Source organism: Streptomyces meridianus (assembly GCF_023703325.1).
Taxonomy (GTDB): Bacteria; Actinomycetota; Actinomycetes; order Streptomycetales; family Streptomycetaceae; genus Streptomyces; species Streptomyces meridianus.
Map to the genome: position 1 here is coordinate 55309 of NZ_JAMQGM010000039.1, position 56009 is coordinate 111317.

The 56009-nt window shown below is 72.2% G+C and carries 52 protein-coding genes, 1 other RNA gene and 2 pseudogenes (2 of these 55 only partly in view); 25 read left to right on the forward strand and 30 right to left on the reverse strand.

The window, feature by feature from the left end:
- Positions 1–834: the 3' portion of a prenyltransferase/squalene oxidase repeat-containing protein gene (locus M1E25_RS18525; protein WP_251416996.1), read on the forward strand. The gene continues 276 nt to the left of window position 1, outside the view; the window shows 834 of its 1110 coding nt (coding positions 277–1110); the start codon falls outside the window, past its left edge; its stop codon occupies positions 832–834.
- A 5-nt stretch (positions 835–839) separates the two neighbouring features.
- On the opposite strand, the gene M1E25_RS18530 is transcribed toward M1E25_RS18525, so the two are convergent.
- From M1E25_RS18530 to M1E25_RS18570, 9 genes are all read right to left on the reverse strand, one after another.
- Positions 840–1130 carry a hypothetical protein gene (locus tag M1E25_RS18530; RefSeq protein WP_251416998.1) on the reverse strand — a complete coding sequence of 97 codons (291 nt, stop codon included), beginning with the start codon at positions 1128–1130 and terminating at the stop codon, positions 840–842.
- Positions 1131–1254: 124 nt separating this feature from the next.
- Positions 1255–2109 carry a hypothetical protein gene (locus M1E25_RS18535; RefSeq protein WP_251417000.1) on the reverse strand — a complete coding sequence of 285 codons (855 nt, stop codon included), beginning with the start codon at positions 2107–2109 and terminating at the stop codon, positions 1255–1257.
- Between the two features lie 157 nt (positions 2110–2266).
- A complete protein-coding gene (locus tag M1E25_RS18540) occupies positions 2267–3190 on the reverse strand; it encodes an N-acetylmuramoyl-L-alanine amidase (RefSeq protein WP_251417002.1) in 924 nt (307 codons plus the stop codon).
- A gap of 159 nt (positions 3191–3349) precedes the next feature.
- Positions 3350–4027 (reverse strand): GAP family protein, encoded by a 678-nt coding sequence (locus M1E25_RS18545; RefSeq protein WP_251417005.1) that lies wholly within the window; start codon positions 4025–4027, stop codon positions 3350–3352.
- A gap of 11 nt (positions 4028–4038) precedes the next feature.
- A complete protein-coding gene (locus tag M1E25_RS18550; RefSeq protein ID WP_251417007.1) occupies positions 4039–5472 on the reverse strand; it encodes a DUF1254 domain-containing protein in 1434 nt (477 codons plus the stop codon).
- An 11-nt stretch (positions 5473–5483) separates the two neighbouring features.
- Positions 5484–6281 (reverse strand): HAD family hydrolase, encoded by a 798-nt coding sequence (locus tag M1E25_RS18555; RefSeq protein ID WP_251417010.1) that lies wholly within the window; start codon positions 6279–6281, stop codon positions 5484–5486.
- A 158-nt stretch (positions 6282–6439) separates the two neighbouring features.
- Positions 6440–6970: a DUF1214 domain-containing protein gene (locus M1E25_RS18560; RefSeq protein WP_251417012.1), complete on the reverse strand. Its 531-nt coding sequence runs from the start codon at positions 6968–6970 to the stop codon at positions 6440–6442.
- Complete coding sequence (locus M1E25_RS18565) at positions 6967–8028, reverse strand: DUF1254 domain-containing protein (RefSeq protein WP_251417015.1); 1062 nt, start codon at positions 8026–8028, stop codon at positions 6967–6969. The genes M1E25_RS18560 and M1E25_RS18565 overlap by 4 nt, the downstream gene beginning before the upstream one ends.
- 434 nt (positions 8029–8462) lie before the next feature.
- Positions 8463–9050: a class I SAM-dependent methyltransferase gene (locus M1E25_RS18570; protein WP_372501093.1), complete on the reverse strand. Its 588-nt coding sequence runs from the start codon at positions 9048–9050 to the stop codon at positions 8463–8465.
- A 237-nt stretch (positions 9051–9287) separates the two neighbouring features.
- On the opposite strand from M1E25_RS18570, the gene M1E25_RS18575 reads away from it, so the two are divergent.
- Both M1E25_RS18575 and M1E25_RS18580 read left to right on the forward strand, forming a co-directional pair.
- Positions 9288–10124 (forward strand): maleylpyruvate isomerase family mycothiol-dependent enzyme, encoded by an 837-nt coding sequence (locus M1E25_RS18575; RefSeq protein ID WP_251417020.1) that lies wholly within the window; start codon positions 9288–9290, stop codon positions 10122–10124.
- Positions 10121–10912, forward strand: coding sequence for an SDR family NAD(P)-dependent oxidoreductase (locus M1E25_RS18580; protein WP_251417022.1), 792 nt, complete (start codon positions 10121–10123; stop codon positions 10910–10912). Before M1E25_RS18575 ends, M1E25_RS18580 begins: the two co-directional genes overlap by 4 nt.
- Positions 10913–10959: 47 nt before the next feature.
- Here M1E25_RS18580 and M1E25_RS18585 read toward each other — a convergent pair whose 3' ends face one another.
- From M1E25_RS18585 to M1E25_RS18605, 5 genes are all read right to left on the reverse strand, one after another.
- The gene (locus M1E25_RS18585; protein ID WP_308290446.1) at positions 10960–11565 is read right to left on the reverse strand and encodes a response regulator; all 606 of its coding nucleotides are present in this window, start codon (positions 11563–11565) and stop codon (positions 10960–10962) included.
- Positions 11562–12722, reverse strand: a complete 1161-nt coding sequence (locus tag M1E25_RS18590) for a sensor histidine kinase (protein ID WP_251417024.1) — start codon at positions 12720–12722, stop codon at positions 11562–11564. The genes M1E25_RS18585 and M1E25_RS18590 overlap by 4 nt, the downstream gene beginning before the upstream one ends.
- 3 nt (positions 12723–12725) lie before the next feature.
- Entirely contained in the window at positions 12726–13445 is a 720-nt protein-coding gene (locus tag M1E25_RS18595; RefSeq protein ID WP_251417027.1) for an ABC transporter permease, read from the reverse strand.
- On the reverse strand, positions 13442–14362 hold the full coding sequence (locus tag M1E25_RS18600; RefSeq protein WP_251417029.1) for an ABC transporter ATP-binding protein: 921 nt from the start codon (positions 14360–14362) through the stop codon (positions 13442–13444). Before M1E25_RS18600 ends, M1E25_RS18595 begins: the two co-directional genes overlap by 4 nt.
- Before the next feature lie 534 nt (positions 14363–14896).
- Positions 14897–16309, reverse strand: a complete 1413-nt coding sequence (locus M1E25_RS18605) for an RAD23 family protein (RefSeq protein WP_251417031.1) — start codon at positions 16307–16309, stop codon at positions 14897–14899.
- 243 nt (positions 16310–16552) lie between these two features.
- On the opposite strand from M1E25_RS18605, the gene M1E25_RS18610 reads away from it, so the two are divergent.
- Genes M1E25_RS18610 through M1E25_RS18620 form a run of 3 tightly spaced genes read left to right on the forward strand, consistent with a single transcriptional unit; the run spans position 16553 to position 19404 of the window.
- On the forward strand, positions 16553–17467 hold the full coding sequence (locus tag M1E25_RS18610; RefSeq protein WP_251417033.1) for a Nif3-like dinuclear metal center hexameric protein: 915 nt from the start codon (positions 16553–16555) through the stop codon (positions 17465–17467).
- Positions 17464–18207, forward strand: a complete 744-nt coding sequence (locus M1E25_RS18615) for a zinc ribbon domain-containing protein (protein ID WP_251417150.1) — start codon at positions 17464–17466, stop codon at positions 18205–18207. The genes M1E25_RS18610 and M1E25_RS18615 overlap by 4 nt, the downstream gene beginning before the upstream one ends.
- 3 nt (positions 18208–18210) lie before the next feature.
- The gene (locus M1E25_RS18620) at positions 18211–19404 is read left to right on the forward strand and encodes a bifunctional RNase H/acid phosphatase (RefSeq protein WP_251417034.1); all 1194 of its coding nucleotides are present in this window, start codon (positions 18211–18213) and stop codon (positions 19402–19404) included.
- A 77-nt stretch (positions 19405–19481) separates the two neighbouring features.
- On the opposite strand, the gene eda is transcribed toward M1E25_RS18620, so the two are convergent.
- Positions 19482–20099, reverse strand: a complete 618-nt coding sequence (gene eda, locus M1E25_RS18625) for a bifunctional 4-hydroxy-2-oxoglutarate aldolase/2-dehydro-3-deoxy-phosphogluconate aldolase (RefSeq protein WP_251417036.1) — start codon at positions 20097–20099, stop codon at positions 19482–19484.
- An 82-nt stretch (positions 20100–20181) separates the two neighbouring features.
- Positions 20182–20982, reverse strand: coding sequence for a peroxide stress protein YaaA (gene yaaA, locus M1E25_RS18630; RefSeq protein ID WP_251417038.1), 801 nt, complete (start codon positions 20980–20982; stop codon positions 20182–20184).
- A gap of 181 nt (positions 20983–21163) precedes the next feature.
- On the opposite strand from yaaA, the gene rnpB reads away from it, so the two are divergent.
- The 7 genes and pseudogenes from rnpB to M1E25_RS18670 all read left to right on the forward strand — a co-directional run bounded on the left by rnpB (position 21164) and on the right by M1E25_RS18670 (position 27144).
- An RNA gene (gene rnpB, locus M1E25_RS18635) (RNase P RNA component class A) lies at positions 21164–21564 on the forward strand.
- Positions 21565–21760: 196 nt separating this feature from the next.
- Positions 21761–22273: a TetR/AcrR family transcriptional regulator gene (locus M1E25_RS18640; RefSeq protein ID WP_372501095.1), complete on the forward strand. Its 513-nt coding sequence runs from the start codon at positions 21761–21763 to the stop codon at positions 22271–22273.
- A gap of 47 nt (positions 22274–22320) precedes the next feature.
- Entirely contained in the window at positions 22321–23160 is an 840-nt protein-coding gene (locus M1E25_RS18645) for an MMPL family transporter (RefSeq protein ID WP_251417042.1), read from the forward strand.
- A 40-nt stretch (positions 23161–23200) separates the two neighbouring features.
- Positions 23201–23464: pseudogene (locus M1E25_RS18650) on the forward strand (helix-turn-helix domain-containing protein); the annotation flags it as partial.
- A 4-nt stretch (positions 23465–23468) separates the two neighbouring features.
- Positions 23469–24934, forward strand: a pseudogene (locus M1E25_RS26010) (MMPL family transporter); the annotation flags it as partial.
- Positions 24935–25156: 222 nt separating this feature from the next.
- Positions 25157–26113 (forward strand): hypothetical protein, encoded by a 957-nt coding sequence (locus M1E25_RS18665; protein ID WP_251417046.1) that lies wholly within the window; start codon positions 25157–25159, stop codon positions 26111–26113.
- A 359-nt stretch (positions 26114–26472) separates the two neighbouring features.
- The gene (locus M1E25_RS18670) at positions 26473–27144 is read left to right on the forward strand and encodes a transcriptional regulator (RefSeq protein ID WP_251417048.1); all 672 of its coding nucleotides are present in this window, start codon (positions 26473–26475) and stop codon (positions 27142–27144) included.
- A 99-nt stretch (positions 27145–27243) separates the two neighbouring features.
- On the opposite strand, the gene M1E25_RS18675 is transcribed toward M1E25_RS18670, so the two are convergent.
- Positions 27244–28635 carry a nucleobase:cation symporter-2 family protein gene (locus M1E25_RS18675; protein WP_251417050.1) on the reverse strand — a complete coding sequence of 464 codons (1392 nt, stop codon included), beginning with the start codon at positions 28633–28635 and terminating at the stop codon, positions 27244–27246.
- A 547-nt stretch (positions 28636–29182) separates the two neighbouring features.
- Here M1E25_RS18675 and M1E25_RS18680 point away from each other — a divergent pair.
- The 3 genes from M1E25_RS18680 to M1E25_RS18690 all read left to right on the forward strand — a co-directional run bounded on the left by M1E25_RS18680 (position 29183) and on the right by M1E25_RS18690 (position 33425).
- A complete protein-coding gene (locus M1E25_RS18680) occupies positions 29183–30805 on the forward strand; it encodes an alkaline phosphatase D family protein (RefSeq protein ID WP_251417053.1) in 1623 nt (540 codons plus the stop codon).
- Positions 30806–30946: 141 nt separating this feature from the next.
- Positions 30947–32263 carry a multidrug effflux MFS transporter gene (locus M1E25_RS18685; protein WP_251417055.1) on the forward strand — a complete coding sequence of 439 codons (1317 nt, stop codon included), beginning with the start codon at positions 30947–30949 and terminating at the stop codon, positions 32261–32263.
- A 118-nt stretch (positions 32264–32381) separates the two neighbouring features.
- A complete protein-coding gene (locus M1E25_RS18690; RefSeq protein ID WP_251417058.1) occupies positions 32382–33425 on the forward strand; it encodes a small ribosomal subunit Rsm22 family protein in 1044 nt (347 codons plus the stop codon).
- An 82-nt stretch (positions 33426–33507) separates the two neighbouring features.
- On the opposite strand, the gene ddaH is transcribed toward M1E25_RS18690, so the two are convergent.
- Together ddaH and M1E25_RS18700 are read right to left on the reverse strand one after the other, a co-directional pair.
- A complete protein-coding gene (ddaH, locus tag M1E25_RS18695) occupies positions 33508–34365 on the reverse strand; it encodes a dimethylargininase (RefSeq protein ID WP_372501075.1) in 858 nt (285 codons plus the stop codon).
- A gap of 165 nt (positions 34366–34530) precedes the next feature.
- Positions 34531–35346, reverse strand: coding sequence for a glycerophosphodiester phosphodiesterase (locus M1E25_RS18700; protein ID WP_251417060.1), 816 nt, complete (start codon positions 35344–35346; stop codon positions 34531–34533).
- Positions 35347–35495: 149 nt separating this feature from the next.
- Here M1E25_RS18700 and M1E25_RS18705 point away from each other — a divergent pair, with 149 nt between their 5' ends.
- Complete coding sequence (locus M1E25_RS18705; RefSeq protein WP_251417063.1) at positions 35496–36221, forward strand: bifunctional DNA primase/polymerase; 726 nt, start codon at positions 35496–35498, stop codon at positions 36219–36221.
- 54 nt (positions 36222–36275) lie between these two features.
- Here M1E25_RS18705 and M1E25_RS18710 read toward each other — a convergent pair whose 3' ends face one another.
- The 4 genes from M1E25_RS18710 to efeO are packed head-to-tail and all read right to left on the reverse strand — an operon-like array spanning position 36276 to position 40599.
- The gene (locus M1E25_RS18710; protein WP_308290448.1) at positions 36276–37268 is read right to left on the reverse strand and encodes an SCO2278 family lipoprotein; all 993 of its coding nucleotides are present in this window, start codon (positions 37266–37268) and stop codon (positions 36276–36278) included.
- Complete coding sequence (efeU, locus tag M1E25_RS18715; RefSeq protein ID WP_251417065.1) at positions 37171–38136, reverse strand: iron uptake transporter permease EfeU; 966 nt, start codon at positions 38134–38136, stop codon at positions 37171–37173. Before efeU ends, M1E25_RS18710 begins: the two co-directional genes overlap by 98 nt.
- Before the next feature lie 6 nt (positions 38137–38142).
- A complete protein-coding gene (efeB, locus tag M1E25_RS18720; RefSeq protein ID WP_251417156.1) occupies positions 38143–39423 on the reverse strand; it encodes an iron uptake transporter deferrochelatase/peroxidase subunit in 1281 nt (426 codons plus the stop codon).
- A 42-nt stretch (positions 39424–39465) separates the two neighbouring features.
- Entirely contained in the window at positions 39466–40599 is a 1134-nt protein-coding gene (gene efeO, locus M1E25_RS18725; RefSeq protein ID WP_251417067.1) for an iron uptake system protein EfeO, read from the reverse strand.
- A 283-nt stretch (positions 40600–40882) separates the two neighbouring features.
- Here efeO and M1E25_RS18730 point away from each other — a divergent pair, with 283 nt between their 5' ends.
- Positions 40883–41920 carry a hypothetical protein gene (locus M1E25_RS18730; protein WP_251417071.1) on the forward strand — a complete coding sequence of 346 codons (1038 nt, stop codon included), beginning with the start codon at positions 40883–40885 and terminating at the stop codon, positions 41918–41920.
- 47 nt (positions 41921–41967) lie between these two features.
- Here M1E25_RS18730 and M1E25_RS18735 read toward each other — a convergent pair whose 3' ends face one another.
- Complete coding sequence (locus M1E25_RS18735; RefSeq protein WP_251417159.1) at positions 41968–42633, reverse strand: biliverdin-producing heme oxygenase; 666 nt, start codon at positions 42631–42633, stop codon at positions 41968–41970.
- A 111-nt stretch (positions 42634–42744) separates the two neighbouring features.
- Complete coding sequence (map, locus tag M1E25_RS18740; RefSeq protein WP_251417073.1) at positions 42745–43602, reverse strand: type I methionyl aminopeptidase; 858 nt, start codon at positions 43600–43602, stop codon at positions 42745–42747.
- Between the two features lie 58 nt (positions 43603–43660).
- Between map and M1E25_RS18745 the strand changes: the two genes are divergently transcribed.
- A complete protein-coding gene (locus M1E25_RS18745) occupies positions 43661–43894 on the forward strand; it encodes a hypothetical protein (protein ID WP_251417076.1) in 234 nt (77 codons plus the stop codon).
- Between the two features lie 64 nt (positions 43895–43958).
- Here M1E25_RS18745 and M1E25_RS18750 read toward each other — a convergent pair whose 3' ends face one another.
- Positions 43959–45368, reverse strand: coding sequence for an MFS transporter (locus M1E25_RS18750; protein ID WP_372501080.1), 1410 nt, complete (start codon positions 45366–45368; stop codon positions 43959–43961).
- 84 nt (positions 45369–45452) lie between these two features.
- A complete protein-coding gene (locus tag M1E25_RS18755) occupies positions 45453–46136 on the reverse strand; it encodes a hypothetical protein (RefSeq protein WP_251417078.1) in 684 nt (227 codons plus the stop codon).
- A gap of 143 nt (positions 46137–46279) precedes the next feature.
- On the opposite strand from M1E25_RS18755, the gene npdG reads away from it, so the two are divergent.
- Together npdG and M1E25_RS18765 are read left to right on the forward strand one after the other, a co-directional pair.
- Positions 46280–46984 carry an NADPH-dependent F420 reductase gene (npdG, locus tag M1E25_RS18760; protein ID WP_251417080.1) on the forward strand — a complete coding sequence of 235 codons (705 nt, stop codon included), beginning with the start codon at positions 46280–46282 and terminating at the stop codon, positions 46982–46984.
- 72 nt (positions 46985–47056) lie between these two features.
- Positions 47057–47251 carry a hypothetical protein gene (locus M1E25_RS18765; RefSeq protein WP_251417083.1) on the forward strand — a complete coding sequence of 65 codons (195 nt, stop codon included), beginning with the start codon at positions 47057–47059 and terminating at the stop codon, positions 47249–47251.
- Here M1E25_RS18765 and M1E25_RS18770 read toward each other — a convergent pair.
- On the reverse strand, positions 47241–48038 hold the full coding sequence (locus M1E25_RS18770; RefSeq protein ID WP_251417086.1) for a site-2 protease family protein: 798 nt from the start codon (positions 48036–48038) through the stop codon (positions 47241–47243). The genes M1E25_RS18765 and M1E25_RS18770 overlap by 11 nt on opposite strands.
- 262 nt (positions 48039–48300) lie before the next feature.
- Positions 48301–49146 (reverse strand): site-specific integrase, encoded by an 846-nt coding sequence (locus tag M1E25_RS18775; RefSeq protein ID WP_251417089.1) that lies wholly within the window; start codon positions 49144–49146, stop codon positions 48301–48303.
- A 285-nt stretch (positions 49147–49431) separates the two neighbouring features.
- Between M1E25_RS18775 and M1E25_RS18780 the strand changes: the two genes are divergently transcribed.
- Complete coding sequence (locus M1E25_RS18780; RefSeq protein WP_251417091.1) at positions 49432–50727, forward strand: MFS transporter; 1296 nt, start codon at positions 49432–49434, stop codon at positions 50725–50727.
- 159 nt (positions 50728–50886) lie between these two features.
- Here M1E25_RS18780 and panB read toward each other — a convergent pair whose 3' ends face one another.
- Positions 50887–51774, reverse strand: coding sequence for a 3-methyl-2-oxobutanoate hydroxymethyltransferase (gene panB / locus M1E25_RS18785; protein ID WP_251417093.1), 888 nt, complete (start codon positions 51772–51774; stop codon positions 50887–50889).
- 254 nt (positions 51775–52028) lie between these two features.
- Here panB and M1E25_RS18790 point away from each other — a divergent pair, with 254 nt between their 5' ends.
- The 3 genes from M1E25_RS18790 to M1E25_RS18800 all read left to right on the forward strand — a co-directional run.
- Complete coding sequence (locus tag M1E25_RS18790; RefSeq protein WP_251417096.1) at positions 52029–53645, forward strand: MFS transporter; 1617 nt, start codon at positions 52029–52031, stop codon at positions 53643–53645.
- Positions 53646–53776: 131 nt separating this feature from the next.
- Positions 53777–54793 carry an endonuclease/exonuclease/phosphatase family protein gene (locus M1E25_RS18795; protein WP_251417098.1) on the forward strand — a complete coding sequence of 339 codons (1017 nt, stop codon included), beginning with the start codon at positions 53777–53779 and terminating at the stop codon, positions 54791–54793.
- A gap of 314 nt (positions 54794–55107) precedes the next feature.
- Positions 55108–56009, forward strand: the 5' portion of a protein-coding gene (locus tag M1E25_RS18800) for an MFS transporter (RefSeq protein WP_251417099.1). It continues 436 nt past the right edge of the window; 902 of the gene's 1338 nt are visible here — the first part of the coding sequence; its start codon is at positions 55108–55110; the stop codon falls past the right edge of the window.

Below are 56009 nucleotides of genomic sequence, written 5' to 3' on the forward strand. Positions count from 1 at the left end.
CCCGACCGCCCCTCCGGAGTGGCGGCCGACGACCCCGGCGACCGCAGCCGCGAGACCAACTTCTGCGCCTACATCGCCGTCGGCGCCTGGCACCACTACCTCTCCACCGGCGACGACGCCTTCCTCGACCGCATCTGGCCGACCGTCCGTGCCGCCATGGAGTTCGTCCTCGGGCTCCAGCAGCCCGGCGGCCAGATCGGCTGGAAGCGGGAGGCACCCGACGCGGCCGGCAACGGCGGCGCGGCCGTGACGGACGCACTGCTCACCGGGTGCTCCTCGATCCACCAGGCGCTGCGCTGCGCGCTGGCCGTCGCCGAGCACCGCGGCGAACCGCAGCCGGACTGGGAACTCGCGCTCGGCTGGCTCGGCCACGCGATCCGCAGCCACCCCGAGCGGTTCCTCGACAAGAACCGCTACTCGATGGACTGGTACTACCCGGTCCTGGGCGGAGCCGTCACCGGAGTGCAGGCCAAGGAGCGCATCGAGGAGGGCTGGGACCGGTTCGTCGTCCCGGACCTGGGAGTGCGCTGCGTGCTGCCGAACCCGTGGGTGACCGGCGGTGAGAGCGCCGAACTCGCCCTGGCCCTCTGGATGACGGGCGAGTCGGACCGCGCGGTGGAGATCCTCCGGTCGATCCGGCACCTGCGCGCGGACAACGGCATGTACTGGACGGGCTACGTGTTCGAGGACCGGGCCGTGTGGCCGGAGGAACTCACCACGTGGACCGCCGGTTCACTCCTTCTCGCGGTGGCCGCACTCGGAGGGGACGAGGCGACCACCGCGGTGTTCGGTGGCGAACGGCTGCCCGTCGGGCTCGAACCGGACTGCTGCTGAGCCCGTCAGGCCGCCCGCCCCAGGCGGGCGGCCACGGCGTGCCCGATGAAGAGGTAGACGACCGCGGGAAGACCGTAGTTGAGCACGGTCCGCAACCACTCGGCGTCCATGGTGAACAGGTCGTGCGACCAGCCGGCGAGCCAGCCGGCCGCGTCCCTGACGACACTCACCAGGTCGTTCCCCTGGTTCGCGTCGAGCAGGGACATCAGGATCCACAGGCCGAGGATTCCGGCCATGACATCGGCGACGATCACGACGATCCTCGCTGCTTGGTTGTTACGCGTTCCACTGGACATGACAAACGTATTGCCCCTTCCGGGGAAGGGAAACCAGAAGCTCGGAGCGGGGACAGCCGCTCCTCGGGAGCAACTGTGACCCCTGTCCCGGAGGGAACAGGGGCCACAGTCGGCAGCGAAGGAATCAGCCGCGCTGAATGCCCGAGGTGTCCTGGAGGACGCCGCGGCGGCCGTCCTGGGTCTGCGCGACGAGCGCCTGGCCACGCTGGTCGACCGCGAGGTACCAGGTGCCCGGGGCCAGTTCGGCGACCGGGGACTGCGAGCCGTCCTCGGCGTACAGCGGACGCGTCACGGGCACCGCGAACCAGAACGGCGCGAAGTCGGCGCCGGAGGGGCCCGGTTGGGCGCCGGCCGCCGGCCCGGCGTGCTGGGCCTGGGCCGCGCCCTGGTGGTGCATGTTGGGCTGGACGCCGTACGGCTGCTGCTGTTGCTGGGGGCCGCCGTACTGCTGGTGCACGCCCTGCTGGCCCGGGTAGCCGTAGCCGTGCGGCTGGCCGCCGCCGTACTGCGGGGCCGCCTGCGGACGCGGCGCCGGAAGCAGCGGTGTCTTCAGGCCTGCCACACGGGACGAGAGCAGGGCGCCCGCGGCAAGGAGGAGCGTGGCGACGAAGCCGAGGATCCGCCCGAGACCGGGGCCGACCTTGTCGGTGCCGTCGGCGATGAACAGCGTCCACAGAGCGGTCCAGGCGGCGAACACGGCGAGCGCGCTGCCCCACTGGTCCAGGCCGAGGCCGACGAGCTTGCGTCCCTCCGGCTGGAACCGGGAGGCCACGATCAGGACGGCCGCGATGATCCCGGCGAGGAACACCGACGGAAGAACCGGGAAGAGGCCGGGGTCCCAGGCGTTCGGCTGCTCGAGCCTGTCGCAGACCGGCCCGGAGCAGTCGATCGAGGAGTAGTCGAGGAACGAGGCGATCAAGAGCAACACCGCTGCTCCGATCACCACGCCGTCGCCTCGAGTGAGGGAGCGGATGTTCATAGGGTCCTCTGCGTCTCGTCGTTTCGTCGCTGCCGCCGGGGCGCTTCAGCGCGCGGCGCCGGGGGCGTCAGGCCCCCCATCGTACGGATGAATGTCCCTTCGGGTCGCGCCGGGAAGGTGTTCGTCACGGACATCCCGGTTTCGCCGAGTTGCCCCTTCACCTGCCCGTTCCGCCGCTGCGGGAACCGGGTCCGCTGAGGAACGCCGTGACCCCGTCGCTGATGCCCTGCGCCGCCCGGCCGCGCCATGCCGCGCTCGTGAAGCGGTCGGCGTCCCGCGCATTGCGCATGTTGCCGCACTCGACGAAGACCTTGGGGACCTTCGACAGGTTGAGCCCGCCGAGATCCTCGCGCACGTCCAGCCCCCGGCCCGAGCCGGCGTATGCGGCCGGCCTGCTGTCCGTCACCCGCGCGAAGGCCCCGGCGATCCGCTCGCCGAGGACCCGCGAGGGCCGCACGACCGACGACGTGTCCGCGGCCCCGGCGCGCACCGTCCCCGGAAGGATCACGTGGAAGCCGCGCTCTCCTGCGGGCGCCCCGTCGGCGTGCACGGAGACGACGGCGTCGGCGTGCGCCCGGTTTCCGATCCGGGCCCGCTCGTCCACACACGGTCCGTAGCGGCGGTCGCCGTCCTGGGTGAGCTTCACGACCGCGCCCCGGGCCTCGAGCAGCTTTCGGACCCGGCGCGAGACGTCGAGGGCGAACTCCGCCTCGGAATAGCCGGATCCGGTGGCCGTTCCGGTGGTGTCGCACTCCTTGCGCCCGGTGCCGATGCCGACCCGGCGGGCGATGGCATCGGTGTGCTCCGCGTTGTGCGGATTGTGTCCGGGGTCGATCACCACGGTCCGGCCCGCCAGCGGACGGGAGGCCTCCGGCCTCGTCGGTGAATCGCCGGGGGAGGCCTCCGCGGAGCGGGGTGACGCGCTCCCGGCAGGGCCGCGCGGGGACACAGCACCGTCGGATCCGTGCAGAGTGCTCCACCCGAGCAGCCCGGTGAGCAGGACGAACGGAACCGCCGCAAGCGCGATCAGCCGGACACCGCGCGGACGGCTCGGTGGGGACGGAGGTATGCCGGAGGTCACGAGCGGATGGTAGTCCGGCGCAGGGCGCGTGCGTGAACCCGCCGGCGAGCGCCTCGGGCACGCGAACCGCCCACACGGGTCGCCCCGGCCGGCGTGTCCTGCCCCGGCCGCTGCCGCCGGTGGCCCCGCAGCGAAGGCAACAGCCGGTGCTGTCCGCCCTCAGGAGGAGAGGCCGCTGATGGCGTCGCCCACCAGCTTCGCGGCGAGGATCAGGCAGAGCACGGCCACGATCGCCGAGTTGTTCCTCTCCATCCAGATCCTGAGGCCGTCGAGCATGTGTTTCGAGCGCTCCTTGAGGGCGAAGTAGAGCACGACCGGTGTGCCGGGCCCGAGCGCCCCGAGCACCACGAAGACCGCGAGCGCCGTCGCCTGCCCGCCGGCGGATGTGCCCGTGCGCGCGATCGCTTCCGCCGCGGCGATCACGAGCAGCAGGTTCTTCGGGTTGAGGGCGGACAGTGCCATCCCGAGTGCTCCCGCCTTGGCGGGGGTGAACGAGTCGACCGTCCGCATCCACTTCGGGAGCGCCACCTCCTCGTCGCCGCGCGGTCGGCCGCGCCAGTGCGTCACCGCCACCCACAGCAGCAGCACGCCGAGCGCCAGGTCGAGCGCGCTGACCCAGTCGGCCGGCTGCCCCTGGTCACTCGGGCCCGCGCCACCGGAGACCAGCAGCACGATCGTGCCGACCAGGGACAGGCCCAGGACCCAGCCCAGGACCAGGGCCGGCCCGTTGGAGCGTGCCCTGGGCGTCGCGAGCATCAGCACCACACCGATGATCGGGAACGGGCTCAGCGCCACGCCGACGCCGTAGGACAGGATCTGACCGATCGCTTCGCCCATGGCAGTCCACCTCACGCCGGTTCGATCTCGCCCGGCCGCCAGCTCTTGTCGAACCAGCTTTCGAGCGGACCGTAGAGCCGAAGAATGATGAACCATCCCTTTCCGGGGACGGTCCGGACCCGGTTCTCCCCCTTGCCCTCCGGCGCCGTCGGGCCGAAGTGGACGACCGTGTCGCCGTTGTCCTCGGTCCGGACGGCATCGGAGAGGCTGTTCACGCTCGGGTACGGGCTGTGCGTGCGCAACAGCGAACGGGTCTGGGGGTCGTAGACGTTGACGGCCCAGAAATTCTTCGCCGGGATGCCGTTCGGCAGCCTGAGCGTGTACTCCCGCGCGCCGTCGAGCCATGCTCCGGTGGAGTCCTCCGCCGTGTAGGCGTACTGCGATCCGGCTCCGACGGCCGCCGCCGCCATCGCCGGTGAGGTACCCGCAGCGAAGTAGTGGAAGACCGCCCGAGCGTCCAGCAACCGGGCGCCCTCCGGTGAGAGGAACTCGTGGTTGCGCGACGGCCACGGGTTTTTCCACGAGCTGCCGGGATAGAGGTAGAAGTCCGGATCACGCGGCCTGAAGGACAACGTCCGTACGATGCCCGACGCGATTCGGGCGGCGGTGTCGAGGAGCGAGCGCATGCGGTCGTCCGGCTCGAACGGCTTGCCGGGCACGATGCCGATCGCCGCGAGCTGTCCGGCCCGCTCGGCATCGAGAGCCTCGGGCGGCTCGGCCTGAACGAGCGTGTCGATCTCCTCGAAGAACGAGAAGTCGTTCGCGTGGACGGTGTTGAAGTCCGATTCCGCGAAGTTGACGAAGCGCTGCTCGGGTGGGTCCGCCGCGCACGAGAGCGGATGGATCCGCGTCCGGAGCAGGCTCTCCACACCACCCAGCGCACGCAGCAGCACCCAGGAGGAGAACGTCACCGGCCGCACGACGAAGTAGCCGTCGGGGACGTCACCGTCGTAGCCGGGTGGCAGGAAGAGGTACCTGCCGCCCACTCCCCGATCCGGTCCGGCAATGCCCATGTCGGTGACATGGCGCTGCCACAGGTCGTTGACCAGGCACAGCGAATGCGGCGGTGCCTCGATCACGGTGGGTCCGTCCTGGTCGAGCGCCAGGCAGGCCATCCCGTACGTCGTTTCCGTGTTCGCCGTCAGCACCAATGGGGCCGAGCCGCAGCGCGGGGCCGTGAAGCCGATGGTGCGGGAGTCGATACCGAGGCTCCGCAGTCCGCGTCGCATGGCCACCATCGAGGCACCGGGCACGCAGTTGAGGAAGACCTCGATCCCGCGCAGCAGGTCGAGTGCGTCATAGCTCCGGGTGACCGTGCCGGGCAGGGGCATGCCGTCGAAGAAGTCCAGCGCACCGAAGACCGTCTCCAGCCGGTCCGGGACGCTGATCGATGCGAGGGTCTCGGCCGATGTGCCCGGGCTGGGGCCGTCGCTCACAGGGGGCATCGCGTTCCTCCTCATCGAGCGGTTCCCTTCAGTACGGTCTTCCAGTCGTTCTTCACGCTGACCGTCGTCCAGCCGGAACTCCCGGCCGTCGCGCGTGCCCTCTCCGCGCCGTCGGCGTAGGCGTACTCCCGGACCTCGTCGTCGTGCACGAGAAGCAGGGCGAACCGTGCGGACCGAAGCAATTCGACATCCACGTCGTCGTTGCCGGCCGCGAAGCACGGCAGCCGGCCGGTGCGGGCGAGGACGCACTCCGGTTTTCCGGGCCCGATCGCGACGGGGCCGTGCAGGACGGCCCGGCGGACCAGCGTGCCGTCCTCGTAGGTGAACTCCGGTGCCGAACCGATCACGTTCTCCCGCGGCAGGCCCCAGGTGTCCTCGCAGATCACCCGCATGAAATCGCGCCCGCCGCCCGAGCAGACGAACAGCCGCCAGCCGTACGTCCTGAGGTAGTCGAACAGCTCCAGCATCGGCTGGTAGACGAGGCCGGCGTACGACAGGCCGAAGCGCTCGTGACGCCAGGTCGCCAGGTACCGGGCGACCTCGGCCTCGTACTCTTCGAGCGTGGAGCCTTCCCAGGCCGAGCCGATGGCCTCCACCATCGACGTCACGGCGTCGGGGTCCTGTGCGTCCAACGCGTGGAGGAACGACTCGTCCCCGTCGACGATCGCCCGACCGGGCCACTTGTCGGCAGGCGACGGGTCCGTCCTCACCCGCGCGGCCAGTTTCCGGAGGACGAACGCCGTCTGCACCGGCGCGGGCTTCTCGACCCACAGGGTTCCGTCGTTGTCGAACACGGCGACCCGGTCCATCGGCGGAACGAAGCCCGGCGACCTTCCGCCGCTGCGGACGTCACGAACCCGACGATCGCCCGCTTCGCGACACCGTCGTTCCAACTCCCCAGCGGGGTCGTGCCCATGACCACCTCACCGTCCGGTCCGTCATGCCTTCGGAGCGCCGTCGCGCGAGGTCAGCCCACCGCCTCGATCTCGCCCGGCCGCCAGGTCCTGTCGAAGAACGGCTGCAGCGGGCTGTAGAGCCGCAGGACCACGAACCACCCCCGGGCCGGCGTGGTCCGGATCCAGTTGCCCTCCGGCACGCCGTCGGGCCGGTCGGGCCCGAAGCGCACCGTGGTCGTGCCGTCCGCGTCGGTGACCGCTGCCGGGCCCGGGTAGTCCTGGCTGCCGGCCCGCGGGAACCGCTGCGGGGTGTCGATCATCGACCGCGTCTGGTTGTCGTAGCCGGTGACCGACCAGAACCGGGCGGCGGGAATGTCCGGCGGGAGCACCAGGCGGTAGTGCTTGCCGCCGTCGAGGGGCCGGCCCTCCTGGTCCGCGAACGCGAAGACGTACTGCGAGCCGACTCCGGTCAGTTGCGTGGCGAACGTCGGGCTGATGCCCACGGCCAGGTACCACCACCAGGACCGCATGTTCAGCTTCCGGGCGCCGCTGCTCGGACGGGGCTCGACGCCGCTGTCGGTGATGTCCGCGGGCGGGGTCATGAAGTCGTGGCCGGACGCGAGCAGGCCGTTGACCCACTGGGAGGACGTGCCGTAGAAGTGCGCCCCCTCGGACGGGCGCGGGCAGCAGGCGAGGGTGCGGGCCGTGGCGTTCCCGATCGCGGCCGCGTCGGTGAGGATCTTCCGCATCCTCGCGTCCGGCAGCGCCGGCCCTTGACGATCCCGACCGCGGCCAGCGGACCGGCGATCTCGGGATCGAGCGCCTCCGCCGGCTGATCCTGGACCAGCTCGTTCGCGAGGTCGAAATACGTCTCGTCCGCGGGCGGAACCGTGTTCATGGGGAGCCCGGAGCCCTCGACGAAACGCGGCGGGTCGGCCTTGCGGAGCGCGGCGGTCCAGGTCTCCGCGGTCCACGGCAGCGGTGGGGCCGTGCCTCCGGTGACGATCTCCGCGACACTCGTTCCGTACAGGCCCGGGACGTAGCGGTGGATGCGCATCCGCTCCCTGATGCGCTCGACCGCGGGCTTCGGGTCGCCTTCCTCCAGGAACGCCCGTCCGGCCAGGATGAGCCGCGTGGTGCGGACCCGGTGCGTGTAGAACCCGCCTTCGGGGAGCGGCCCGTCGTATCCGGGCGGGACGAAAAGGTAGGCGCCGCCGGTACCGCGGTCGGGGCCGGGCATCCCGGGGTCGGCGACCCAGCGGAACCACATGTCATTGCAGAAGCTGAGCGTCAGGGGCGGCATCTCCACCACCACGGGCCCCTGGGTCAGGTCGAGGAACGTCACGAAGTAGACGGTGTCGGCGTTCCCGGTCAGCAGCACCGTCCTGGAATCCATGAACTCGGAGAAGACCAGCACGTCGTGGTCGTTGACCCCCGCTGCCAGGAAGCCCTTGCGGGCCGCCCACACGCTGACGCCGGAGTACGCGTCGAGGAACGCGCGGACGCCGTGCAGATGATCCAGGTGGTCGTAGAGGCGGCCGGCGGTCTCGTCGGTGGGAACGCCGAGGGGGAATTCCAGGGTGCCCAGGCGTGTCTCGACCCGCTCCGGAGTCGAGATCGACTCCATGACCTGTGGTGAGATCCGTGCGGCTCGCTGCAAGAATCGCTCCGTTCTCCTGGGCGGGTCGGTTCGCGGTTGGCGTCCTATCGACCATGAGCCGTCCCTGCCGCAGACCACCACTGCACTTAGGCCGTCGGAGGGCCTGCGCCTTGATCGACGGACTTGCCCCCGACCGGCGCGGTCAACGTGTCGGGGAATCCGGGCGAGCGTTGTGGTGCCGACGAGCCGACTGCTCGTGAACGCGTGGCAGGGCGGACGTCGAGCGGTTCCGGCAGTGGTCCCGCCCCACCCATCGATGCGCGGCAGCGACGGCCCGGGAGGACGTCCGCGAAACCTCGAGCACGAGTGCGGAGTGTTCCGTTCCGGCGGGCCGCGCTCGCCGGAGCCGGCCCTAGGGCATGGCCGCGCGGCCGACCCTCCCCGCCTCCCGGACGGCCGACGCCTCACCGTTGCAGGTCCACGACCCTCCGAGCTCAGATGCCGGAGCCCGTGCGCCGCAGGACGCGCAGGGAACGGGTGGCGGAGATCTCGGTGAACGCACCGGACTCCAGGGCGCGCCGGTGGATGCGGTACGGGGCCTGCCCGCCGTCCGCCGGGTCGGCGAACACGTCGTGGATGACGAGCAGGCCGTCGCGCACGATGTGCGGGGCCCAGCCCTCGTAGTCGGCACTCGCGTGCTCGTCGGTGTGCCCGCCGTCGACGAAGACCAGACCCAGCGGACTGCCCCACAGCGCGGCGGCCCGCGGGGACCGGCCGACGAGCGCCACCACGTACTCCTCGAGCCCGGCCGCGAACAGCGTCCGCCGGAACGTCGGGAGGGTGTCCATCAGACCGGTCACCGGGTCGACGACACTGCTGTCGTGGTACTCCCAGCCCGGCTGCTGCTCCTCGGAGCCCCGATGGTGGTCGACGGTGACGGCAACCGTGCCCGCGGCCCGGGCCGCCCCGGCGAGCAGGATCGTGGAACGGCCGCAGTACGTGCCCACCTCGAGCAGCGGCAGGCCCAGCCGGGCGGCCTCCACGGCGGCCGCATACAGGGCCAGGCCCTCGTCGGCCGGCATGAAGCCCTTCGCCCCCTCGAACGCGGCCAGCACCTCCGGCGCCGGGTCCTGCGGCCGGTCTCCGGGGGCCTGCGGCTCGGTGATCACGGATTCCTCCTGGTCGTGGTGGTGCGGGCCATGGTGCCGTACGTGACGTCGCTGTCGTCACGCGCCCCCGCACGGGGGCCCCGGACCGAGCCGGACGCATCGTGGACACCACCTGGACAGGAGCCCGCCACTGGACCAGGCTTCACGCCCATGACCGATTCAGCACTCCGCTCCGCGCTGACCGCGCCCCTGACCGAAGCCCTCCACGGAGCGGCAGAGGAGACGGCCGCACTGCTGCGCCCCGGGGCCGACGTCACCGCGCGGATCCCCGGCGCCGAGTGGAACGTCGGCGAGGCGGCGGCGCATCTGGCGCTGGCCAACGCGTTCATGGCGGCGCTGGCCCGGGGCGAGGAGCACAGCTACGGGGACGGCACCCCGGGCGGCCTCGCCGCCGCCAACGAGGACTCCCTCAAGGCCTACCCGGAGCGCGACCCGGCGGTGCTGGCCGGCGAAATCACCCGTCACACCAGGGCGTTCACCGAGGCCGCGGCGCAGCGGGCTCCCGGGGACCCCGTGCTGACCCCGATGGGGCCCATGGACATGCGCACCTTCGGCTCCTACCTGCTGACCCACATCATGGGACACGGCTACGACATCGCCGCCGCCCTCCGCCGTCCGCACATGGTCGACGGGAAGCGGGTCGAGCTGACCCTCCCGTTCTTCGCCAATGCCATGCCCCGGGTCGTCCACCCGTCGGCCGCGGGCCTCACCGCCCGGTACCGGATGAAGCTGTGGGGCGGTACGGGCTTCACCGTCGTCTTCACCGACGGAGTCCCCGACGTCCGCCTGCAGTCCGCCGGTGCGGGAGCGGATGCCGCCGGCACCGGACCTGTCGACTGCACGATCTCGGGCCACCCCGTCGAATTCTTCCTGCTCGCCCTCGGCCGCCGCCGGATCCGGTCGGTCATGGGCCGCGGCAAGGTGTTCGCCTGGGGCCGCAAGCCGTGGCTCGCCGCGGGCTTCCCCGGCCTGTTCGTCGCGCCGTGACCGCGCCCCGTCCCGGAACGCCTCCGTTCCCCGCCACCGGACGCCGGGTCCTGGTCAGCGGTGCCGCACGCGGACTCGGGCGTGCCGTCGCCCACGCCTTCGCGGCCAACGGCGACCGGGTCGCCGTGCACTACGGCTCCCGCCGGGAGGAGGCCGAACGGACCCTCGCCGGGCTGCCCGGCACCGGTCACGTCCTGCTCGGTGCGGACCTGGCGGACCCCGGGCAGGCGGCGGCGCTGGCCCGGGATGCGGCGGAAGGCCTCGGCGGGCTCGATGTCCTGGTCAACAACGCGGCCGTCAACACCCCCCACCCGCCTGCCGGTACGGAGTCCGAGGATTGGGCGGCGGCCTGGCAGCTGCACGTCGACGTCAATCTGCTGGGCACGGCCAATCTCAGCCACGCCGCTGCCCGGATCATGATCGACCGGGGCTCCGGCGGCCGGATCGTCAACATCGGTTCGCGCGGGGCCTTCCGTGGCGAGCCGGACCACCCGGCGTACGCGGCCACGAAGGCGGCCGTGCACGCACTCGGCCAGTCGCTGGCGGTCGCCCTCGCCCCGCACGGCATCGCCGTCACCTCGGTGGCACCCGGCTTCATCGACACCGAACGCGTCGCCCACCGGCTGGCGGGGGAGCAGGGTGAGGCGATCCGTGCCCAGAGCCCGTTCGGCCGGGTCGCCGGGCCCGGGGAAATCGCCGACGCCGTGCTGTGGCTCGCCTCGCCGCAGGCCGAGTGGAGCTCGGGAGCCGTGCTGGACCTCAACGGGGCGTCCCACCTGCGGACGTGATGTCCCGCCGGAGGTTCCCGTGCTCCGGAGCGGGCGGAGCGGCACGCTCAGAGCCAGCCCTGGCGGCGTGCCGCACGTACCGCCTCCATGCGGTTGCGGCTGCCCGTCTTTCCGATGGCGGACGACAGGTAGTTGCGGACGGTGTTCGGGGACAGGTGGAGCTCGGCGGCGATGTCCGCCACCGTCCCGCCGTCCGTGGCGGCCGTCAGCACCTCGCACTCCCGCCCGGTCAGCGGATTCGGGCCGGCGCCGAGGGCGGCGGCCGCCAGCGCCGGGTCGATCACCGACTCGCCGTCCAGCACGCGCCGGACGGCGACGGCCAGTTCCTCCACCGGACCGTCCTTGACCAGGAATCCCGCCGCACCCGCCTCCATCGCCCGCCGCAGGTACCCGGGCCGCCCGAAGGTGGTGAGGATCAGGACCCTGCAGCCGGGCACTTCCTCGCGCAGCCTCGCCGCGGCGTCCAGCCCGCTGAGGCCGGGCAGTTCGATGTCGAGGAGGGCGACGTCGGGCCGGGTCTCCCGCGCGGCGGGTACGATCCCGTCCCCTCTCTCGACCTGGGCGACCACGTCGATGTCCTCCTCCAGCCCCAGCAGCAGGGCGAGGGCCCCCCGCATCATGCGCTGGTCCTCGGCCAGTAGGACCCGGATCACCGAAGGCCGCCCTCCCTCTCGTACTCCGCGCCGGCAGGCAGGCCCGCCGTCACACGGAAGCCGCCACCCGCGCGGGGGCCCGCGTCCAGGAACCCGCCCGCGTCCGCCATCCGTTCGGCCAGCCCGGTCAACCCGGTGCCGGCAGTGTGCCGTTCGCCGGCGCCGCCCCGCCCGTCGTCCGTGATCTCCAGCAGGACCTCGTGCGACGAACCGCGGACCTCGATCTCGCAGCGGTCCGCTCCGCTGTGCCGCACGGTGTTGGTGACCCCCTCCCGCACGACCCAGCCGAGCAGCGCCTCGGTCCGTGGCTCCAGCGGAGGGCCCGACTGCCGTACCACCGCCTCGATGCCGCAGGCGCCGAGGGCGGAGCGGGCACGGTCCAGTTCCGTGTCCAGACTGCCCGCACGGTACCCGGTGACCGCATCCCGGACCTCGATGAGGGCCCGCCGGCCCACCGATTCGATGTCGGCGGCCTGCGCGAGCGCGGCCCCCAGGTCCCGGGAGGCCAGCCGCCGCACCGCCTCGGCCTTCACCACCACGACCGACAGCGTGTGGCCCAGCAGGTCGTGCAGATCCCGGGAGAAGCGCAGCCGTTCCCGTTCCACGGCGCTGCGCGCCAACTCCTGCCTGGTCCCGTCCAGTTCGCGGACGGTGTCGGCGAGCCGGACGAGGGCCGAGGCCATGAGCCCGGACATGAGGGTGCCGTAGCCGATCGTCATGGTGTACGTGATGCCCTCGCCGCCCGCCCAGCCGACGGCCCCGGCGAACACGCTCAGCGGGATCAGCACCGGGAACAGCACCCGCCCCCGCAGCACGGTGCCGCAGGCGAGGGCGAACAACGGCAGGAACAGCAGCCACGAGTCGCCGTATCCGGCGGCGAGGGTGCAGGTGACGGCGCCCTGGGCGGCCAGCAGCCACCAGGTGGAACGGCTCTTCCTCCGCCGGGGGCACCAGGCGCGCGACACCACCGCGATGTAGAGGGTGTTGAAGAGCAGCAGGCCTGCCCCGCCGATCCACGGGTCGGGGGTCTCGCCCCGGAGGAGGTTGGCGAAGGATCCCGCGCCCAGCAGCAGCCAGGGCAGGAAGGCGAAGCCCCTCGGTGGTCCGGGGCGGTCGGACGCGTCGGCCGGGGGCGGCGCCGTCGCTGCGTCGGCCATGGGTCAGACCCTTCGTGCCGAACGGCGGTAGGCGTGCACCGCGTAGCCGCCGAAGAGGAGGAGCCAGCCGGCGAGCACGCTCACCGTCCCGGCCGTGGGATGCGATCCGCGGGTGACGCTCAGTCCCAGTTCGGCGAAGCTGTGAGCGGGTGTCCACTGCGCGATGCCCCCGAGCCAGTCCGGGAGGAGCGTGGACGGGAACCACAGCCCTCCGATGATGGACAGCAGCAGGGTGCAGCCCATGTTCACCAGGCCCGTGGTCTGGGCGGACAGGTGGTAGCCGTTGCCGAGCCCGAGCAGGGTGAACGGCGCGGTACCGATCCAGAGCAGGAAGGCGAGCGCACCCCACTGCCAGGCGTGCAGCGAAACCCCGTTGACGAGTGCCCCCGCCGCCAGCACGACGACGATCGCCGGGAGGACGACCACCGAGGCCGTCAGCGCCCGCCCGGCGACGATCTCGACCGGACGCAGCGGTGTCACGCGCAACTGCCGCAGCCAGCCGAGGGTCTTGTCCTCGGCGAGGACCGTCCCCTGGCTCAGCGCCGACCCCAGCGCCCCGTAGGCGGCCATGCCGACCATCGCCGTCGCCGCCCAGTCCCCGTCGGCGCCGCCTCCCAGGCGGGTGAACAGCAGGTACATCAGGACCGGCATGCCGACCCCGAAGATGACGAAGGCGGGTTCGCGCAGCGTCCGCCGCACCTCCAGCCAGGCGTAGCGGATCATCGGGTCGCTCCTTCGGGACGGGGCGCGGCGGTCAGGGCGAGGAAGGCGTCCTCCAGGCTGGCCGCGGTCACTTCCAGCCGGCGCAGGGCGCCCAGCCGGGCCAGCGCGACGACGGTGGCGTCCGAATCGGTGGTGCGGAGGAACGCCCGGTCCCGGCGCACCTCCACGGACAGCACACCGGGCAGGTCCCGCAGCCATGCGGTGCCGGACCCGGCGAGGTCGAACGAGACCAGATTGCCGCCCACCGCCCGCTTGACCTCCTCGCCGCTGCCGTCGGCGACGATCCGGCCGCGGTCGATGACGACGACCCGGTCGGCATTGCCGTCCGCCTCCTCCAGGTAGTGGGTGGAGAAAAGGACGGTGTTCCCGCGCTGCGCGTAGCGGTTCATGGAGGTCCAGAACGACCGCCGGGCCTCGACGTCCAGAGCGGCCGTCGGCTCGTCCAGGACGACCAGCTCCGGATTGCCGGCCAGCGCGAGGGCGAACCGCACCCGCTGGGTTTGGCCTCCGGACAGGCGGTCGGCACGCCGGTCGGCCACGTCGTCCAGGCCCGCCAGCTCCAGGGTCTCCCGCACGGGGAGCGGCCGCGGGTAGCTGTGGGCGACGAAGGTGACCAACTCCCGCACGGTGACGCGGGGGATGAGCCGTCCCTCCTGGAGCATCGCGCCCACCCGGCCCGCACCGACGGCGCGCCGGGGAGGGCCGCCGAACAGGCGGACGTCGCCCGCTTCCGGTTCCTCGAGCCCGAGCAGGAGTCCGATGGACGTCGTCTTGCCGGCCCCGTTGCGGCCCAGGAGCGCCACGGTCTCGCCGCGGGCGATCGACATGTCGATTCCGTCCACGGCGCGCACCGTGCCGTAGGTTCTGACCGCCCCCGTCACGGACACCGCCCGGGGTGTGCCCTCTGTCATCGTCATGGCACCGACGGTACGGGCTGCGCGGCTGTCCGGGCAGGGCCCGATGTCCGTGGTCGGGCAGTACGGATGTCACGGTTGCGGCAACGCCGGCCGTGGCGGGCGGTGTCCCACGGCGTCGGCATGTCCCAGGAGCGGCCGCACACGCCAACGGCCGCCGCGTTACGGGACGCGACGGCCGACGTGAGGCATCCGGTTGTCAGGATGCTTCGTTGTTGGGGCGCCGGTGACGGCCCCGGCCTGCGGTCGCCGATTCCTCGCGGGAGGCGGTGCCGCGGTGCCTGCCGGGACCGGAGGAATCGGCGGACACCTCTCGGGGGTGCGCCTCTGCCGTGCTGTTCGTGGCTTCGGACATCAGTTGAGTCACTCCGTCGATTTCGCTTGCTGCTGTGCGCGTTGGGCCGGACGCCGGTGGCACCGGGACATCACCGCAGGTGGCCGGGGCCTTTCGGTGGCCGGAACAGCACGAAGCCTAATCGGGGGCGCCGACAGTCGGCCAACGGAATGCGGCCCCCGGCATTCCGGGACGGCCGACGCTCAGGAGGCCCGGCGGACCGGGATCAGAGCCCTCTGCAGGGGGACGGGTCCGGTGGCCGGACCCGGAAGCGGGAGGGGCGAACCGGGCCCGGGATCCGAGGGGCCGGGCCCCGTCTCCACCCCCGTCGGCCGGTCGGCGGGAGCGGTGCCGGTGATTGGCGTGGTTCCGGCGGCCGGTGCGCTTCGGGGGGTCGTTGCGGACTCCGGAGCCGTTCCGCTCCCGGGCCCGGCTGCCGGTTCCGGCTCCGGGCCGGTGACGGTTGCGTCGGCACTCGCGTTCGCCTCCGACGGGCCGGTGCCGGGCCCCGGAACCGGGCGGCGGGACCGTTCGTCGGATCCCTCCGGCTCGTGCTGCGACGGCATCATCACGGGCAGGGCCGGGGTCGTGGTGCGGGCCAGCCCGCAGGGCACCTGGAACGTGGCGTACGGCAGGTGCAACTCGCCCTCCCGTGTCCACAGTCCGGCGCCGGTCAGCCAGCCGTCCGGCGCCGGGAACTGGCGCAGCCGCCGGTCGCAGGGCCGCCACACGCCCACCCAGCTGCCGCGGGCGCCGTCGATCCGCAGCGCGACCGCGCACTGCTCGGGCAGCAGTGCCTGTCCGGGCTGCAGGGCGAACGGGGTCACCGCCGCGTCCGGCAGCCGCAGGCACTCCGGGAAGCGGACCGGACGGCTGCTGCCGAGCACACCCCAGCCCATCCGGTCGTGCCCGGGGGCGTCGGAGCGCACGATCAGCAGGCCGCTGTCCGGGTCGGCCATCAGCAGCCGGTCGTTGCTCTTCTCGGTGAGCTGGAGCAGCGGTGTCACCAGCCCACCGCGCCGCAGGTCGACCACGACCGACTTCGTACGGCCGTCGAGTTCCTGGTCCACGGCGAGCAGATCGCCGGTGCGGTCGAGCCGGACGCCCCCGGAACAGCGCCCCGGCAGCCGGGTGATCCGCCGCGGGCCGCCGGAGTCCGTACCGCCGGAGGCGAGCGGTGCCACGAACCGCGGGTCGTGCACCAGCCACAGCTCCGTCGACGTCTCGCCGGGCGCCAGGCCGTACACCCGGGGGTCGTCCGCCGCCTGCGGGACGAGCGTGAACTCCGAACACCCGACGCCGCCGAGAGCGACCTCGCCCGTGCCGTCCCCCGAGGGGTACAGCAGCGCGAAGACGAACTGCTCACCCGCGCGGCGGCGGATCAGCACCCGCCCGTCGGACAGCGGGAGTACGGCGCAGTCCTCGTCCTCGGGCTGGTTGACCGGCAGCGGGACGGCGTACGGCTCCGGGCCGGCGAGCGTCCAGCGCTCCGGGTACCAGCACCCTTCGCCGCCCGGGACCAGGCGGGCCGCGTAGGAACCGTCCGCACCGATCGTGAGCGCGGTCCGGACCGTCCCGCCGCTGCTCGCGGCGGCTTCGATGGCACAAGCAGTCATCCGTGCGTCACCTCCCGGAAACCGAACGTAGTTAATCGCAGATCACGCGCACCAGTGCGACCGGGGTTCCCTTCACACATAAGGGTGTCTGCCGCTCGATTCGGCTGAACTCGGGGCGGTGAGTGTGCTTTGCCCGGTGTTCTCCCGACCCTCCACCGCGCGCGGCCGCCGCACCCGGCCGCAGCGGCCGGCGGCCGACCGCGGCAGAGCTGACCGACCCGTCCGGCAGGTAACCTCTGACCCGTGCCCGCACTGTCTGAAGTCATCGCCGCGCTCGAGGCTCTCTGGCCCCCCGGTCAGGCCGAGCAGTGGGACGCCGTCGGCACCGTCTGTGGTGACACCGGGAACCCCGAGGCCCGGGTGGAGCGCGTCCTCTTCGCCGTCGACCCGGTCCAGGAGGTCGTCGACGAGGCCGTCCGCCTCGGCGCGGACCTCCTCGTCACCCACCACCCGCTCTATCTGCGCGGCACGACGACCGTCGCCGCCTCCACGTTCAAGGGCAGGGTGGTCCACACCCTGATCCGCAACGGCATCGCGCTGCACGTGGCCCACACCAACGCCGACCGCGCCGACCCGGGCGTCTCCGACGCCCTCGCCGGAGCGCTCGGGCTGCGGGTGACCGCCCCGCTCGTCCCCGACACGGACGACCCGGCGGGCCGCCGCGGCCTCGGCCGGATCTGCGAGCTCGACGAACCGGTCACGCTGGCCGCCTTCGCCGAGCGCGCGGCCTCCCGGCTGCCCGCCACCGCCGCCGGGATCCGGGTGGCCGGGGATCCGGAGCGCGAGGTGCGTACGGTCGCCGTCTGCGGCGGCTCCGGCGACAGCCTCTTCGACGTGGTGCGTGCGGCCGGAGCGGACGTGTACGTCACTGCCGACCTGCGGCACCACCCCGCCTCCGAGGCGCAGCAGCAGGCAGCCATGCCCACCGGCGGCGGCCCCGCTCTGCTGGACGCCGCGCACTGGGCCACCGAGTGGCCGTGGACGGAGCAGGCCGCCGCGCAGCTCGACGAGATCTCCGACCGTCACGGCTGGAATCTGCGCACCCACGTCTCCCGCACGGTCACCGACCCCTGGACCGCCCACGTGGCGTCGTCCTCCGCCAACCCTCCCCCGGCCACCGGCGCGGGGGACACCGACACCCCAGGAGCCCCCCGCTGAACGCCGCGCCCGCCGACCAGATCCGACTGCTCGACGTCCAGGCTCTCGACCTCCGTCTCTCGCAGCTCGCGCACAAGCGCAGGAGCCTCCCCGAGCACGCGGAGATCGAGAAGCTCGACGCCGATCTCGCCGAGCTGCGCGACCTGCTGGTCGCCGCACAGACCGAGGAGAGTGACACCGCCCGCGAACAGACCAAGGCGGAACAGGACGTCGACCAGGTGCGCAAGCGCGCCGTCCGTGACCAGGAGCGGCTCGACTCCGGCGCCGTCACCTCCCCGAAGGACCTGGAGAACCTCCAGCACGAGATCGCGTCGCTGGCCAAGCGTCAGGGCGACCTCGAGGACGTCGTCCTCGAGGTGATGGAGCGCCGCGAGTCCGTGCAGGAGCGGGTGCGCGAGCTGTCGGAGCGGGTCGAGGCGGTGGCCGCCAAGTCCGAGGACACCGCGGCCCGTCGGGAGGAGGCGTCCGGCGGTATCGACGCCGAGATCGCCACGGCCACCAAGGAACGTGAGGCCGTCGCGGCCGCCGTGCCCGCCGACCTGATGAAGCTCTACGAGAAGCTGCGCACCCAGCAGGGCGGCGTCGGAGCGGCCCGCCTCTACCAGCGGCGCTGCGAGGGCTGCCGGCTCGAGCTGAACATCACCGAGCTGAACGAGTTGCGTGCCGCGGCCCCGGACGAGGTTGTGCGGTGCGAGAACTGCCGCCGCATCCTGGTCCGTACGCCCGACTCGGGCCTGTAGGCCATGGCCCGCAGCTTCGTCGTCGAGGCTGACGGCGGCTCCCGGGGCAATCCCGGGCCCGCCGGGTACGGGGCCGTCGTCCTGGACGCGACGACCGGCGAAACCCTCGCGGAGGCCGCCGAGTTCATCGGCACAGCGACCAACAACGTGGCCGAGTACCGGGGACTGATCGCCGGACTGCGCGCGGCCCATGCACTGGACCCGCAGGCGTCGGTCCGGGTGCGCATGGACTCCAAGCTGGTCGTCGAGCAGATGTCCGGCCGCTGGAAGATCAAGCACCCCGACATGCGCCCGCTGGCCGCCGAGGCCAAGTCCGTCTTCGCTCCCGGCCGGGTGACCTACGAGTGGATCCCGCGTGAGCGGAACAAGCACGCCGACCGGCTGGCGAACGAGGCGATGGACGCGGGCCGGCGGGGCCGGCAGTGGCGGGCCGCCGATTCGACGGCCGAGCTCGGCGCCGGGGCACGGCCGGTCGGTCGAGCCCCGGCAGCCGGACGCCGGGACGCGACGCCGGAACCCGAGGAGGCGCCCCCGCAGCCGGCCCCCGGCGCCTGGGCGACCTCCGCCGACCTCGGAACACCGACCACCTTCGTCCTGCTGCGGCACGGGGAGACCGAACTCACCGCGCAGAAGCGCTTCTCGGGCAGCGGCGGTGCGGACCCGTCGCTCTCGGCCGCGGGTCACCGGCAGGCGGAGGCCGCCGCTGCGGCGCTCGCCGCGCGCGGCACGGTGCAGGCGGTCGTCAGCTCCCCGCTGCGCCGCTGCCGGGAGACCGCCGACGCGGTCGCGGCCCGGCTCGGCCTGGAGGTCCGGGTCGACGAAGGGCTGCGCGAGACGGACTTCGGGGCCTGGGAGGGCCTCAGCTTCGCCGAGGTCCGCGAACGGTACCCGGACGACCTGAACGCCTGGCTGGGTTCGGCGAAGGCCGCGCCCACCGGCAGCGGCGAGTCCTTCGCGAGCGCGGCCCGGCGGATCGCGCTGTCCCGCGACAAGCTCATCGCCCGGTACGCGGGACGCACGGTGCTGCTGGTCACCCATGTCACCCCGGTCAAGACGCTGGTCCGCCTCGCCCTCGGGGCGCCGCCGGAAGCCCTGTTCCGGATGGACGTCTCGGCGGCCTCGCTCTCGGCGGTGGCTTACTACGGAGACGGCAATGCCTCGCTGCGGCTGCTGAACGACACCGGCCACCTGCGCTGACGGCCGGGCGGCGCGGCCGGGCGGTTGTCGCGGAGGATGCCGGCCCGGCCCCGAGCGGCCCTCCGGCCGGGCGCCGGTCAGCCGCGCAGGGCCGCCGCCTGCGCGGCCAGCCGCTCCACGTGCCCCCAGTCCTTCGCGCGGATCGCGTCCCGGGGGAGCATCCATGTCCCGCCCACACAGCCCACGTTGGGCAGCGCCAGATAGGACGGCGCGGAGCCGGGGCCGATGCCGCCGGTCGGGCAGAAGCGGGCCTGCGGCAGCGGGGCGGACAGGGACGCGAGGTAGGCGGTGCCGCCGGCGGCCTCCGCCGGGAAGAACTTCATCTCGGTCACGCCGCGTTCGAGCAGCGCCACGACCTCCGACACGGTGGAGACCCCCGGCAGGAACGGCAGGCCGGTGCCGCGCATCGCCTGGAGGAGGCCGTCGGTCCAGCCGGGGCTCACCAGGAAGCGTGCCCCCGCGGCGACCGCGGTTCGCACCCCCTCGGCACCGATCACCGTGCCCGCACCGACCACGGCCTCCGGCACCTCCTCGGCGACGGCGCGGATCGCGTCCGGCGCGGCAGGCGTGCGCAGGGTGATCTCGATCGCGGGAAGCCCGCCGGCCACCAGGGCCCGGGCCAGGGGCACGGCGTCGGCGGCGTCCTCCAGCACCACCACGGGGACGACGGGCGCGAGGTCGAGCACAGAGGTCATGCACGCCATCCTCGCCCCGGGCGTGTGCACAGCGCAACGACCGTTGCGCAGCGCGCAACCAGCCCTGACCGGCGGCGGCCCGTCAGTGGATCTCGGTCACCACGACGTCCAGCTGCCAGGGCGTGCCCGCCCTGGCCGGCGGCCGGGACTCCACGGTGTGGCCGAGGTCCCGCAGGGCGGTGACGAGCTCTGGCGGGGACGCCGGTTCCGCGCCCGCTGTCAGCAGGTCGCGGACCAGCCGTCCCTTCGTCGCCTTGTTGAAGTGGCTGACCACCGAACGCTTCTCGACGCCGTCGACGGTCCGCGCATGGAGAACGCGCAGGGTCGCGGTGCGTTCCGCGAGTTCGCCCGCCGGCTTCCACGCGGCGGCGTACGCGGCCGACCGCAGGTCCAGGACCAGGCCGCTGTCGGCCTCCTCGGGCAGCACCCCTGTCATCGGCGCGCGCCAGTACCGTCCGAGTGCGCCGGTCCCCGGCAGCTTCACGCCCATCGAGCAGCGGTAGGCGGGGATCCGGTCGGTGATCCGCAGTGCGCCCCACAGCCCGGAGAAGACGATCAGGGCGGCCTCGGCGCGGGCACGCGCCGAGGCGTCGAGCGAATCGAGGCCCAGCGCGTCGTAGAGGACGCCCGTGTAGATCTCCCCGGCCGGCCGGGCCGGGGCCTCGCGCAGAGTCGCGTTCCGGGCCACCTCGCCGCGCAGGCCCTCGCCGATCCCGAGGACCGCGCGCGCCTTGTCCTCGTCCGCAGCGCACAGCGCCGTCAACTCGTCGAGAACCACCGACCGGTGCTCGGTCAGGCCCGGCAGGGACAGGCGGTCCAGTTGCAGGGCCGCACCCGAGCCGTCCGTGGCTTTCCCCTCGGACGGCGGCAACAGCACGAGCACGGTGTTCTCCTCGGGGTCTGTCTCTCCCGGCGGCTCGGACGACGGCCGCAGGGCGGTGGCGGACGGGGGCGGTCCGGGTGCACCGCCGTGCCGTCCATGGTCCCCGACCGCGAGGGGTGCCCGGCCACCGGGCTCCGGCTGGGAGGGGATCTTCCTGCGGGTACCATGGCCGTACGGCAGACGAGCCGAGCGGGCGGTCGCGTCAGGACTTACGGTCCTGCCGAGGAACGTCCGGGCTCCACAGGGCAGGGTGGTGGGTAACACCCACCCGGGGTGACCCGCGGGACAGTGCCACAGAAAGCAGACCGCCGGGGGCTTCGGTCCCCGGTAAGGGTGAAACGGTGGTGTAAGAGACCACCAGCGTCCGAGGTGACTCGGACGGCTCGGTAAACCCCACCCGGAGCAAGGTCAAGAGGGGCCGCCGCGAGGCGGCCCTGCGCGGATGATCGAGGGCTGCCCGCCCGAGTCCGCGGGTGGACCGCACGAGGCCGGCGGCAACGCCGGTCCCAGATGGATGACCGCCTCCCTGCGGGCCGCGAGGCCCGCCGGAGACAGAACCCGGCGTACAGCTCGACTCGTCTGCCGCCCCGGTTTTGCCCAAGGGCCTCCGACCTGCGTCGGAGGCCCTTCGCCGTTGGCCGTGCCGCCAACACCGGGGTCCGCACCGCCTCTTCCGCCGACTCCCGTGTGGCCGAGGCAACACTGCGGAACCTGACCGGACGGTCAAAGTCTCCGCGCGACGCGTTGCGGCGGGAGATTCTCACCGCCGCCCAGCGCCCTGTTCAGCACGCTCGGGTTCCAGGCGACCTCGCTGCAGATGATCGCCGACGAGGTGTCCTGCTCGAATGCCGCACTGCTCTACCACTTCGAGACCAAGACAGCGATCCTCGACGCCCTGATCGCCAGCCTCAACGACGAACTCGACGACATTCTGCGCGAGTTGGTCACCCCGCCGGAATCCGGCCGCACGGCACGCGTCCTGGAGATGTCCGTCGCGCTGACCATCCGGAACCGCGCCGCACTGGCGATGCTGCGCGGACTCGAGGAACTCGCGGTCATCAGCCCCGCGGTGACGACCGTCCTGGAGCGGATCGAGCAGGCGACGACGATGCTGTTCGGCCCCCACCCCACACCGGCCGACCGCGCCGCGGCCCACATCTTCCGGCACGGGGTGCTGGGCGCCTGCCTGGAGATGCAGGACGTCGGCGACGAACTCGCCGCGGCGCTGCTGGAGATCGGCATGCGCATCTTCCAGGTCGACCCCGCTGAGGTCTCCCGCCCCGGCATCTGAGGCCGTCCGGCCTTTCCGATACCCACCCTCACCCCAGGAGTGCCTCCATGGCCGACCTGCTCTACAGGATCGGGCGCTCCGGATTCCGCCGCCGCGGCCTCGTGACGGCGATCTGGCTGGTCCTGCTCGGCGCGCTGATAGCCGGCGTGGCCGCAGTCGGCAAAGCACCCACCTCCGGTGTCACCATTCCCGGCACCGAGTCCCAGCGGGCGCTGGACGCTTTGGCCCACGAATTCCCCGAGGCCGGCGGGGCGTCCGGAACCGTCGTGGTGCGCGCCCCCGCCGGGGAGAGCCTGCTGGAGCCGGAGAACCGGCGACAGGTCCTGACGACCGTGCGCGAGGCGAACGAACTGCCCGGTGTGCTGGGCGCGATGAGCCCCTACGACACCCGGGCGATCGGCAAGGACGGCCGGTACACGCTGCTGAGCGTGCAGTTCGCCGAGACCGCCGACCGGCTCACCGACCGGGAACGCTCCGCCTACGAGGATCTGGGTGCCGACGCCCCGGAGGGCTGGCGGATCGCCGCGGGCGGGGAGCCGCTGTTCGTCGAGCCGGAGGTCGGATCGACCGAGGGCATCGGTGTCGCGGTGGCGCTGGTCGTCCTCGTGATCACCTTCGGTTCCCTCATGGCCGCGGGCATGACCATGGTCAACGCCCTGGCCGGGGTGGGCGCCGGAATGGCCGGGATCACGATGGTGGGACACACCCTCGACATGTCCGCCACGGCCCCGGTGCCGGCCCTGATGCCGGGGCTGGCCGTCGGCATCGACTACTCGCTGTTCATCCCACACTCCTTGCGTGGATACCCCGTGCTTCAGCTCGGGGAGGAAACGCATCCTTGGCCCGGAGCCGCGAAGCGGCGGAGGCTCGGTGCGTATTCGTTCTGACAGTGGGATCTTCACGAACAGTGCTGATAGTTTGTGAGATGTGAAGACCAAGCCGGTGAAGCGGGCGTTCAAGTACCGCTTCCACCCCACGAACGAGCAGGCGGCGGAGCTGTCGCGCACGTTCGGGTGTGTCCGCAAGGTCTACAACCTGGCGTTGGAAGCACGCACGGTGGCGTGGTTCCAGCGCCAGGAACGGGTGAACTACAACGCCACCTCGGCGATGCTGACGCAATGGAAGACCGAAGAGCCGGCCTTCCTGTCCGAGGTGTCGTCGGTGCCGTTGCAGCAGACACTGCGGCATCTGCCTCTCCCACTACCGCCACAACGTCGCCATCGGCCTCGACCGGGAGGAGGCGGTCGGCCGCGCGCGCCGTCTGAACCGCCGGCTCGGCCGTGGTGTTCGCCGGACTGACGGTGGTGATCGCGCTCGCGGGCCTCGCGATCGTGGGCATCCCCTTCCTGACGGTCATGGGGCTCGCCGCCGCCGGCACGGTGACCATCGCGGTCCTGGTCGCGGTCACCCTGCTCCCGGCACTCCTCGGTTTCGCGGGCGACAAGGTGCTGTCGCGGCGTCAGCGGAAGGCCGATGCCGCGGGGGCGGGCCAGGAGGATCTCGAGGACACCACCACGAACGGAGGTTTCGCCTGGGGCCGTCTGGTGATGCGGGGACGGGTCCCGCTCCTGCTGGCCGGTGTGGCGGTCCTGGCCACTCTGGCCGTTCCCGCGGCCGGTATGCAGCTCGCGCTGCCCGACGACGGAACGGCCCCGGCGGGATCGAGCAAGCGGCAGGCCTACGACCTCGTGTCCGAGGGGTTCGGTGAGGGCTTCAACGGCCGGCTGGTGATGGTCGTCCATGCCGACACCCCGTCGGACGTGCGGACCAGCGTGCAGCGGGCGTCCACCGTCGCGGACAGGGCCGGCGTCCTGGCCGTTGCCCCGCCGCAGACCAGCAAGGACGGCCGGACGGCGTTGGTGGCGGTCGTCCCGCGGTCCGGCCCCAGCGACCCGGAGACGTTCGACCTGGTGCGCGATCTGCGCGACGACCTGGCTCCGGTCGAGCGTGCCACCGGAACCGGGATCTCGCTGACCGGAGTCACGGCGGTCGGCGTCGACGTCTCGGACAAAACTGCGTGCCGCGCTTCCGGTCTACCTCCTCGTGGTTGTCGGGCTGAGCTTCGTGCTGCTCATGCTGGTGTTCCGATCGGTCCTGGTGCCGCTCAAGGCGACCGCCGGATTCCTGCTCAGCCTGGGTGCGACGTTCGGCGCGACCGTGGCCGTCTTCCAGTGGGGATGGCTGTCGCACCTGGTCGGCGTCGACACCGCGGGTCCGCTGGTCAGCTTCCTGCCGATCCTGCTGATCGGCATCCTGTTCGGGCTGGCGATGGACTACGAGGTGTTCCTGGTCTCCCGGATGCGCGAGGACTTCGTCCACGGCGAGACGGCGGCGGATGCCGTCGTGTCCGGGGTGGGCCACTGCGCCCGGGTCGTGGTCGCCGCAGCCCTCATCATGATCTCGGTGTTCGCCGGGTTCGTCCTCGTGGAGGACTCGGTGGTGAAGTCGATGGGCTTCGCCCTGGCGTTCGGCGTGCTCGTCGACGCGTTCGTGGTCCGTCTGACGCTGGTCCCGGCGGTGATGTCCTTCCTCGGCGAGAGGGCCTGGTCGTTGCCCCGATGGCTGGACCGGGCACTGCCGAACGTCGACATCGAGGGCGAGGGCCTGCGGACCCGTGAGCCCGCGGCTGCCGCTCCGAGGGAGGCGGAGTCCGTCCGCTGAGCCGCTGTCCGTGCGGGGTTCCGGCCGGAGGCGGTCCGCGTGACGTGCCCGGTCGGGGGTCCTGATCCTGTCGGGGGCCGGCCCTCGTGGCCGGTCCCGGCTGTCGGACGACGCCCCCGGCCGGGGGCGGGATGCCGGTTCTCCCGGGAATTCGCAGGCGAACTCCTGACACCGCACCACAACCCCTCCAGGATATGGACGTCCCCCAGATTGGAGATGTCCATGTCACGCTGGAGACCGGCTCTCGCCGTCATTCCCGCCGCGGCCCTCGCCGTCACCGCGCTGTTCGTCGCTCCCGCCCCGGCCCAGGCCGCCCCCGGCGACGCCGAACTCGCCTACCGCTGGGCCCCGGTCCACTACCAGGACACGTCCTCGTCCTACTACACGGCCGACTACCTCTCGACGGTCGACTACGACGGCGACTGGAACGCACGCAACAACTGGGACAACCTGGACGCCGACGCCGGACGGCTGACCGGCGCGGTGTACTACTCGGTGGCCGAGACCGGAACCCACTGGTACCTGACCTACGCCTTCTTCCACCCCCGCGACTGGAAGGACTACCCGGTCAACGCGTTCTCCCACGAGAACGACATGGAGGGGCAACTGGAGGTGGTCCGCAAGGACGGCAGCCAGTACGGGAGCCTGGAGGCCGTGGTGACCCTCGCCCACAACAACTTCTACTCCTACGTGCCGCCCGGCAGTCCGTTCACCGACGGCCGCGAGAACATCGACGGCACCCTCGTCATGCAGAGCTTCGACGGCGCGCCCCACCCCACCAGCTTCCAGGAGGCCCGCGGCCACGGCGCCTACGCCTGGGACGGCGGCTCCTTCCCGGGCGGGGACGGCATCGTCTACCACCCCAGCCGCGGTGCGGGCTTCGTCCCGTCCGGCGGCAACGACCGTGCCGCCTCGTACGGTCTCGTCGACCTGACGGCGGCCGGAAGCCTGTGGGAGCGGCGCAACAACCCCGAGACCTACGCCTCCTACGGGGCCTTCTCGGGGGACAACGGCAAGGACAACGCCGCGCACGCGCCGTGGGCCTGGGACGACTCCGACGACGGTGACGACCTCCAGGCCGGAGTGATCGCCACCGACCCCGCCTATCTCGTGTCGCAGTATTTCGGGAACACGGGTAACTTTTCGCTTGCCTACCTCAGGAATCCGTACGGGTTCTGAGGGCAGGAGGCTCCTGCGCAGCCCCGGTCCGGTGTTCGCCGGACCGGGGCTGCCGGAAGGTCTCGGGAAGTTATGAGGAAGACCGTGGCGGAAACGGGACAGATGATCGGCATATGCCAATCGGGCGGCGGAAAATCCATCGCCGGAGTTCCGGTGCATGAACAATGTTCAACTCCGTTGGATCATGCTGCGATTGGCAATTCCTACGACTCCTTCATCTGTTAATCTGCCATCCCCTGGACGATCCTCCATCAGCCACTCTTCCGAACACCCCGACGACTCTGTGGGTGCAGTGAGGTGTCTTACCGGTGTACAGACCTCCGTTTTCCCCTGCCGAGCTGAAAGCGGCACGCGACAGAATGGGGTTGACGCCCTACCAAGTGGCTCAGTCCATGGCGACGTGCGGGGTGCCTGTCCACCCCGATTTCATCGACGCGTGGGAGTCCGGTTCCCACATCCCTGCCGAAACCGAACTGTTTGCGCTGGCGGACGTGCTCTGGTGTCCGGTGGCGACCTTGATGGGCCTGGAACCGCAGACGCTCAGGGAACTCCGTCTCGCTCGCCAACTCACCGCCGAGCGACTCGCGTTGAGGATCGGCATGGACCTCGACGTTTACACATACGCGGAGGAGAACGAAACCTGGGACGGCGACTACCGGCAGACCCGGGCGCTGGCCGACGCCCTGGGCCTGACCCTGCGCCAACTCGTCTCCGTCATCGGCCAGTCCGACGAACTGGGCGGCCTCCTTCGATCGGCGATCGAAGGCCGCTGGAAGGCGTACGTCGGACCGGTCTCGCAGATCGTCACGGTCAACGAGACCCGGGTGAGCGACGTCCTGCGAGCCCTGCACGCCGAGTACTCGGATTTCTCCGAGCGCTACATGGGCCATCTCGTGGCCCGCAACGACGACGCCCGCCTGCGGGAGATAGCCGCCGAGCGGTCCGCGTTCCTGCGCAACCTCGTCGACCACTTCTGGGAGCTCGTGGGCGAGGCCGGCGAGGCCGCGCCGTTCTCCTCGCACACCCGGTGACGGGGCGCCCGGTCAGCCGGGCCGGGACCTGTCGAACGACGGGCGGGCCGGGGCATGTCGCCCCGGCCCGCCCGTCGTTCCGGCCTCCCGGCCGCGGCGTCAGCTCGCAGGAGCCGGCGCCTCCTGCTCCTCCACCTTGTCCCAGTCGATGTCCACGGTCTCGCGGCGGCCGAGCACGTTGAAGAACAGGTTCAGCACGATGGCCGTGAGGCTGCCCAGCGTGATTCCACTGTCCAGGACGGCCCGGACGTCGTCCGGCATCCGCTCGAAGAACGGCGTCACAGTCGTCGGCAGCAGGGCGGCACCCAGGCTGACCGCGAGGATGAGGGCGTTCCGCTCGTCGCGGAGGTCCGCCTTGCCCAGGATCTGGATGCCGACCGAGGCGACCATGCCGAACATGGCGACGGCCGCGCCGCCGAGCACCGGGCCCGGGATGGCGGCGACGACGGTCCCCGCCTTGGGCAGCAGGCCCAGAATGATCATGATGACACCGGCGGCGACCACGATGTAGCGGCTCATCACCCGGGACATCCGCACCAGACCGATGTTCTGGCTGAACCCGACGTAGGGGAACGAGTTCAGGACACCGCCCATGACGGTCGTGAGACCGTCGGCCCGCAGGGCGGCCGCGACCCTCTCGTTGTCGACCTTCTTGCCCGTGACCTCGCCGATGGCGTAGACGTCACCGGTGGACTCCACCATGGTGATCATCATGACGATCATCATGGCGATGATCGGGAAGATCTCGAACCTCGGCAAGCCGTAGTGGAACGGGGTGCTGATGCCGAACCAGGCGGCCTCGCTGACTCCGCCGAGGTCCACGTCGCCCAGGAACCAGGCGACCACGGTGCCGAGGACGAGGCCGAGCAGAACCGCGATGCTGCGCACCGCCGGCTTGCCGATCTTGACGACGAGAAGGATGAAGAGCAGGGTGCCGAGGGCGTAAGCCAGGTTCTTCGGGTCGCCGAACTCCGGCTTGCCCTTCAGGTGTGCGCCGCCCGCCGCGTCGGTCAGGCCCACGGGAATGAGCACGAGGCCGATGATCGTCAGGATGGTTCCGATGACGATCGGCGGGAAGTACTTGAGCAGCCTGCTGAAGAACGGCGCGAACAGGAACGTGGCGATGCCCGCTGTGATGACGGAGCCGTAGACGACCAGCAGACCGGCCGTCCCCCCGCCCGCGCCCAGCGCGATGGCGATCATGGGGGAGACTGCGGTGAAGGTCACGCCCTGCACCAGCGGCAGTCGCGCGCCGATCTTCCATATGCCCCACGCCTGGATGATCGAGGCGACGCCGCAGGTGAGCAGGTCCGCATTGATCAGGTAGACGAGTTCCTCGCGGGAGAGGCCAATGGCGTTTCCGAGAATGATCGGTACGACCACCGCGCCCGCGTAGAACGCGAGGACGTGCTGGAATCCGTAGAGGGACAGCTTCGGCAGTGGAAGCACTTCGTCCACTGGGTGTGTTGTCTTTGTAGCGTCTCGGGCCATCTCTGCCTTGCCTTACGAGGTAGGTGAATGAGAGGAAGCCGCCGGCCGTGCCACGCCCCGGGCGGGGGCGCGGTGGCGGTGGCGGCCACAGGCCTCGTCCCCGGGGAGTTCGAGGGAAGCCGTCCTGCCGTGCACGAGCGACCCGGATGTTTCGGGCCCTTCGCTGGACCACCCACCGCACCACAGGTGTTCGGCGTCCCGCGGATTGCTGGGCTGATCGGAGGCAAACCCTAGAGGAACAGCGCTTTCCCCGCGAGCATTCGAAGCCATATCCCGATCTCGGTCGGGCAACTCCGTGCGCGGCCCGGCGAATTCGTGCCCGGGATCCCGGGAAAAAGATGTCGATCCCGTACTGGTCCCTGATCACCCGCTGTGGGACGAAAGATGGTGGGGCGTCAGTGAAAATGCGTTCTTCGGCATCGGAGAGCCACAGGTCCGACCGTCACGAAATCTCCGCACGCCCGCCGTGTCCGTGTTGTACCGGTGACAGCGGGCCGACCTTCCCGGACGCTCGGATGTGCTCAACATTCGTCAAGGGGAGGGCCAGATGACGTTCGCATTCCACGAGCGCGAGATGAGAGCCGCGGCCGCACACCTCGGCCGGCGGGGATTCCTCACCGCCACCGCAGCCGCCTCAGCACTCGCCTTCGTCACCGCCGTGCCGGGCACGGCCCGTGCGGCGGCAGGTGACGACCGTATCCTCAGGACCGAGCCGTTCACCCTCGGAGTCGCCTCCGGGGACCCGCTGCCCGGCGGGATCGTGCTGTGGACCAGACTCGCGCCCCACCCGTACGAACCCGACGGCGGCCTGCCCGGCGTCCGCATCCCCGTCCACTGGGAGATCGCCCACGACGAGCGGTTCCGGCGGATCGCAGCCCGCGGACTCGCCACGGCGCACCCCGAGTTCCACCACACCGTGCACGTCGAGGCGGACGGACTGGACCACGACCGCGTCTACCACTACCGCTTCCGTGCGGGTCACTGGATCAGCCCCGTCGGGCGAACCCGCACCGCCCCCGCCCACGACGCCCGCCTGACCGGGCTGCGCCTCGGCGTCGTCTCCTGCCAGGCGTACCACGACGGGTACTTCACCGCCTACCGCCATCTCGCGGACGAGGACCTGGACGCCGTGCTCCACGTCGGCGACTACCTCTACGAATACGCCGTCGACGCGGCCGGCGGCGCCCGCAGGTACACCGACCGTGTCCTGCCCGCGCACTTCGCCCGGGAGACGGTCACCCTCGACGACTACCGGATGCGCTACGCGCTCTACAAGAGCGACCCGGACCTGATGGCCGCGCACGCTGCGCACCCGTTCGTCGCGACCTGGGACGACCACGAGCTCGAGAACAACTACGCCGGAGCCGTCCCTCAGGACGGCTCTTCGCCGGAGGAGTTCCTCGTCCGCCGCGCCGCCGCCTACCGCGCCTACTGGGAGAACCAGCCGCTGCGCCGCCCGCAGCGGCCCCGGGGCCCCGACGCCCGGCTGTACCGGCGCCTGCGGTACGGCCGGCTCGCCCAGTTCGATGTGCTCGACACCCGCCAGTACCGCTCGGACCAGGCGTACGGCGGTGTCTGGCACGCCCCGGGGCCGGAGTCCGAGGATCCCGCCCGCACCATGGCGGGCGCCGCGCAGGAGCGCTGGCTCGTCGACGGCTGGCGTTCCTCGCAGGCCCTCTGGAACGTCGTTCCGCAGCAGGTCACCTTCTCCCGGCGGCGCAGCACCACCGCGGAGACCTACAAGTTGAGCATGGACGCCTGGGACGGCTACCCCGCGGCTCGTGACCGGCTGCTGGACGGCGCCCGGGACGCCGGAGTGGAGAACCTGGTCGTCCTGACCGGCGACGTGCACGTCGGCTACGGCATGGACATCAAACGGGACTTCACCGACCCGGACTCGCCCACCGTCGGCACCGAGTTCGTCACCACCTCGGTGACCAGCGGCAAGGACGGCGTCGACAAGCCGGCCAACTGGGAGAAGTACATGGCTGCCAATCCGCACATGAAGTTCTACAACGGCCGCCGCGGGTATCTGCGGCTCACGCTCGACCGGGAGAAGACCCGAGCGGACTACCGCACGCTCTCCGCGGTCACCACGCCCGGGGCGCCCGTCACCACCGCCGCGTCCTTCGTCACGGAGGCGGGGAACCCCGGGCTGCAGCCCGCCTGAACACCGGCCGCACACCGCGGCACCGCCCGCGGCCGGCGGACCTTCGGGCCCGCCGGCCTGGGGGGCGGTCCGCGGTCCCGACGACCGCGGATTGCTGAGAGCATGGGCAGTCGGTGCCCAGCGACCACACGAAGGAGAGCGATGGGGGAGCCCGTCCCGACCAGCCCCGGAACCGAATCCGTGCCCGCCCGGCACTCATGGGGCGAACCGCCCGCCCGTTACCCGGCGGTTCCGGCCCCTCCGGCCGACTCCGGGCAGCGTCGCGCGAGCCTGCTGGTCACGCTGATCCTCGGTGCACTGACCGCCCTCCCCCCGCTCTCGATGGACATGTACCTGCCCGCGCTGCCCCAGGTCACCGGGGCACTGAACAGCCCGGCCGCGACCGTGCAGCTGACGCTCACCGCGTGCCTGGCCGGCATGGCACTCGGACAGCTGGTGGTCGGGCCGCTGAGCGACCGCTGGGGCCGGCGGCGCCCCCTTCTGGCGGGCCTGGCCGTCTACGTGCTCGCCACCGCCGTCTGCGCACTGGCACCGACCGTCGAACTGCTCATCGCCTTCCGGCTGTTGCAGGGCCTGGCCGGTGCGGCGGGCATCGTCATCGCCCGCGCCGTCGTCCGGGACCTCTACGACGGCCTCGCCATGGCGCGCTTCTTCTCCACGCTCATGCTGATCTCCGGGACGGCGCCGATCATCGCGCCGGTCGTCGGCGGGCAGGTCATGCGGATCACCGACTGGCGGGGCGTCTTCGTCGTCCTCACCGGGATCGGCGTGCTCCTCACCCTCGTCGTGTGGCGGCTGCTGGACGAGACCCTCCCCCAGCACCGGCGCCACTCCGGTGGACTCCGGGCCACGCTGCGTACGGTGCGCGGGCTCCTCGGTGACCGGGTCTTCACCGGCTACACCCTCACCGGCAGCTTCGCCTTCGCGGCGCTCTTCGCCTACGTCGCGGCCTCCTCGTTCGTCGTCCAGGAGATCTTCGGCGCCTCGCCCCAGACGTTCAGCCTCCTGTTCGGTCTCAACTCGATCGGCCTCATCGGGGTCGGCCAGCTGAACGGGCGGGTCCTCGTCGGCCGGGTCAGCCTCGACAAGGTGCTCGCGGTGGGCCTGGCCGTCGTCATCGCCGCGGCAACGGCCCTGCTGCTGATGACGACGGGGGTGTTCGGGCCGGTCGGCCTGGCTCCGGTGGCCGCCGGGCTGTTCGTGCTGATGTCGGCCATGGGCGTCACCCTGCCCAACACCAATGCCCAGGCCCTGATGCGCACTCCGCACGCCGCCGGTTCGGCGTCGGCCCTGCTGGGCACGTCCTCGTTCCTCGTCGGGGCGATCGCCTCACCGCTCGTGGGCATCGCGGGGGAGCGGACCGCTGTGCCGATGGCCGTGGTGCAGCTGGTGTGCGCGGTGGCCGCCGCCGGTTGCTTCCTGGGTCTGTGCCGGCCCGGGCACCGGCGCGGGGCCTGACCGGGCTGCGGACCTCGCGAGCGTCCGGGCAGGCCGACCGGCCCGGACGCCCGCAGCGGCCGTCCCCCCATCGGCCGTGTGAACAACGCCCCAGGCCGGTACACCTAGAATCGGGGCGGTGCACACCCCCGACACCGGCGGCACCGCCCCTGCCCTGCCCGTCCGCGACGCGCTCCGCACTGCCCTGGCCGGTCTGCTCGACGGGCTCCCGCCACGGCAGGCCGTTCAGGCCGTCGACCGGCTGATCGCCAACTACCGCGGCACCACCCCCACGGACGCTCCCGTGCTGCGCGACCGCGCCGACGCGGTCGCCTACGCCGCCTACCGCATGCCCGCGACGTTCGAGGCCGTCCGCTCCGCGCTCGCCGCCTTCCGCGCCGCCGAGCCCGACCGGGTCCCTGCGGCTCACGTGGACCTCGGAGGGGGGACCGGCGCCGCGAGCTGGGCGGTCGCCGACGCCTGGCCCGCCGGGAAGCACACCACCACCGTGCTGGACTGGGCCGAGCCGGCCCTCGGCCTCGGCCGGGAACTCGCCGTCCGTTCCGGCCCCGCTCCGCTGCGCGACGCCCGCTGGCAGCGGCAGGCCCTCGGGGCCGGGACGGCACTGCCGGAGGGATGCGACCTGGTGACCCTCTGCTACGTGCTGGGAGAGCTGACGGAGCCCGCCCGCCACGCGGTGGTGGACGCGGCAGCCGCCACGGCGGAGGTCGTCCTGGTCGTCGAACCCGGCACCCCGGAGGGCTACCTGCGGGTCATCGCCGCCCGGGACCGGCTGATCGGGGCCGGGTTCCGGATCGCGGCGCCCTGCCCGCACAGCCGGGCGTGTCCCATCGAGCCGGGCTCCGACTGGTGCCACTTCGCTGCCCGCGTCAACCGGTCCTCGCTCCACCGGCAGGTCAAGGGCGGTTCGCTGCCGTACGAGGACGAGAAGTTCAGCTACGTCGCCGCGGTGCGGTCCGCCGCGCACGAGGACGCACAGCCCGGTCCGCGGGCGCGGGTCGTGCGGCGTCCCCAGTTGCGCAAGGGCCAGGTACTGCTCGACCTGTGCCTGCCGGAGCAGGGGCTGGGCCGGGAGACCGTCACCAAGCGCCGGGGCGCCCTGTACCGCGCCGCCCGCGACACGGAGTGGGGCGCGGCCTGGCCGCCGCCGGACCAGGACTGAGCGCGGGCAGGAAGAGGCTGCGACCGGCGGGACCGGAGCCGGTCGCAGCACGCGCCGGCCCGTTCCGGGGCCGGCCGGACCGTCAGACGGCGTCCCGCAGTTCCTGGGTGCAGCACTTGACGCTGCCGCCGCCCTTGAGGAGCTCGGAGAGGTCGATGCCGATCGGCTCGTACCCGCGCTCGCGCAGCGGCTCGAACAGGCCGACGGCGGCCTGCGGCAGAAGCACGTGCAGGCCGTCGGAGACCGCGTTGAGGCCGAGAGCCCCGGCATCCGGCTCCTCGGCGAGGACCGCGTCCGGGAAGAGCCGCTCCAGGACCGCCCGGCTGCCGGGCGAGAACGCGGGCGGGTAGTACATGATCTCGTCGCCGCCGAGCACGCACAGCGCGGTGTCGAGGTGGTAGTAGCGCGGGTCGACCAGGTTGAGGCCGATGACCGGCCGCCCGAAGAACTCCTGCGCCTCGTTGTGCGAGAGCGGGCTGCTGCGGAAGCCCCGTCCCGCGAGCAGCCAGGAGCCGGTGACGGCGAAGTCGCCCTCGCCCTCGTTGATGTGCTCCGGCTCGTGCACCTCGGTGTACCCGTGGGAACGGAACCAGGCCAGGTGGGCGGCGGCTTCCGCATGCCGTTCGGGATGCGCGAAGCGGGCCCCGAGGACTCGTCCGTCGACGACCGTCGCGCCGTTCGCGGCGTACACCATGTCCGGCAGTCCGGGGTCCGGCTCGAGTTCCTCGACGGTGTGGCCGAGGGACGTGTAGCGGTCCCGGAGGTCCTCCCACTGGGTGACCGCTAGCCGCAGGTCCACCGGCTTGGTGGGGTCCATCCAGGGGTTGATGGAGTACGTGACCTTGAAGTGTGCCGGTGGGCACATCAGGTACCGGCGGGCTGTGTACAAAGAGGGCTCCTCGCTGTGGTGGTCGGACCGTGCGGAGCGTTGCGAGCACATGGTCCATCAAGGGAGGCGCCCGCGCAGGTGTTTCGCCCGCCAATCCCGGACCGGGTGCTGCGCGTCGGGACGGGATGTGCCGGCCCGCCTCCGGTCCGGCCGTACCGAACGGGCCCCGCCGCGGCCGGCAGGAGTCCGGCCGCCCCGGCCGGCCCGGGCCGGGTGTCAGCGGACCGGGGTCGAGGTGAGCAGCCGCGGCGCGTCGGTGATGATGCCGTTGCACCCGAGCCGCAGGGCCCGGTCGCGGTCGCGCGGGGTGTTGACGGTGTGCGCCCACACCCGCGGAATGCCCGAGCGCACGGCCCGGTGCAGATCCTCGTCGCGCGCCCGGTAGTCCACGTCGAGCAGGTCGACGAACGACCGCCATCGCTGCGGCTCGTCGTTGCGCATCTGCCCGGCGGAGCGCCACAACTGGGCCATCAGCCCCATCCGGTGGGCCCGGAGCGCCACCGCGGGGGAGTTGCTGTTCACGAACACCGAGCGGGTGAGCCGCCGGGCGCGTATGAGTTCTGCCAGGCGCGGAAGGCTGCGGGGGTCCTTCGCCTCCAGCATCAGCACGGTCTTCCCCCCGAGCCGGTCGAGCACCTCGCCCACGCTCGGCGGATGCTCCGGTGCCCACCGGCCGCGCAGGGACCGGTCGGGCCGCAGCCGTACCTCCCGCCACTGGCGCCGGTCGAGCGCCCGGACCGCGCCCCGCCGGTCCGTCGTGCGGTCCAGCGTTGCGTCGTGCAGCACCACCAGCGTGCCGTCGCGCAGCATCCGGGTGTCGAAGTCGATCACCTGAGCGTCCCGGGTGCGCAGCGCCGCGAGCAGCCCCGACATGCTGTTCTCCGGCGCCTCGAGCGCACCGCCCCGGTGCGCGGTGTAGACGATTCCGCGCAGGGCCTGCGCGGTGGGTGCCCGGCCGGCGAACTCCAGGGGTATCAGCGGCCGGGTCAGCGTGAGGACGGCGGCCCCCGCCACCAGAGCAGTTGTCACCATGAGGACAAAACTAGAATCGCGGCGGGTGGAATGCCCTGTTGTCGCGCGCCGTCCGGGGCGGACGCGCCCCCCCGGATGCGGCGGGCGCCCGCAGCGGGAGCAGGATGGTGGCAGCATTGACCGTGCACCCGGTCGAAGTGAGGGGATAGATGGAACGCGAAGGCAGGTTCTCCCAGTGGCTGCGCCGTCGACCGCGGAGCGGGACGGGCAGCGGCACCCCTGCGGAAGCCGCGGCGCTCCGCGAGAACCTGCTGCTGGCCGCCGCCGAGGCCGGATTCCCGCTGGCTCTGGCGGCCCATCCGTCGGGATACGGCTGTTCGTGCGACCGGATCGGCTGTCCCACCCCCGGTCGGCACCCCGTCTCGTTCGCCTGGTCGACGCAGGCCGGCACCGACCCCGAGCAGATCGGCCGGCTGCTGAGGAACCACCCCGAGGCCAACTTCGTCACGGCGACCGGGATCAATCACGACGTCCTCGACGTGCCCGCCGACGCCGGTCGCAGCGCTCTGGAGAGCCTCGAGGCGCGGGGCATCGACGTCGGCCCCGTGGCCGAGTCGGGTTCGGGGCGGGATGCCCGTGTGCTGTTCTTCACGGCCACCCGCGGCACCCCGGAGGACGAGGACGAGTGGTGGCCCTGCCAACTCGACTGCCATCCCGAGACGATGGACGAGCACCCCGGCCTGCGCTGGCACTGCCGGGGCAGCTACGTGCCCGTGCCGCCGGCCCGCCTGCCGGCCGGTGAGTCCGTCGGATGGCTGCGCGGTCCCGAGCACCCGCTGCCCGACCCGCTGACCCTGCTCGAGGCGCTGACCGACGCCTGTGCGCGCCATGTGGGTGAGGAGCCGGAACAGCCGGCCTGGCCCCTCGGCCGCTGACACCGTGCACCGGCGCCGCGGGACGGCGGGGCATCCCGGCGGCCGGGACGCCGGTCAGCCGCCGCGCGCCTCGGTCAGACCTTCGAGCCGGTGCAGGAACTCGATCCGCTCCGACCCGGAGTCCTTCGCCGGAATCCGCACCGCGGACTCGGACATCTTGATCAGCGTGAGGGTCCGCCGTGCCTCGCCCTTCATCAGTGCCCGGATGTACGGGTCACCGATCCGGCCGATCCGGGATCCCTGCGCCACCGTGCGCTTCTGGGTGTGATGCGTGGCGAAGAACGCCAGCGCCCCGCCGTCAGCGGTCCGCAGGGCGATCGGCGGGTACTGCGGTGCACGACCCGGCTGGTCGTCGTACTGGGTCCAGTAGGTGGGTGTGCGCAGCTGGGACTTGCGCTGCTGACGCAGCTGCGTGGTGGCCGGTCCCGGGGCGAAGGGGGCGTCCTGGGCCTTGGCGTCGCCGGCGCCCTGCCCGGCGTCCGTGCTCACGTCCAGGAAGTCCGCGTACGTGCGGCTGAGCTGGTCGGGGGCCACTGCCAGTCCGGAGGCGTCGCCGTCCGGGACGGGTTCGGCGTAGCCGTCCTTGTCCGTCGCGAACTCCGGCATCTCCTCCTCGGTGACGACCGAGAGGTAGGCGGCCTTCCACTTCTGGTCCACGCCGGCTCGGGTGAACACCAGCAGCCAGCGGTTGTCGTCGCGGTTGCTGTCCGCGTCGGCGAGGAAGAACCTGGGCCAGCCGGCCAGCTTCGGGATCGTGTAGCGGACGTCCGTCAGCTCCAGCGGCGTGTACTTCGGATTGCCCTCGGGGCTGACCTTGCCCCGGGCCTTGAGCCCGGCCTGGTCTATCGCCGCCAGGGCACCCGTCTCGACGTCCTTGTCGAGCGCCGGGTCGAGTGCCTCGTTCGCCTTGTTGGTGGCGGCGGTGTAGGCCTTGAGGGCCTTCGCGGCCTCAGCCTTCCGCACCGCCGGGACGATCTCCCGCTCGCCGTGCACCGTCACGCATCCGGTCAGCGTCAGCAGCGCTGCGGCCGACAGGACGACCGACACCTTGGGCAGCGTGCGGGGCCTCGACGTCATCGGACTGGTGCTCCTTCGGGGCGGCTTGAGTCGGCGCAACCCTACCGGGGGCGAGGAACAGCGTGAGTGCGGGGACCAGATACGCCACCCACACGATGACCTGAAGAACGGTCGGATCGGGCTGGAAGTTGACGGTGCCCTTCAGCAGGGTGCCGTACCAGCTGTCCGGCGGGATCGTGGAGCTGACGTCGAAGGCCAAGGTGCCCAGGCCCGGAAGGAAGCGGGCCTCCTGCAGATCGTGGAAGCCGTACGAGAGCACCCCGGCCGCCACCAGCACGAGCATGGCACCCGTCCAGGTGAAGAACTTCGCCAGGTTGATCCGCAGCGCCCCGCGGTAGAACAGCCAGCCGAGCCCGGTCGCGGTGAGCAGCCCCAACAGGACGCCCACCAGCGGCAGTCCGGTGCCGTCGTCCGCGGCCTGTACGGCCGTCCAGACGAACAGCGCGGTCTCGAGCCCCTCCCGGCCGACGGCGAGGAAGGCCGTCAGCACCAGGGCGCCGGTGCCCAGCGCGAGTGCCTGGTCGAGCTTGCCGTGCAGTTCCCGCTTCAGGTGCCGCGCGGTGCGCCGCATCCAGAACACCATCCAGGTCACGAGCCCGACGGCGAGGATCGACAGGGTGCCGCCGAGCAGCTCCTGCGCCTCGAACGTCAGCGTGGTCGACCCGTACTGGAGGATTGCACCGAAACCGAAGCTGACGGCGACGGCGATGCCGACGCCGGCCCACACCGGCGGCAGCTTGTCGGTGCGTCCGGTCTTCACCAGGTACGCCACGAGGATGCAGACGACGAGACTGGCCTCCAGCCCCTCGCGCAGTCCGATCAGGTAATTGGCCAGCACGGCCGGTCACTTCCCTTCGGCGTCTTCGGAGCCGTCCGCCTCGGTGAACAGCCCGCGGCCCCACCAGTCGTGCCCGTCGCGCACACCCGGCGGGACGGCGAAGACGGCCGAACCCACGTGCTGGATGTACTCGTTGAGGGCGTCGTTGCGCGCCAGGTTCCGCTGCACGGGCACGAATCCGTCCCGGACGTCCCGCTGGTAGGCGAGGAAGAACAGGCCGGCCTCCAGCCGTCCGAGTCCGTCCGTCCCGTCCGTGAACGAGTAGCCGCGGCGCAGCAGCCGGGCTCCGCCGTTGCTGTCGGGGTGGGCGAGCCGGACGTGCGACGTGGGCGGCATGGCCCGCAGGTTCGGCTTGTCGTGCTCGCGGGACCTGCCGACCGGGGCGCCCTCGCGCTTGTCCCGGCCGAAGATGTCCTCCTGCTCCTTGAGCGGGGTGCGGTCCCACGTCTCGATGTGCATCCGGATCCGGCGGGCGACCAGGTAGGAGCCGCCCGCCATCCATTCCGGGCCGTCCTTGCCCGACACCCACACGTGCTTGCCGAGTGCCCGGTCGTCGGTGCCCGCGATGTTGTGGGTGCCGTCCTTGAAGCCGAACAGGTTGCGCGGCGTCTGCGCGTCCGGAGTGGTCGACGAGGTCTTGCCGAAACCGAGCTGGGACCAGCGGACGGCGACCTTGCCGAACCCGATCCGCGCCAGGTTGCGGATGGCGTGCACCGCCACCTGGGGGTCGTCGGCACAGGCCTGGACGCAGAGGTCGCCGTTGCTGCGCGCCGGGTCGAGGTTGTCGCCGGAGAACACCGGCAGGTCGATCAGCGCCTCCGGACGGCGGGACTTGATGCCGAAGCGGTCCTTGCCGTCCTTCTCGAACAGGGTGGGGCCGAAGCCCACGGTCAGCGTGAGCCGGGACGGGGGCAGCCCCAGTGCCTCGCCGGTGTCGTCCGGGGGTGCCTCGGCGAGCCCGCCGACGGCGCCGTCGCCCACCGGCTTGCCCGCGGTCATGCGGGCCGCCGCCTGGGACCATTCCTTGAGGAGCGCGACGAGTGCCTCGCGGTCGTCGGTCGTCACGTCGAAGGCAGCGAAGTGCAGCCGGTCCTGGACGGCGGTGGCGATGCCGGCCTGGTGCTCGCCGTGGAACGGCACGGCCCGGTTCCGGCTCCCGGTGTGGCGGGTGTCCTCGCCGACGGCTCCGGCCGCGGCTGCTGCCCCGCCTGCCGCGGCCGCGCCGATCGCCAGGCCTGCTCCGCCCCAGCCGAGCAGCGAGCGGCGGGACGGCGCCTTCGCGGTCATCTCTGCTTCCTGTGCGTGCGGTTCACTCACGGTGCGGATCCTCTACTTCTTCCCGACCACGGCGGCGGCCAGCCGGGACAGCGGCTCGGCGAGGGCGTTCACGCCGTCCGAGAGGTCCTTGCGGTCGGAGTCGCCGACGGTGTCGTACGCCACGAACCCGTCGCCCTCGCGGTATTCGTCGAGCTTCTTGAACAGCGCGGCGAACTGCCGGTCGAGCTCCCCGGCGAGTTCGGGGTCGTTCTCGGCGGCCACCGGCTTCAGCAGCTCGTAGGACTTCTGTGCGCCCTCGACATTGGCGTGGAAGTCGACCAGGTCGGTGTGGCTGTAGCGCTCCTCCTCGCCGGTCACCTTGCCGGTCGCGACCTCGTCGAGGAGTTCCTTGGCGCCGTTCGCCATGCCGGTCGGGGTGATCTCCGCGGACCCGACGCGCCCCCGCCAGTCCTCCAGGTCGTCGACCAGCTGCGAGGCCAGTTCCTTGTCGTCCGCGGTGATCTTCTTGTCGTGCCAGAGCGACTTCTCGAGCCGGTGCCAGCCCGTCCACTTCTGGCCCTTCTCCAGGCCGTCCTCGCGGAAGTCCACCTTGGGGTCGATGTCCCCGAAGGACTCGGCGACCGGCTCGGTCCGCTCCCAGCCGATCCGGGAGGGGGCGTAGGCCTTCTTGGCGGCCTCGAGGTCGCCCTTGCGGACGGCGTCGGCGAACTTCCGGGCCTTCGGCAGGGTCCCGTCGGCCTGCGCCTGGGCGTAGGTGCGGTACTCGGCGACGGCCTTCTCCAGCCGTGGGTCCAGCTTCGCCTTCGCGCTCCCGCCGGTGGCGGTGACCTTCTGCCGGATGCCCTCGCCCTTCATGCCGGGCTTGCAGGCGATCTCGTAACGCCCGGCCTTGACTTCGGCGTTGATGCGGACCCGGGTGCCCGGGCCGATGTTCTCCCGCTCGGTGACGATGCGGTCGCCCGGCGCGTAGACGTAGACCTCGGTGACCTGCGAGCCCTTGTTCTCCACGGCGAGCTGCACGTGCCCGGCCGGGAACTCGGGCTTCGACACCTTGCAGGCGTCGTCGCTCGCGGTCACCCGGATCGCGTCGCCGGCGCCGCCCTCGGCGTCGCTCTTGTCGGCGCAGCCGGTCACGGCGGCCAGCGTTGCGGCGGCAAGCAGGGCGGACAGACGGACGGCTCGCATGCGGGCTCCAGGCGGGTGCGGGGTCGGGAACGGACGGAAGCCAGAGCCAAATGACTAAGGCAGTCCTAAGTTATCTGAGGCTAACCACAGTGAGGTGCCGGCCGGGGTCACGAACCGGGTCGCCGGCTGTGACCCGGGACACCATGGGTCGCCCGAAGGGGGTCGCCCTGGAGGACCGGAGGGGCAAAACGTCATCAAACGGCGCCCCCGGGAGCCGGATCCTTTTGCCGGGTTTTTAACCGGAGGCCTCCGTCTGCAGCTCGTCGGCGGCCAGGATGGGCGGATGAAGGTCTCCGACGCCCAAGCCGTGGCCGCCCGCTGGGTCGCCGAACACGCGACCGCCTCCCCCGACTTCGCCGGCGCGTTCCTGAGCGGCTCCACGACCTGGATGCCGCCGGGCGCCGAGCTGCCCGTGGGCTCCGACGTGGACGTCGTGATCGTGACGAACCAGGACGAAGCGCCGCCGAAGCCGGGCAAGTTCGTCCACGACGGAGTTCTCCTCGAGGTCACCTGCCTCGCCTGGCAGGACCTGGCCTCCCCGGAACACGTCCTCGGCTCCTGTCACCTCGCGGGCAGCTTCCGGAAGGACACGGTCCTCGCCGACCCCACCGGACGTCTCGCCGAGCTGCGCGACGGGGCCATGGGCGAGTACGCCCGTGAGCCGTGGGTCCGCCTGCGCTGCGAGAACACCGAGCGGCGGATCGTCGACGGCCTCGGACGGCTGGACGTCTCCCTCCCGCACCACGAGCGCGTGACCGGATGGATGTTCCCCGCCGGGGTGACCACCCACGTGCTGCTGACCGCGGGGCTGCGCAACCCGACCGTCCGCCTGCGCTACTCGGCCGCGCGCGACCTGCTCCAGGAGTACGGCATGCCGCAACTCCACGAAAGCCTTCTCGAGTTGCACGGGTCCGCGGCCCTGACCCGGGAGCGGGTCGAACACCATCTGAAGGCCATGACCGCGGTCTTCGACGCCACGGTCCCGCTCGCCAGGAGCCCGTACTTCTTTGCCTCCGACATCACCGAACGGTCCCGGCCCATCGCGGTGGACGGCAGCCACGCGCTCATCGCCGGCGGACGGCACCGGGAGGCGGTCTTCTGGATCGCGGCGACCTACGCCCGTTGCCTCACCCTGCTGGCGGCCGACGCCCCTGCCGAGCGGGCCCGGTTCGCCGCGGGCTTCGAGGAGCTGACGGCGGACCTCGGGGTCGCCGACGGCCCGGCCCTCGAGCGCCGGGCGCGCGACGTCCTGGCCTTCCTGCCCCGGGTCCGGGAGGCCGCCGACGCGATCATCGGGGCGAATCCCGGCATCATGCCCTGAGACGGCCCGGACCGTCCGGCCGCGACGGGGCGGTTCCGTGGATCCCGTCAGGCGATGAGGGGATCCCGAGCCGCCCCCGGGCCGGACTCCTCGCCGAGTTCCCGGAACATCCCGGTGTTCAGCGCGAAGGCCCGCCGGCACTCCTCCACCGCGTCCCGCTTCTCCCCGTCGCCGACCGGCAGGGCGTCCAGCAGGGCTCGGTACTCCCGCTTGAAGGCCGCCGGATTGCCGATACCGGCGAACACGTAGAAGCGCACGCCGTCGCCCTTGTGGTCGAACCCCCACCGCTTCTCGGCGGCGGACCGGATGACCTGCCCGCCGCTGAGGTCACCCAGGTAGCGCGTGTAGTGATGGGCGACGTACCCGGCGGGCCACCGGCCGGCGACCTCGGTGATCCGGTCCGCGTACGTCCGGGTGGCCGGGAGCGCGGTTGCACGCTTGCGCCATCCGGCACCCAGGAGATGAGCCAGATCGCGCTCGAGTTCGGTGACGCGCAGCAGCTCGGGCCGGATGAACGGTCCGGCGACCGGGTCGTCCGCCAGCGCGCCCGCGGCCCCCTCCAGCGCCCGGTAGACGAACCACAGCTGTTCCGTGTAGCGCGCGTACGCACCCTGCCCGAGCCGGCCGCCGAGCATGTCGCCCACGAACGCCGAATTCTCCGCCTCGGTGTGCTGCGCCTGCGATGCGGTGCGCATCAGTGCGGAGAACGGCATCGAGCCGGTCGTCTCCAAGACGGACCTCCGGGTGTCAGCGGGTACGCGGTGACCGCTCCGGGGCAGCCGGGCGGGTTCCCGACCGCCTGTCGGCAAAGTACCCGCACGGGGTCACGGCAATGTGAGGATGTCCGCCCCGGTGTCGGTGACGACGAGGGTGTGCTCGAACTGCGCCGTGCGCTTGCGGTCCTTCGTGACCACCGTCCAGCCGTCGTCCCACATGTCGTACTCGTGGGTCCCCAGGGTCAGCATCGGCTCGATCGTGAAGGTCATGCCCGGCTTGATGACCTCGGTGGCGTGCGGGCTGTCGTAGTGCGGCACGATCAGGCCGGAGTGGAACGACGTGTTGATGCCGTGCCCGGTGAAGTCGCGCACCACGCCGTAGCCGAAGCGCTTGGCGTACGACTCGATGACCCGCCCGATGATGTTCAGCTGCCGGCCCGGCCGGACTGCCTTGATCGCCCGGCTCAGCGACTCCCGGGTCCGCTCGACCAGCAGCCGGGACTCCTCGTCCACGTCGCCGCACAGGTAGGTGGCGTTGGTGTCGCCGTGCACCCCTCCGATGTAGGCCGTGACGTCCAGATTCACGATGTCGCCGTCGCGCAGGACCGTCGAGTCCGGGATGCCGTGGCAGATGACCTCGTTCACCGAGGTGCAGATCGACTTCGGGAACCGCCGGTAGCCGAGGCACGAGGGGTAGGCGCCGTGGTCGCACAGGTACTCGTGGGCGATCCGGTCCAGCTCGTCCGTGGTCACCCCCGGCGCGATGTGCTTGGCGGCCTCCTCGCGGGCTCCCGCGGCGATCCGGCCCGCGGTCCGCATGAGTTCGACGGTGGCCTCGGTCTGGACCTCGGAACCGGTGTACGGGGTGGGCATGTCCCTGCCCACGTACTCGGGCCGCCGGATGGCACCGGGGACGGAACGGGTGGGAGAGAGCTCCCCTGGTACGAGCAGCGACTGGCCAGACATGTGAGCGAGTGTAACGAGGTCGCACCGGGCAGCATGAGCGGAGAGAGAAGGAGCACAGATGGCCCTGTTCAAGCGACGGACGACCGGCAAGCCGGGCGAGTGGTACTACTGCCTCGAACACAGGAAGGTCGAGGAGGGGCCGGAGTGCCCCGCCAAGGACCGCATGGGTCCGTACGCGAGCCGGACCGAGGCCGGGCACGCCATGGAGAAGGCCGACGAGCGGAACGCCGAATGGGACACCGATCCGCGCTGGCACGACAAGGCCGGCCAGGAGGGCGGCGGCGACACCTGAGCCGCCTGCGACCGGGCCGGACCGGCTGCTCTCCCGGCCGTGCGCGCCGGCCGGCCCGTGCTGCTCAGGGGGCGGTCGCCGAGGGCTCCTGCCGACCGCCCGGCAGATCGCGTGCCCGCTCCTGCTCCTGCTCCCGTGCCCGACGGGCGGCGCGGGTCCGCAGGGCGTGTTCGTCGGTGCGGGCGTCGTAGGACATCAGCCCGGGCAGCGCGAGGGCCAACAGCCCCACCGCCCCCAGACAGGCCAGCCCGCCGCTCCACACCGAGACCCGGACATGCGTCAACGACGCCATCGCGCCGGCACGGACCTGGCCCAGTTGCGGGCCGACCGAGTACGAGAGCACCTCGATGCCCGCCAGCCGGCCGCGCAGCTCGTCCGGGATGGTCTGGTTCCACATCGCGGACCGGAAGATCCCGCTGACCATGTCGCTCCCGCCCGCCACGGCCAGGAACAGCAGCACGAGCCACACGTTGTCCACCCAGCCCGCACACGCCATCGCCAGCCCCCAGCCGGCTGCGGCCGTCACCACCATCCGGCCGTGCCGGTGCATCCGGGACGTCCATCCGCTGGTCAGGCTCACCACGAGCGAGCCGGCCGATCCCGCCGCGTACATCAGGCCGAGTGCCCAGGGCGCGTCCAGGTCGTCTGCCAGGAACGGAAAGATCGCGACGGGGTACGCGAAGAACATCGCTGCCAGGTCGACGGCGTACGTCCCGAGCAGTTCCTTGCGGCTCCAGGCATACCGTCCGCCCTCGACGATGCCGCGCAGGGACGGCTTGCTCGCGCCGTGCGACGCGGGTGACGGGGCCATCCCCACCACGAGCGTGAGCGAGGCCAGGAACGTCCCGACGTCGAGCGCGTAGGCCCAGGGCAGTCCCGCGTACGCGATGATCACGCCCGCAAGGGAGGGGCCCGCGATGGCCCCCACCTGCCAGCGCAGGGCGTTGAGGGCCGCAGCCGGTGCGAGCAGGTCGTGCGGGACGACCCGGGGGACGATCGCGTTCAGGGCCGGTCGCTGCATGCCCGTCAGCGCACTGGCCAGGCCGGCGACGAGATACAGCGGCCACACCACGGGATCCGGCAGCAGCGTGTTGACCAGCAGGATCACGGCGAGGAGGCCGAGGCCCGCCTCGGTCCGCAGGATCAGGTTCCGCTGGTCCATGGCATCCGCGAGGGCACCGCCGTAGAGGCCGAACACGATCAGCGGCACGAGCTCCACGGCGCCGATCGCGCCGACCGCCAGCGCCGAGCCCGTCAGTTCCTTGATCTGGAGCGGCAGGGCGACCAGGGTCAGGAAGCTGCCGAACGTCGTCACCAGTCCCGCACACCACATCAGCCGGAAGTCGCGGGACGACCGCCAGGGCGCGAGGTCGGGCAGCAGCGCCCGGGCGCGGCGCGGAGAACTCGAAGGAGCGGACGGTGCCGGGTCCTCGCCGGGCGAGGGTGGCGGGACGGTGGGAGCGGGTTCGGTCACAGCCGGTCATGGTGCGCGGGCCAGGTCGCTCGGGGCAACCGGTTTCCGGCGGCGGGCGAGCGGCGGCGCGGCCGGCGGTTGCGCCTACCAGCGCGTGGGGGGCGGGGCCGTCAGCTGCTCGGCGATCCGGGCCAGCCGGTCACGGAAGCCCCGCGGGCCGCGGGGCGCCGGCAGCCGGTTCTCCCCGGCGGCGGCGCTGACCAGATGCTGCACTGTGTCGAACCCGATCGCGTTCTCCCGCTCCCGGTCGGTGCCGTCGTCCACCGGGTCCCGGTCCGGTGCAGGAGAGCCGGCGAGCGCCGTGGGGTCCGCAGGACTCTCCGGCACGGCGAGGGCTTCGTGGGCGAGGGCGTGCAGGTCGCGGTCGCCGGCGTCGAGGGCGAGCACCGTCGCGCCGGCGCGACGGGCGTCGTGCACCCGCTCCAGCAGTTCCGGCTCCGGGCGGCCGGGCGTCACCACGAGCAGGGTCTCCCCGCGCCGGGCGGCCTCGATCCGGCCCAGCCCGACGGCCAGATGCGGCGGCTCCCCCGGGCGGGTCCGGTGCCGGACCAGGGTGGGGGAGAGCTGCGGCAGCCCGGACCAGGCCGCTTCGTCGTCGAGGTGCGCAGCCAGATGCCAGGGCTCGTACTCCGCGCTGCCGACGAGCAGCAGTCCGCCCTGCTGCGGTTCCACGGCGGTGCGCAACGCCCCAGCGAACCGCCGGGTGGCCTGCAGCCATTCGGTGCCCGTGAGCACTTCGCGCAGCAGCGCGACACGTACGGCGTCCATGGCGAAATCCTGCCGTACCGGCGCCGCTCCCGGGGCCGGTACGGCGATCCCCGTCCGCGGGGAGCGTGGGGTGTGACGGCGGCCGCAGAAATTTGTTACCGCTCGGTAGGGTGTTGCGGCCCGGTTCCTGGCAGGATCGCCCCATGACTTCTACTGATGACGCGAACAAGGCGCCGGCGAAGGACCCGTGGGCGTTCCCGGACGTCTCCGACCTGGTCGTCGGCGTGCTCGGCGGCACCGGGGACCAGGGCCGTGGCCTCGCCTACCGGCTGGCCAGGGCGGGCCAGAAGGTGATCGTCGGCTCGCGCGCGGCCGACCGCGCACAGGCCGCCGCCGCGGAGCTGGGGGAGGGCGTGGAGGGCGCCGGCAACGCCGAGTGCGCCCGGCGCAGCGACGTGGTGATCGTGGCGGTGCCGTGGGACGGCCACGCCAAGACCCTCGAATCGCTGCGCGACGAGCTCGAGGGCAAGCTCGTGATCGACTGCGTCAACCCCCTCGGCTTCGACAAGAAGGGCGCCTACGCGATCCGGCCGGAGGAGGGCAGCGCCGCCGAACAGGCCGCCGCCCTGCTGCCCGGCTCGCGTGTCACCGCCGCCTTCCACCACCTGTCGGCCGTGCTGCTGAAGGACCCGGACATCGACGAGATCGACACCGATGTGATGGTGCTCGGCGAGAACCGGGCGGACACCGACCTCGTGCAGGCCCTGGCCGCGCGCATCCCCGGGATGCGGGGCGTCTTCGCGGGCCGGCTCCGCAACGCCCACCAGGTCGAGTCGCTCGTCGCCAACCTGATCTCGGTCAACCGCCGCTACAAGGCCCACGCGGGGCTGCGGGTCACCGACGTGTGAGCGCGGGCGGGGCGTGAGGGAGAATGGCGGCCGTACGACCGTCAGGCCCGTCCCCGGACAGGAGCTCCCCTCATGCCCCGCCTCGCCGTGTTCGCCCTCGTCGTCTGCGCGCTCGCCGTGGCCGCCGCGGTGGTCTCCTTCGCGCGGGGCAGCCTGCTCGGGATCGCCTGGATCCTGATGGCGGGCGTCTCGTCCAACATGGCCTGGTACTACGTGCGCCGCCTGCGCGCCGAGCGCCGCGAGCAGGACCCCACCGTCACGGGCTGAGCGCCGGGATCTGCGGCTCGCCCTGCCAGAAGCGGTAGAACTCCTGGCCCCAGTGGGTGTCCCACTGCGCGACGCCGAGGATGTCCAGGATTCCGTGCACCGCCCCGAAGAACGCCTGGTTGACCTCCGGGATCCACAGCAGGCCGAAGACGGCGAGCAACCCGAACGGGGCGAACGGCTCCACCTGGCGCCGGATGCCGTACGACAGCCAGGGCTCGACGACCCCGTAGCCGTCCAGGCCCGGCACGGGCAGGAAGTTGAGGATCGCCGCGGTCACCTGGAGCAGGGCGAGGAAGGCGAGGGCGTACCGGAAGGCGTCCGGCATGTCGTCCGCCGTCCCGAGCCAGAAGGGTGCCGTGAGGGCCAGCGCGAAGGCGACGTTGGTCAGCGGGCCCGCCGCCGAGATGACGCTGTGCTTCCAGCGGCCCCTGATCCGGCCGCGTTCGATGAACACCGCGCCGCCCGGCAGGCCGATCCCGCCGAGGATCACGAAGAGGACCGGCAGCACGATGCTGAGCAGCGCATGCGTGTATTTCAGCGGGTTGAGGGTCAGGTAGCCCTTGGCCCCGATGGTGATGTCACCGCCGTGCAGGGCGGTGCGCGCGTGCGCGTACTCGTGCAGGCAGAGGGACACGATCCAGCCCGACGTCACGAACAGGAAGACCGCGAAGCCGGTGCTCGCCGAATAGCCCGACCACACGGCCCAGGCGGACACCGACATCACGGCCAGCAGCCCGAGGAAGACAGGGCTGACCCGGCGTTCGCTGCTGGTGACTGCGGTGGTCATCGGGGCGGGTCTCCTGACGTGCGGGGGGGTGTGCGGTGACGCCGTGCAGCCCCGGGCGGTGCGGAGTGGGGGCGTCACTCCGGCGTCCGACCGTACCGGGCGCCGGGCCGGCCGGGACAGGCAGCGGCGGCCGGGAGCCGGCCGGGAGGCGCGGCACGGTCGGTCTACCGTCTCCCCGTCCACCTCCCGCCGGCCCTTCCGGCCGACCCCCGGGACAGGCAGCGGCGGCCGGGAGCCGGCCGGGAGGCGCGGCACGGTCGGTCTACCGTCTCCCCGTCCACCTCCCGCCGGCCCTTCCGGCCGACCGGAGGCGGCGCAGCGTCCACCCCCGCCCTCCCGGATCGAGGGGGCGGGTGGACGTGGTGAAGATCTCTGCGGCCCGGCGGTAGGAGAGTCGTCCGCGGCCGGAGAGCGGGCACACGTCCGCGGCGTCCGCCCGGGCGGACGCGCGCCGGTCGGTGAGGAACAGCGGTCCGGCCGTGCGGCTCAGGACGGCCAGCGGCAGCAGTCGCGCGGTGCCGCCGCGCCACCCGACGGGCCCGGCGCCGATCGGCGTGGAGGGCCCGCGGGTGCGGCGGCGGAGGACGTCCAGATCGTCGACGTCCAGGGCGAGCAGCCGCTCCACCGGCGCGCCCGACTCGTACAGCAGGTGCCACAGGAGCTGCTCGCGCAGCGGTACGCGCAGGGCGAGCACGGCCCGGACCTGCTCGTCGTCGAGCGGGCCGTCGGCCTCATCGGGCTCCGGCAGGGGCAGCGGGGGAATGCCGGCCGTGGGGTCGCCGGCGAGCCATCCCTGGTCGCGCCACCAGGCGACTGCGCTCCGCAGGATCGACAGTTCGCGGTTGGCGGTGCGCACTCCGGCCGCGGTGGCCCGCTCGGCGAATGCGGCTCGCAGCCGGGCGGCGGCCCCGGGGGTGTCGAGGAGGGCCAGCGGGAGGACCGGCGGAACAGCGCGACGCCGCGCCGCGCCGGCGGGAGGCGTGCGGTTCACGAGAGACCAGGCCCAGGTTGCGAGTGCCGTCCGGTAGACCCGGCGGGAGCCGTCGCCGAGCCGGGCCGCCGCGAGGTAGTGGTCGGCGGCGAGGCCGTACTCCACGGGTTGCGTCACGGGTGCTACCCCTCGCTGTCGCAGTAAATCTACCGCAGAGCAGAGCCTGTCCGGGCGGTTGAGTGCAAGTCAATTTCCTTTCACCGCAGTAAAGATGAGCTGTTTTCTGCGGTAGTGAAGCGCCTCCACAGAATTGCTTCGAATCGACTCAACTTTTCGGTGTGAAGTCATTGCGCCCGCAGCCCGGTAGCCGCCACGCTGCCGGGCATGGATACGGATTCCGCGCGTTCCGGGAGACCTGCCGAACCGGCGAGACCAGTTCGGACCGGGAGCCGCTTCGGCGGCATGCGGCGTCGGCTTGCCGTCCTGGCAGGCCGTGACTTCCGGCTGTTCTGCCTCGGGTACGGCACCTCCCTGCTGGGTTCCGCGATGGCCCCGCTCGCCGTGGCCTTCGCCGTGCTGGACACCGGCGAGGGAGGCACCGGGGTCGGCCTGGTGATGGCCGCCCGGATCCTGCCGGTCGTCCTCGTGCTACCGGTGGGAGGGGTCGTCGCCGACCGATGGGGCGGCCGGCGGGTGATGCTCGTCGCGGACGCCGTCCGGTGCCTGACCCAACTCCTGTTCGCCGCGGCGCTCCTGGGCAGCCCCGGCCTGGGAACGCTGGTGGCCCTGGGGGCGGTGCAGGGCATGGCGGAGGGGGTGTTCATGCCCTCCCTGGGAGCGGTGGTCCCACGCGTCGCCCCGGCCGACAAGCTCTCGGACGCCAATGCCGTGCTCGGCATCGCCCGCTCCACGACCGGTGTCGCCGGACCTGCCCTCGCCGGAATCCTCATCGCGCTGACCGGGCCCGCCCTGGTCCTCGTCGTGGACGCACTCAGCTACGCGGTGTGCTTCGCCGCCCTCCTCCGGCTGCCGCGGACCGCCGGGCAAACGGCCGGCGCCGGTTCCTTCACGACGGACCTGCGTGAAGGCTGGGTTGAGTTCCGTTCCCGGGCCTGGCTGTGGGTCACGTCCCTGCACGGCTGCCTGTTCAACCTGCTGGTGTGGGCGCCGTTCCTCGTCCTCGGGCCCGTCGTCGCCGACGACCGGCTCGGCGGCGCAGGCGGCTGGGGGACGGTCATGGCCCTGTACGGGGCGGGGGGCGCGGCCGCCGGGCTGACCATGCTCGGCCGCCGGGTGCAGCGGCCCCTCCTGGTGGGCACGATCGTCGCCGCGGGCTGGGCGCTGCCCTCCGGGGCCCTGGCCGCGCACCTGCCCCTGCCGTGGATCTGCGGGGCCGCGCTGGTCGCGGGCGTCGGTGGCGGCGTGTGCGGCACCCTCTACGACGCCACCCTCCAGAGCCGGGTGCCGCCCGCGGCACTGGCCCGCGTCAGCGCCTTCAGCACCCTGGGGGCCTTCGCCTTCGGCCCCCTCGGGCTTGCCGCCGCAGGCCCGACGGCCGAACTCCTCGGCACCACCGGGGTCCTGGGCTTCGGCGCCTGCTGGCAGATCCTCTCGGTCGCGGTGGTGGCCATGATCCCGGCGGTCAGGGCACCGCTGGGCCCCGGCCTGCCGGAGCCGCTGCCGCCGGCCCGCGGGGACGGTCCTCCCGGAGAACAGCCGGATCCGGACGAACGGCGGCCCGCCGCGAGGCGGCCGTAGCGGTGGCCCCTGCGGCCCCGGGCACGGCGCACCACGGAGGGGGGACGAGGTCCCGGTCGGCCGGTGCCGGCACCGGCCGACCGGCCGTGCCTCCGTTCGTGTGACCTCCGGGGCCGGTGCGTCCGGGGGAACGGACGCATCAGGCCCCGGGGCCTGCACTCACGTGCGGAAGCTGTGCTCCTCGGCCGGGTAGGCGCCGCCGACCACATCTTCGGCGAACGCCTTGGCCGCCCCGCCCAGCACCTCCCGCAGGTGCGCGTACTGCTTGACGAACCGCGGGACCCGGCCCGCCGTCATACCCGCCATGTCCGTCCACACCAGCACCTGCGCGTCGCACTCGGCGCCCGCCCCGATGCCGACGGTCGGAATGTGCAGCGACCGCGTGACCTCGGCCGCCAGCTCGGCCGGCACCAGCTCCAGCACCACCGCGAACGCCCCGGCGTCCTGTACGGCCTTGGCATCCCGCAGCAGCTGCTGCGCCGCCTCCTCACCGCGCCCCTGCACCGGGTAGCCGCCGTAGGCGTTGACCGACTGCGGGGTCAGACCCACGTGCGCCATCACCGGAATGCCCGACTGGACGAGCAGCTCGATCTGATGGGCGGACCGCTCGCCGCCCTCCAGCTTCACCGCGCCGACCCCCGCTTCCTTGACCAGCCGGGTCGCGCTGCGCAGCGCCTGCACCGGGCCCTCCTGGTACGAGCCGAAGGGCAGGTCGCCGACGATCAGGGCGCGCTTCGTGCCGCGCACGACGGCGGCGGACAGCAGGGTGATCTCGTCCATGGTGACCGGCACCGTGGACTCGTAGCCCAGGTGGCAGTTGCCCATGGAGTCGCCCACGAGCATGACCGGGATGCCGGACTCGTCGAAGACGGAGGCGGTCATGGCGTCGTAGGCGGTGAGCATGGGCCACTTCTCGCCCTGCTGTTTGGCCCTGGCGATGTCGCGGACGGTGATGCGCCGGTTCCCCGTGCCGCCGTAGAGCGTCCGGCTGCTGTCGGTTCCCCCGGTCTGCGGGGCGGTCTCGTGCGCACTGGTGGCATGCGTCATGGCAACGGCTCCTGATCGTCATCTCGAGGCGCCCTCACGGCGTCCCCGGACCGACTCCATGGTGACACCTGACGCCCGGGCGGGAAACCCCGGCGGAACCGGTCCCGGCGGAACCGGCCCCGGCCGCCGGTCGTCGCCGCGCCCGCGAGGGACGAGGGGCAGCACCGGACGCCGCGGGCCGATCCGCAAAGATCCGCCGGACGCCACCCTCGCGGAGCCCGCCCGGATCCGCTCCGGAAGCTAGCGTTACGGGCATGGCGAACCCCCAGGGCGACCGTGCCGCTCCGGTCCCGGATGCCGTTCACCGGCGCAGGTGGCTGATTCTCACCGTCCTGATGTTCAGCCTGCTGATCGTCGTCCTGGACAACTCGATCCTCAACGTGGCGCTCAAGACCATCGCCACGCCCCCGCCGCACGGCCTCGGGGCGAGCCAGAGCCAGCTCGAATGGGCGGTCAACTCCTACACCCTCGTCTTCGCCGGGGTCCTGTTCACCGCCGGTGTCCTCGGCGACCGGATCGGACGCAGGAAGGCGCTCGTCTTCGGCATGGCGCTGTTCGGGCTGGGGTCGCTGCTCGCCGCCTTCGCGGACACCCCGGCCCAGCTCGTCGCCTTCCGTGCGCTCATGGGCTTCGGCGGCGCATTCGTGATGCCGGCCACGCTCGCCGTCCTCATCAACGTCTTCGACCGCGCGGAGCAGCCGAGGGCGATCGGGATCTGGGTCGGCAGCGTCGGAGTCGCCATCGCCGCGGGGCCGATCACCGGCGGCCTGCTGCTCGCCCACTTCTGGTGGGGGTCGGTCTTCCTGATCAACATCCCGGTCGTGCTGACCGGCCTCGCAGCCATGCTGCTGATCATCCCCGAGTCCAGGGACCCGGCGCCCGGACGGCTCGACCCGCTCGGCGTGGTGCTGTCGGTCGTCGGGCTCGTCCTGCTCGTCTACGGCATCATCAAGGGCGGCCAGATCGCGGATTTCACCGATCCGTGGGTGCTGGCGTCCATCGCCGCCGGACTGTGCGTGCTGGCGCTGTTCGTCCTGCACGAGAAGCGCAGCAGCCACCCCGCCATGGAGGTCTCCTACTTCCGCAACCCGGCCTTCACCGCGGCGATCGCCGCGGTGTCGCTGGTGTTCTTCGCGCTGATGGGCGTGACGTTCTTCAGCGTCTTCTACCTGCAGAGCGTCCGCGGGCTCACCCCTTTCGAGAGCGGCCTCCTGCTGCTGCCGCTGGCGATCACCCAGCTGTTCTTCGCCCCGCAGGCCCGCCGCGTCGTCGAGCGCTACGGGGCCCGTGCCGTGTGCACGGTGAGCATGGTCGCGGTGGCCGTGCCGCTGGCCGGGTTCGGCTTCATGGACGAGCACACGCCGATCTGGCAACTGGAACTGCTCTATTTCGTCATGGGCTCCGGCATGGCGTTCAGCATGCCCCCCGTGACCACCTCGATCATGCAGACGCTGCCGAGGGAGAAGGCCGGATCGGGCTCGGCGATCAACAACACCTTCCGGCAGGTCGGAGGAGCGCTCGGGGTGGCCGTGCTGGGTTCGGTGCTCTCCGCCACCTACCGGTCCGCCGTGCACGACGAACTCGCTGTCCTTCCGGCCCGGCTCCGGCACGCCGCGGGCGAGTCCATCGAGGCGACGCTCGCCATCGCCGGACGCATGGGACCGGCCGGACGGACCCTCGTCGAACCAGCCAAGGACGCCTATGTGCACGCGATGCACGTGACCGCTTTCGGCGCTGCCGCCGTCGCCCTGGCCGGCGCGGGCATCGTCGCGGTGTTCCTGCCGGGACGGACCGCACCGGTGGAGGGGACGGCGCCGGCGGCGAAGGAACCCGTCACCGCCGGTGAGTCCGGGGACCAGGTCGGCCGGTGACACCGGCCGGAACCCCGCAGGCCGTTGTACGCGTCCACGATCATGAGGCACCCCCGGCGAGGGAGGCGTCCCCGGCGCATCACCTAGGGTCGTGGGGCGAGGATCAGGCGGTCGAGGCACGAGGACGGCACATGACCCAGGCGTACATGACGCAGACGCGACAAGGGGGCTCGGACGCGCGCTCCGGGTCCCGCACCCGGCTCCGCTTCCGGAGTCCGCACGGTGGCGGCCCATGGCGCCGCGGCATCATCCTCGTCCTGGCCGCGGTCCTGCTCACCCTGACCCTGGTCCTGCACGCCGACATCCCCAACAGCGTCGGCAACCTCGGCAGCCTGGTGGAGACCTTCCTGCCCTGGCTGGGGCTGGCAGTTCCGCTGCTGCTCGTGCTCGGCCTGCTGCGCCGCTCGGCGGCGGCGCTCGTGGCGCTCCTGCTGCCGACCGCGGCCTGGCTGAACCTCTTCGGCGGTCAGCTCGACAGCAAGTCCGGTACCGGCGGTGATCTGACCGTGGCCACCCACAACGTCAACGCCGAGAACCCCGACCCTGCGGGCACCGCGCGGGACGTGGCAGCGGGCGGCACGGACGTGGTGGCCCTGGAGGAGCTGACGGAGAAGGCGACCCCCGTCTACCGCAAGGCGCTGGCCGGCACGTACCGCTACCACACGGTGCAGGGCACCGTCGGCGTCTGGAGCAAGTACCCGCTGTCCGCGACCCGGCCGGTGGACATCCGGCTCGGCTGGACCCGCGCGCTGCGCACCACCGTCAGCACCCCTCAGGGGCCGGTGGCCGTGATCGCCGCCCATCTGCCTTCGGTCCGGGTCGAGGTCAAGGCGGGCTTCACCGCCGGGCAGCGCGACGGAAGCGCGGACGCCCTGGGCCGGGCGATCGCCGACGAGAAGCTCGAGCGCGTCGTCCTGCTCGGCGATCTCAACGGCACGATGAACGACCGTGCCCTGGCCGGCGTCACCTCGCAGATGCGCTCCGCCCAGGGCGCGGCGGGCGACGGGTTCGGCTTCACCTGGCCCGCTGCGTTCCCGATGGCGCGGATCGACCAGATCATGGCCCGCGGTGTCGAGCCGGTCCGGTCGTGGACCCTGCCGGAAACCGGCAGCGATCATCTGCCGATCGCGGCGGCCGTCGACCTCTGAGCCGCCGGGTGCCGATCCCCGAGAGCCCGGGGCGGGCGTCACCTCGGCAACGCACGGCTGCTCTTCCCGCCACTCCGGTTGTTCTGCGGTGATGTGCGCCTCCTGCGGCCGGCGGCAGGCCGCGTGGAGGTCCCGAACGCGCCGTCCTGCCGGGTGCGGGGGCGTTCTGCCGGGGCTTCCCGGTTTCCCTTTCCGCCGCTGACCGGTGTCGGGCGGAAACGCGCTGTTCACCAGGGGGAATACGTCGACCGGGTCGTTTGTTCCGCAAGGGAACTTAAATATGCTCCCAGTCTCCGCAGCCGAAAGGTCCCCCCATGCCCCTGGCCCTGCTCGCCCTCGCGATCGGCGCCTTCGGTATCGGCACCACCGAGTTCGTCATGATGGGGCTCCTGCCCAACGTCGCGGACGACCTGGGCATCCCGGTGCCCACAGCCGGCCACCTCGTCTCCGCCTACGCCATCGGCGTCGTCATCGGCGCCCCGCTGCTCACCGCACTCGGCGCCCGGGTGCCGCGCAAGCGGATGCTCGTGCTGCTCATGGCCGTCTTCACGGCCGGCAACCTCGCGTCCGCACTGGCCCCCGACTACGAACTGCTCCTCGTCGGGCGGGTGCTCGCCGGGCTCCCGCACGGTGCGTTCTTCGGCGTCGGTGCCGTCGTCGCGGCCCGGCTCGTGACCGAGGACCGGCGCGCCCGGGCAGTCGCCGCCATGTTCCTGGGCCTGACGGTTGCCAACATCGTCGGGGTCCCGGCGGCGACCCTGCTCGGCCAGAACCTCGGCTGGCGGACGACCTTCCTGCTCGTCGCCTCGATCGGCGTGCTCGCCATGGGCTCACTGGCGCTGCTCGTCCCGCGGATGCCGGCCGAGCCGGGCGGCGGACTCGTCCGCGAGGTCCGGGCACTCGGCGACCGGCAGGTGCTTCTGGGGCTGCTCACCGCGATCTTCGGGTTCGCCGGGATCTTCGCCGTCTACAGCTACCTGGCATCGATGATGACCGAGGTCACCGGCCTCGCCGAGTCGTCCGTCACCCTCGTTCTCGCCCTCTTCGGCATTGGCATGACCCTGGGGGCGCTGCTCGCCGGGCCGCTCACCGACCGGGCTCTGCGGCCCACCCTCTACGGTTCGCTCGCCGCGCTCGCCGTGGCGCTGGGCGTCTTCGGCTCCGTCGTGCACGTCCGATGGGCGGCGCTGGTGATGGTGGTGGTACTCGGGGCGGT

Bases quoted from the DNA above. Each gene is read 5' to 3' on its own strand.
- panB (WP_251417093.1), bottom strand. From the start codon at position 51,774: ATGACGCATGCCACCAGTGCGCACGAGACCGCCCCGCAGACCGGGGGA.
- npdG (WP_251417080.1), top strand. From the start codon at position 46,280: ATGACTTCTACTGATGACGCGAACAAGGCGCCGGCGAAGGACCCGTGG.
- M1E25_RS18685 (WP_251417055.1), top strand. From the start codon at position 30,947: ATGGGGGAGCCCGTCCCGACCAGCCCCGGAACCGAATCCGTGCCCGCC.
- M1E25_RS18770 (WP_251417086.1), bottom strand. From the start codon at position 48,038: ATGACCACCGCAGTCACCAGCAGCGAACGCCGGGTCAGCCCTGTCTTC.
- M1E25_RS18730 (WP_251417071.1), top strand. From the start codon at position 40,883: ATGAAGGTCTCCGACGCCCAAGCCGTGGCCGCCCGCTGGGTCGCCGAA.
- M1E25_RS18795 (WP_251417098.1), top strand. From the start codon at position 53,777: ATGACCCAGGCGTACATGACGCAGACGCGACAAGGGGGCTCGGACGCG.
- M1E25_RS18570 (WP_372501093.1), bottom strand. From the start codon at position 9,050: ATGCCGGCCGACGAGGGCCTGGCCCTGTATGCGGCCGCCGTGGAGGCC.
- M1E25_RS18735 (WP_251417159.1), bottom strand. From the start codon at position 42,633: ATGCCGTTCTCCGCACTGATGCGCACCGCATCGCAGGCGCAGCACACC.
- efeO (WP_251417067.1), bottom strand. From the start codon at position 40,599: ATGCGAGCCGTCCGTCTGTCCGCCCTGCTTGCCGCCGCAACGCTGGCC.
- M1E25_RS18780 (WP_251417091.1), top strand. From the start codon at position 49,432: ATGCGGCGTCGGCTTGCCGTCCTGGCAGGCCGTGACTTCCGGCTGTTC.
- M1E25_RS18575 (WP_251417020.1), top strand. From the start codon at position 9,288: ATGACCGATTCAGCACTCCGCTCCGCGCTGACCGCGCCCCTGACCGAA.
- eda (WP_251417036.1), bottom strand. From the start codon at position 20,099: ATGACCTCTGTGCTCGACCTCGCGCCCGTCGTCCCCGTGGTGGTGCTG.
- M1E25_RS18675 (WP_251417050.1), bottom strand. From the start codon at position 28,635: ATGGCCCGAGACGCTACAAAGACAACACACCCAGTGGACGAAGTGCTT.
- M1E25_RS18605 (WP_251417031.1), bottom strand. From the start codon at position 16,309: ATGACTGCTTGTGCCATCGAAGCCGCCGCGAGCAGCGGCGGGACGGTC.
- M1E25_RS18705 (WP_251417063.1), top strand. From the start codon at position 35,496: ATGGAACGCGAAGGCAGGTTCTCCCAGTGGCTGCGCCGTCGACCGCGG.
- ddaH (WP_372501075.1), bottom strand. From the start codon at position 34,365: ATGTGCTCGCAACGCTCCGCACGGTCCGACCACCACAGCGAGGAGCCC.
- M1E25_RS18765 (WP_251417083.1), top strand. From the start codon at position 47,057: ATGCCCCGCCTCGCCGTGTTCGCCCTCGTCGTCTGCGCGCTCGCCGTG.
- M1E25_RS18550 (WP_251417007.1), bottom strand. From the start codon at position 5,472: ATGCCCCCTGTGAGCGACGGCCCCAGCCCGGGCACATCGGCCGAGACC.
- M1E25_RS18560 (WP_251417012.1), bottom strand. From the start codon at position 6,970: ATGACCCCGCCCGCGGACATCACCGACAGCGGCGTCGAGCCCCGTCCG.
- map (WP_251417073.1), bottom strand. From the start codon at position 43,602: ATGTCTGGCCAGTCGCTGCTCGTACCAGGGGAGCTCTCTCCCACCCGT.
- M1E25_RS18700 (WP_251417060.1), bottom strand. From the start codon at position 35,346: ATGGTGACAACTGCTCTGGTGGCGGGGGCCGCCGTCCTCACGCTGACC.
- M1E25_RS18680 (WP_251417053.1), top strand. From the start codon at position 29,183: ATGACGTTCGCATTCCACGAGCGCGAGATGAGAGCCGCGGCCGCACAC.
- M1E25_RS18620 (WP_251417034.1), top strand. From the start codon at position 18,211: ATGGCCCGCAGCTTCGTCGTCGAGGCTGACGGCGGCTCCCGGGGCAAT.
- M1E25_RS18790 (WP_251417096.1), top strand. From the start codon at position 52,029: ATGGCGAACCCCCAGGGCGACCGTGCCGCTCCGGTCCCGGATGCCGTT.
- M1E25_RS18600 (WP_251417029.1), bottom strand. From the start codon at position 14,362: ATGACGATGACAGAGGGCACACCCCGGGCGGTGTCCGTGACGGGGGCG.
- M1E25_RS18535 (WP_251417000.1), bottom strand. From the start codon at position 2,109: ATGAACATCCGCTCCCTCACTCGAGGCGACGGCGTGGTGATCGGAGCA.
- M1E25_RS18645 (WP_251417042.1), top strand. From the start codon at position 22,321: ATGGCCGACCTGCTCTACAGGATCGGGCGCTCCGGATTCCGCCGCCGC.
- M1E25_RS18530 (WP_251416998.1), bottom strand. From the start codon at position 1,130: ATGTCCAGTGGAACGCGTAACAACCAAGCAGCGAGGATCGTCGTGATC.
- M1E25_RS18555 (WP_251417010.1), bottom strand. From the start codon at position 6,281: ATGGACCGGGTCGCCGTGTTCGACAACGACGGAACCCTGTGGGTCGAG.
- efeB (WP_251417156.1), bottom strand. From the start codon at position 39,423: ATGACCGCGAAGGCGCCGTCCCGCCGCTCGCTGCTCGGCTGGGGCGGA.
- M1E25_RS18745 (WP_251417076.1), top strand. From the start codon at position 43,661: ATGGCCCTGTTCAAGCGACGGACGACCGGCAAGCCGGGCGAGTGGTAC.
- M1E25_RS18755 (WP_251417078.1), bottom strand. From the start codon at position 46,136: ATGGACGCCGTACGTGTCGCGCTGCTGCGCGAAGTGCTCACGGGCACC.
- M1E25_RS18545 (WP_251417005.1), bottom strand. From the start codon at position 4,027: ATGGGCGAAGCGATCGGTCAGATCCTGTCCTACGGCGTCGGCGTGGCG.
- M1E25_RS18665 (WP_251417046.1), top strand. From the start codon at position 25,157: ATGTCACGCTGGAGACCGGCTCTCGCCGTCATTCCCGCCGCGGCCCTC.
- M1E25_RS18670 (WP_251417048.1), top strand. From the start codon at position 26,473: ATGGGGTTGACGCCCTACCAAGTGGCTCAGTCCATGGCGACGTGCGGG.
- M1E25_RS18590 (WP_251417024.1), bottom strand. From the start codon at position 12,722: ATGGCCGACGCAGCGACGGCGCCGCCCCCGGCCGACGCGTCCGACCGC.
- M1E25_RS18595 (WP_251417027.1), bottom strand. From the start codon at position 13,445: ATGATCCGCTACGCCTGGCTGGAGGTGCGGCGGACGCTGCGCGAACCC.